Source organism: Planotetraspora thailandica (assembly GCF_016863335.1).
In the GTDB taxonomy this organism is placed as follows: Bacteria; Actinomycetota; Actinomycetes; order Streptosporangiales; family Streptosporangiaceae; genus Planotetraspora; species Planotetraspora thailandica.
Map to the genome: position 1 here is coordinate 1 of NZ_BOOR01000050.1, position 57,430 is coordinate 57,430.

Annotated in this window: 49 protein-coding genes and 2 pseudogenes (1 of these 51 cut by a window edge); 34 read left to right on the forward strand and 17 right to left on the reverse strand. The window is 68.6% G+C overall.

What is annotated here, in order from left to right; genetic code table 11:
• Positions 1–127 (reverse strand): SDR family NAD(P)-dependent oxidoreductase (locus Pth03_RS28190; RefSeq protein WP_239119434.1); only part of this gene is annotated, 127 nt, incomplete at its 3' end.
• 126 nt (positions 128–253) lie between these two features.
• On the opposite strand from Pth03_RS28190, the gene Pth03_RS28195 reads away from it, so the two are divergent.
• The gene (locus Pth03_RS28195; RefSeq protein WP_203947439.1) at positions 254–841 is read left to right on the forward strand and encodes a winged helix-turn-helix transcriptional regulator; all 588 of its coding nucleotides are present in this window, start codon (positions 254–256) and stop codon (positions 839–841) included.
• A 25-nt stretch (positions 842–866) separates the two neighbouring features.
• Here Pth03_RS28195 and Pth03_RS28200 read toward each other — a convergent pair whose 3' ends face one another.
• On the reverse strand, positions 867–1,880 hold the full coding sequence (locus Pth03_RS28200) for a Rossmann-fold NAD(P)-binding domain-containing protein (RefSeq protein ID WP_203947440.1): 1,014 nt from the start codon (positions 1,878–1,880) through the stop codon (positions 867–869).
• 304 nt (positions 1,881–2,184) lie between these two features.
• Here Pth03_RS28200 and Pth03_RS28205 point away from each other — a divergent pair, with 304 nt between their 5' ends.
• The 7 genes from Pth03_RS28205 to Pth03_RS28235 all read left to right on the forward strand — a co-directional run bounded on the left by Pth03_RS28205 (position 2,185) and on the right by Pth03_RS28235 (position 9,626).
• Complete coding sequence (locus Pth03_RS28205; RefSeq protein ID WP_203947441.1) at positions 2,185–2,799, forward strand: TetR/AcrR family transcriptional regulator; 615 nt, start codon at positions 2,185–2,187, stop codon at positions 2,797–2,799.
• A 219-nt stretch (positions 2,800–3,018) separates the two neighbouring features.
• The gene (locus Pth03_RS28210) at positions 3,019–3,756 is read left to right on the forward strand and encodes a hypothetical protein (RefSeq protein ID WP_203947442.1); all 738 of its coding nucleotides are present in this window, start codon (positions 3,019–3,021) and stop codon (positions 3,754–3,756) included.
• A 27-nt stretch (positions 3,757–3,783) separates the two neighbouring features.
• Positions 3,784–4,698 carry a haloalkane dehalogenase gene (locus tag Pth03_RS28215; RefSeq protein ID WP_203947443.1) on the forward strand — a complete coding sequence of 305 codons (915 nt, stop codon included), beginning with the start codon at positions 3,784–3,786 and terminating at the stop codon, positions 4,696–4,698.
• A gap of 75 nt (positions 4,699–4,773) precedes the next feature.
• Positions 4,774–5,685: an NmrA family NAD(P)-binding protein gene (locus tag Pth03_RS28220; RefSeq protein ID WP_203947444.1), complete on the forward strand. Its 912-nt coding sequence runs from the start codon at positions 4,774–4,776 to the stop codon at positions 5,683–5,685.
• A 39-nt stretch (positions 5,686–5,724) separates the two neighbouring features.
• Positions 5,725–6,210 (forward strand): DUF302 domain-containing protein, encoded by a 486-nt coding sequence (locus tag Pth03_RS28225; protein ID WP_203947445.1) that lies wholly within the window; start codon positions 5,725–5,727, stop codon positions 6,208–6,210.
• Between the two features lie 747 nt (positions 6,211–6,957).
• A complete protein-coding gene (locus tag Pth03_RS28230; protein ID WP_203947446.1) occupies positions 6,958–7,758 on the forward strand; it encodes an ABC transporter ATP-binding protein in 801 nt (266 codons plus the stop codon).
• Positions 7,743–9,626, forward strand: a complete 1,884-nt coding sequence (locus tag Pth03_RS28235; RefSeq protein ID WP_203947447.1) for a hypothetical protein — start codon at positions 7,743–7,745, stop codon at positions 9,624–9,626. The genes Pth03_RS28230 and Pth03_RS28235 overlap by 16 nt, the downstream gene beginning before the upstream one ends.
• Positions 9,627–9,667: 41 nt before the next feature.
• Here the strand turns inward: Pth03_RS28235 and Pth03_RS28240 are convergent, their stop codons facing one another.
• Entirely contained in the window at positions 9,668–10,006 is a 339-nt protein-coding gene (locus tag Pth03_RS28240; protein WP_203947448.1) for an Imm51 family immunity protein, read from the reverse strand.
• 193 nt (positions 10,007–10,199) lie between these two features.
• Here Pth03_RS28240 and Pth03_RS28245 point away from each other — a divergent pair, with 193 nt between their 5' ends.
• A complete protein-coding gene (locus tag Pth03_RS28245) occupies positions 10,200–10,661 on the forward strand; it encodes a GNAT family N-acetyltransferase (RefSeq protein WP_203947449.1) in 462 nt (153 codons plus the stop codon).
• Between the two features lie 25 nt (positions 10,662–10,686).
• Here the strand turns inward: Pth03_RS28245 and Pth03_RS28250 are convergent, their stop codons facing one another.
• Complete coding sequence (locus tag Pth03_RS28250; protein ID WP_203947450.1) at positions 10,687–11,172, reverse strand: hypothetical protein; 486 nt, start codon at positions 11,170–11,172, stop codon at positions 10,687–10,689.
• A gap of 142 nt (positions 11,173–11,314) precedes the next feature.
• Between Pth03_RS28250 and Pth03_RS28255 the strand changes: the two genes are divergently transcribed.
• Together Pth03_RS28255 and Pth03_RS28260 are read left to right on the forward strand one after the other, a co-directional pair.
• A complete protein-coding gene (locus Pth03_RS28255; RefSeq protein WP_203947451.1) occupies positions 11,315–12,004 on the forward strand; it encodes a response regulator transcription factor in 690 nt (229 codons plus the stop codon).
• Between the two features lie 26 nt (positions 12,005–12,030).
• Positions 12,031–15,411, forward strand: coding sequence for a DUF4153 domain-containing protein (locus tag Pth03_RS28260; protein WP_203947452.1), 3,381 nt, complete (start codon positions 12,031–12,033; stop codon positions 15,409–15,411).
• A 79-nt stretch (positions 15,412–15,490) separates the two neighbouring features.
• On the opposite strand, the gene Pth03_RS28265 is transcribed toward Pth03_RS28260, so the two are convergent.
• Positions 15,491–16,054, reverse strand: a complete 564-nt coding sequence (locus tag Pth03_RS28265) for a GNAT family N-acetyltransferase (protein ID WP_203947453.1) — start codon at positions 16,052–16,054, stop codon at positions 15,491–15,493.
• Between the two features lie 163 nt (positions 16,055–16,217).
• Here Pth03_RS28265 and Pth03_RS28270 point away from each other — a divergent pair, with 163 nt between their 5' ends.
• Both Pth03_RS28270 and Pth03_RS28275 read left to right on the forward strand, forming a co-directional pair.
• Positions 16,218–16,454 carry a bacteriocin immunity protein gene (locus Pth03_RS28270; protein ID WP_203947454.1) on the forward strand — a complete coding sequence of 79 codons (237 nt, stop codon included), beginning with the start codon at positions 16,218–16,220 and terminating at the stop codon, positions 16,452–16,454.
• 464 nt (positions 16,455–16,918) lie between these two features.
• Positions 16,919–17,287 carry a VOC family protein gene (locus tag Pth03_RS28275; RefSeq protein ID WP_061254041.1) on the forward strand — a complete coding sequence of 123 codons (369 nt, stop codon included), beginning with the start codon at positions 16,919–16,921 and terminating at the stop codon, positions 17,285–17,287.
• 121 nt (positions 17,288–17,408) lie between these two features.
• On the opposite strand, the gene Pth03_RS28280 is transcribed toward Pth03_RS28275, so the two are convergent.
• Positions 17,409–18,800 (reverse strand): MFS transporter, encoded by a 1,392-nt coding sequence (locus tag Pth03_RS28280; RefSeq protein ID WP_203947455.1) that lies wholly within the window; start codon positions 18,798–18,800, stop codon positions 17,409–17,411.
• Positions 18,801–18,976: 176 nt separating this feature from the next.
• Positions 18,977–19,642 (reverse strand): TetR/AcrR family transcriptional regulator, encoded by a 666-nt coding sequence (locus Pth03_RS28285; RefSeq protein WP_203947456.1) that lies wholly within the window; start codon positions 19,640–19,642, stop codon positions 18,977–18,979.
• A gap of 94 nt (positions 19,643–19,736) precedes the next feature.
• Here Pth03_RS28285 and Pth03_RS28290 point away from each other — a divergent pair, with 94 nt between their 5' ends.
• Positions 19,737–20,264, forward strand: a complete 528-nt coding sequence (locus Pth03_RS28290; RefSeq protein WP_203947457.1) for an anthrone oxygenase family protein — start codon at positions 19,737–19,739, stop codon at positions 20,262–20,264.
• A gap of 89 nt (positions 20,265–20,353) precedes the next feature.
• Here the strand turns inward: Pth03_RS28290 and Pth03_RS28295 are convergent, their stop codons facing one another.
• Positions 20,354–20,812: a MarR family winged helix-turn-helix transcriptional regulator gene (locus Pth03_RS28295; protein WP_203947458.1), complete on the reverse strand. Its 459-nt coding sequence runs from the start codon at positions 20,810–20,812 to the stop codon at positions 20,354–20,356.
• A gap of 192 nt (positions 20,813–21,004) precedes the next feature.
• On the opposite strand from Pth03_RS28295, the gene Pth03_RS28300 reads away from it, so the two are divergent.
• The 6 genes from Pth03_RS28300 (at position 21,005) to Pth03_RS28325 (ending at position 27,174) form a co-directional block, all read left to right on the forward strand.
• On the forward strand, positions 21,005–22,144 hold the full coding sequence (locus tag Pth03_RS28300) for a GDSL-type esterase/lipase family protein (protein WP_203947459.1): 1,140 nt from the start codon (positions 21,005–21,007) through the stop codon (positions 22,142–22,144).
• Positions 22,145–22,303: 159 nt separating this feature from the next.
• The gene (locus Pth03_RS28305; protein ID WP_203947460.1) at positions 22,304–23,245 is read left to right on the forward strand and encodes an NmrA/HSCARG family protein; all 942 of its coding nucleotides are present in this window, start codon (positions 22,304–22,306) and stop codon (positions 23,243–23,245) included.
• Between the two features lie 15 nt (positions 23,246–23,260).
• On the forward strand, positions 23,261–23,560 hold the full coding sequence (locus Pth03_RS28310; RefSeq protein ID WP_203947461.1) for a hypothetical protein: 300 nt from the start codon (positions 23,261–23,263) through the stop codon (positions 23,558–23,560).
• Positions 23,557–24,534 (forward strand): zinc-binding dehydrogenase, encoded by a 978-nt coding sequence (locus Pth03_RS28315; protein ID WP_203947462.1) that lies wholly within the window; start codon positions 23,557–23,559, stop codon positions 24,532–24,534. Before Pth03_RS28310 ends, Pth03_RS28315 begins: the two co-directional genes overlap by 4 nt.
• 1,090 nt (positions 24,535–25,624) lie before the next feature.
• Entirely contained in the window at positions 25,625–26,581 is a 957-nt protein-coding gene (locus Pth03_RS28320; protein ID WP_203947463.1) for a TIGR01777 family oxidoreductase, read from the forward strand.
• Positions 26,582–26,649: 68 nt separating this feature from the next.
• Positions 26,650–27,174 carry a hypothetical protein gene (locus Pth03_RS28325; protein ID WP_203947464.1) on the forward strand — a complete coding sequence of 175 codons (525 nt, stop codon included), beginning with the start codon at positions 26,650–26,652 and terminating at the stop codon, positions 27,172–27,174.
• A 51-nt stretch (positions 27,175–27,225) separates the two neighbouring features.
• Here the strand turns inward: Pth03_RS28325 and Pth03_RS28330 are convergent, their stop codons facing one another.
• A complete protein-coding gene (locus Pth03_RS28330) occupies positions 27,226–28,437 on the reverse strand; it encodes an ROK family transcriptional regulator (RefSeq protein WP_203947465.1) in 1,212 nt (403 codons plus the stop codon).
• Between the two features lie 83 nt (positions 28,438–28,520).
• Here Pth03_RS28330 and Pth03_RS28335 point away from each other — a divergent pair, with 83 nt between their 5' ends.
• From Pth03_RS28335 to Pth03_RS28360, 6 genes are all read left to right on the forward strand, one after another.
• Complete coding sequence (locus Pth03_RS28335) at positions 28,521–29,372, forward strand: LacI family DNA-binding transcriptional regulator (protein WP_203947466.1); 852 nt, start codon at positions 28,521–28,523, stop codon at positions 29,370–29,372.
• Positions 29,373–29,513: 141 nt separating this feature from the next.
• A complete protein-coding gene (locus Pth03_RS28340; protein ID WP_203947467.1) occupies positions 29,514–30,821 on the forward strand; it encodes an ABC transporter substrate-binding protein in 1,308 nt (435 codons plus the stop codon).
• 69 nt (positions 30,822–30,890) lie between these two features.
• Positions 30,891–31,757: a carbohydrate ABC transporter permease gene (locus Pth03_RS28345; RefSeq protein WP_203947468.1), complete on the forward strand. Its 867-nt coding sequence runs from the start codon at positions 30,891–30,893 to the stop codon at positions 31,755–31,757.
• Positions 31,754–32,569 carry a carbohydrate ABC transporter permease gene (locus Pth03_RS28350; RefSeq protein WP_203947469.1) on the forward strand — a complete coding sequence of 272 codons (816 nt, stop codon included), beginning with the start codon at positions 31,754–31,756 and terminating at the stop codon, positions 32,567–32,569. The genes Pth03_RS28345 and Pth03_RS28350 overlap by 4 nt, the downstream gene beginning before the upstream one ends.
• Positions 32,570–32,595: 26 nt before the next feature.
• On the forward strand, positions 32,596–35,148 hold the full coding sequence (locus Pth03_RS28355; protein WP_203947470.1) for a glycosyl hydrolase 2 galactose-binding domain-containing protein: 2,553 nt from the start codon (positions 32,596–32,598) through the stop codon (positions 35,146–35,148).
• A gap of 16 nt (positions 35,149–35,164) precedes the next feature.
• Complete coding sequence (locus Pth03_RS28360; RefSeq protein ID WP_203947471.1) at positions 35,165–41,782, forward strand: discoidin domain-containing protein; 6,618 nt, start codon at positions 35,165–35,167, stop codon at positions 41,780–41,782.
• Positions 41,783–41,875: 93 nt separating this feature from the next.
• On the opposite strand, the gene Pth03_RS28365 is transcribed toward Pth03_RS28360, so the two are convergent.
• Complete coding sequence (locus tag Pth03_RS28365; RefSeq protein WP_203947472.1) at positions 41,876–42,469, reverse strand: TetR/AcrR family transcriptional regulator; 594 nt, start codon at positions 42,467–42,469, stop codon at positions 41,876–41,878.
• A 258-nt stretch (positions 42,470–42,727) separates the two neighbouring features.
• Here Pth03_RS28365 and Pth03_RS28370 point away from each other — a divergent pair.
• The 3 genes and pseudogenes from Pth03_RS28370 to Pth03_RS28380 all read left to right on the forward strand — a co-directional run.
• Positions 42,728–43,339, forward strand: a pseudogene (locus Pth03_RS28370) (NADPH-dependent F420 reductase); the annotation flags it as partial.
• A gap of 37 nt (positions 43,340–43,376) precedes the next feature.
• Positions 43,377–44,129: an SDR family NAD(P)-dependent oxidoreductase gene (locus tag Pth03_RS28375; RefSeq protein WP_203947474.1), complete on the forward strand. Its 753-nt coding sequence runs from the start codon at positions 43,377–43,379 to the stop codon at positions 44,127–44,129.
• Between the two features lie 236 nt (positions 44,130–44,365).
• The gene (locus Pth03_RS28380; protein ID WP_203947475.1) at positions 44,366–45,181 is read left to right on the forward strand and encodes a helix-turn-helix transcriptional regulator; all 816 of its coding nucleotides are present in this window, start codon (positions 44,366–44,368) and stop codon (positions 45,179–45,181) included.
• Between the two features lie 66 nt (positions 45,182–45,247).
• Here the strand turns inward: Pth03_RS28380 and Pth03_RS28385 are convergent, their stop codons facing one another.
• Both Pth03_RS28385 and Pth03_RS28390 read right to left on the reverse strand, forming a co-directional pair.
• Positions 45,248–45,793, reverse strand: coding sequence for an isochorismatase family protein (locus tag Pth03_RS28385; RefSeq protein WP_203947476.1), 546 nt, complete (start codon positions 45,791–45,793; stop codon positions 45,248–45,250).
• The gene (locus Pth03_RS28390; protein ID WP_239119431.1) at positions 45,790–47,484 is read right to left on the reverse strand and encodes an MFS transporter; all 1,695 of its coding nucleotides are present in this window, start codon (positions 47,482–47,484) and stop codon (positions 45,790–45,792) included. Before Pth03_RS28390 ends, Pth03_RS28385 begins: the two co-directional genes overlap by 4 nt.
• A gap of 52 nt (positions 47,485–47,536) precedes the next feature.
• On the opposite strand from Pth03_RS28390, the gene Pth03_RS28395 reads away from it, so the two are divergent.
• Both Pth03_RS28395 and Pth03_RS28400 read left to right on the forward strand, forming a co-directional pair.
• A complete protein-coding gene (locus tag Pth03_RS28395) occupies positions 47,537–47,971 on the forward strand; it encodes a MarR family winged helix-turn-helix transcriptional regulator (protein WP_203947477.1) in 435 nt (144 codons plus the stop codon).
• 210 nt (positions 47,972–48,181) lie between these two features.
• A complete protein-coding gene (locus Pth03_RS28400) occupies positions 48,182–48,811 on the forward strand; it encodes a protein-L-isoaspartate O-methyltransferase family protein (RefSeq protein WP_275413228.1) in 630 nt (209 codons plus the stop codon).
• A 306-nt stretch (positions 48,812–49,117) separates the two neighbouring features.
• On the opposite strand, the gene Pth03_RS28405 is transcribed toward Pth03_RS28400, so the two are convergent.
• Positions 49,118–49,855 carry an SDR family oxidoreductase gene (locus tag Pth03_RS28405; RefSeq protein ID WP_203947479.1) on the reverse strand — a complete coding sequence of 246 codons (738 nt, stop codon included), beginning with the start codon at positions 49,853–49,855 and terminating at the stop codon, positions 49,118–49,120.
• A 72-nt stretch (positions 49,856–49,927) separates the two neighbouring features.
• Here Pth03_RS28405 and Pth03_RS28410 point away from each other — a divergent pair, with 72 nt between their 5' ends.
• Both Pth03_RS28410 and Pth03_RS41720 read left to right on the forward strand, forming a co-directional pair.
• Positions 49,928–50,506, forward strand: a complete 579-nt coding sequence (locus tag Pth03_RS28410; RefSeq protein ID WP_203947480.1) for a TetR/AcrR family transcriptional regulator — start codon at positions 49,928–49,930, stop codon at positions 50,504–50,506.
• Between the two features lie 159 nt (positions 50,507–50,665).
• Positions 50,666–51,685 (forward strand): annotated as a pseudogene (locus Pth03_RS41720) (AfsR/SARP family transcriptional regulator); the annotation flags it as partial.
• Positions 51,686–53,725: 2,040 nt separating this feature from the next.
• Here the strand turns inward: Pth03_RS41720 and Pth03_RS41725 are convergent.
• The 4 genes from Pth03_RS41725 to Pth03_RS28430 all read right to left on the reverse strand — a co-directional run bounded on the left by Pth03_RS41725 (position 53,726) and on the right by Pth03_RS28430 (position 56,802).
• The gene (locus tag Pth03_RS41725) at positions 53,726–54,562 is read right to left on the reverse strand and encodes an ABC transporter permease (protein WP_239119432.1); all 837 of its coding nucleotides are present in this window, start codon (positions 54,560–54,562) and stop codon (positions 53,726–53,728) included.
• Positions 54,559–55,578, reverse strand: coding sequence for an ATP-binding cassette domain-containing protein (locus Pth03_RS28420; RefSeq protein WP_203947482.1), 1,020 nt, complete (start codon positions 55,576–55,578; stop codon positions 54,559–54,561). Before Pth03_RS28420 ends, Pth03_RS41725 begins: the two co-directional genes overlap by 4 nt.
• A 207-nt stretch (positions 55,579–55,785) precedes the next feature.
• Entirely contained in the window at positions 55,786–56,379 is a 594-nt protein-coding gene (locus tag Pth03_RS28425; RefSeq protein ID WP_203947483.1) for a hypothetical protein, read from the reverse strand.
• 57 nt (positions 56,380–56,436) lie between these two features.
• Positions 56,437–56,802 (reverse strand): hypothetical protein, encoded by a 366-nt coding sequence (locus Pth03_RS28430; protein ID WP_203947484.1) that lies wholly within the window; start codon positions 56,800–56,802, stop codon positions 56,437–56,439.
• A 188-nt stretch (positions 56,803–56,990) separates the two neighbouring features.
• Between Pth03_RS28430 and Pth03_RS28435 the strand changes: the two genes are divergently transcribed.
• Positions 56,991–57,430, forward strand: partial view of a response regulator transcription factor gene (locus tag Pth03_RS28435; RefSeq protein ID WP_203947485.1) — the 5' portion only. The gene runs 220 nt beyond the window's last position; the window shows 440 of its 660 coding nt (coding positions 1–440); it begins with the start codon at positions 56,991–56,993; its stop codon lies off the right edge, out of view.

The following is a 57,430-nucleotide window of genomic DNA, read 5'->3' on the forward strand; positions in this document are numbered from 1 at the left end:
GGGCGGCGAGCCGGTCGGTGCGGCGGGCGCCGAGCACCACATGGTGCCCCGACCAGGCGAGACGCCGTGCGGCGGCGGCGCCGATTCCGCTGCTGGCTCCGGTGATGAGGACGATCTTCTCGCTCACTTCATATCCCTTGGTTGGTGTGTCATGAGCATGGGTCACGGCTGAGTTCACTGACTGAACTACTGCTGGTGGAGACCGTAGCACGCGCAAGTTCAATGAGTGAACCGGGGCAGATAGAATCGCAACATGACACTCCCGAGCACCTACGCGGACCGCAACTGCTCAGTGGCACGAGCGTTGGAGATCGTCGGAGAGCGGTGGACGCTCCTCATCATCCGCGACGCGTTCTTCGGGGTGCGTCGATTCGGAGACTTCGCCAATCAGCTGAAGATCCCCCGCGCCGTCCTGACCAACAGGCTGAAGTTCCTTGTGAAGGAAGGCGTGCTCATACGTGACGATGATGCGACCGGAGGTGTCGAGTACCGGCTGACCGCCAAGGGCGTCGCACTGTGGCCGGTCGTGCGTGCTCTGATGAACTGGGGGGACGCGTTCTACTCTCCGTCTGGAGTGAAGCGCGCCGAGCGCCACGATCAGGACGGAGGTCTTCTCGACCACGATGGACGCTGCGAAGATTGCGGTTTGGTCGTCCCGGTCCCGGAGATCCGGATCGAACCCGGACCCGGATTCGATCTGACTGACTCCGACCACGATCCCGTGTCCGGCGCGATCAACACGCCACACCGACTCCTCGAGCCGATCATGCGACCGCGCACACTCTCGGCCGCCGAAGGAGAACTCAGCGCGACGCGCGCAGCCGAACGCGCGCACCGGTGATCGCCCGGTGCGCGCGCATGTGCGATCAGTCCGCTGTGCCTGAGGGGGCCGGCGGGAGGGGGACGCTGGTAATGCCGACGCCGAACGTGCGCAGGCGGGCCAGCGCGCGTACCGGGTCGATCGCCGTTTCGGGGAGGACCACGCCGGCCCCCGGAGGCAGGGCGCCGTCCAGGCCGAGGAGGCGCTCGATGCCGATGAGCACTCCGAGGGCGGTTAGATGGGCCTGCCCCAGCGGGTCGCTCACCACCGTGCGCAGAGCCGCCGGCGCGTCGTGCTCGTCCCGGCCCCACAGGTCGGCATAGATCTCATGGGACGCCGTCCCGCCGGCGAGCGTGCCGTACGAGTCGCCGATCCCCAGGTCGAAGCGGACGTTCGGTGCGCCGGTGACCGCCGCCAGCGCCGGGACGTCGAGGACGCCCATGGGCTGGGCGTCGAACGCCGGCGGGCCGCCCCGATCGATGGTGCGGATGTTGCCCGCCGGCTCGACCGTCTCCCAACGTCCGCCGCGGCGGAGGAGTGCCCGGTTGAAGAAGGCCTCGCTGTCGTCGGTGGTCATCGGCCCGGTGGGGTCGGTCCGGTCGAACAGGGCGGCGAGCTCGATGCGCTCGACCCGGCCGAACCCCTGCGCGGCGGCCAGCGTGGCGAACGTCGTGACCCCCGCCTGCCAGTGGCCCATGATCAGGGCCGGCCGCTGCGCCAGGTCGGCTGCAGCGATCATGGTGCGGCCGACGTTGTCCGCCTTGCGCACGATCCCGAGGTGCGCGGATCCGGCCCGCAGCGCCGCCCTCAGCAGGTTGTCGTCCGGGTCCTGCACCAAGGAGACGACCAGGTCGACCGGCCCTGCCGCGGCCAGTCCGGTCTCCGCGTGGGCAGCGTCGAGCTTCACGACGCTTGCTCCACACTCGCGAGCCAGTGCGGCGGCCTCGGCGGGCCGCCGCCCGCCGATCACCACGTCGACGCCGTGCCCTGCCGCACGCAGGTGACGGACGGTCCATCCGCCGACGAGCCCGTAGCCGCCGACGATAAGTATGCGATGCATCATGTGTTTCCCGAAGGCAGAGAAGGAGAGGTACGTCGCCCTAGGCGGGAGGCGCGGCACGCACCGGCCGCTTCGCGCGCCGGGTTACCGGAACGCCGGGGTCCCGCCCCGAGTCGGGCGACGAAGTAACTTACTCATGGTAAGTTACCATTGGTAGGTTGCTTGTCAAGGCCACTCCGAGGAGGCCTGCTCCAGGGAGACACCGCTATGGGGGTGACCCCGTACGGCGGCGAGCAGGGGGGAGCGGTGACCGTTGCAAAGTAAGCTACTTTCCGTAGGTTGTCGGCAGCGGGCGGAGGAACACGTGGCCGGACGACGGCTGTCGCGCGAGAAGCGACGCCTGCAGCTGCTCGACACGGCGATGGCGATCGTCCGGGCCGAGGGCGCCGACGGGCTGACACTTGCCCGGGTCGCCGAGGAGGCCGGCGTCACGAAGCCGGTCGCCTACGAGCACTTCGAGACCCGGACGGGACTGCTGACCGCGCTCTACCGGCGCGTCGACGACCAGCAGATTGAAGCGGCGAACACGGCACTGCGCGCGCGAGTCGGTTCGCTGGAGGAGGCCGTACAGATCCTGGCCGAGGCGTACATCGACTGCGTACTGCACGTCGGTAAGGAGTTCGGCGTGGTGACCGCGGCGCTCTCCTCGATCGCCGGTACCGAGGAACTGCTGAGGGAGGGGCGGGAGCGCTACGCCGGGCTCTACCTGCGCGCCGTGGAGCGTTTCGTGTCGCTGCCGGAAAGCGAGGGGATGACGCTGATGCTCGGCGTCGTCGGCGCCGCCGAGGCGCTGGCCCGCGAGGTCACCAGCGGTCGCCTGAGTCGGGCGGATGCGGTCCGCGCGGCCGACCGCATCATGCTGGGCGCGGTGAACGCCGCCCGACAGGCCGCGGCGGAAGCAGGGGCGACGTCCCGCTGATCCTCGCCGAAAAGATCAGTCTCATGGTACGGACAAGTCCGTACCATGGTGGTTCACTCACTGAACTGATGGCGTGCTACGTTGTCTGGCAGGGGTAGTTCAGTTAGTGAACCAGTCTGGCCTTGTGCCTTCACCATCCAGCCGGAGCGCCGCGGCGACTTCGTTCGGGCGGTCGAGACGACGCAGGCATGGCCGGGGCAGGGGAGGAGGTCAGGCTTCGTGGACAAGACCGAGGGGCCCGGACTGCTGGATCTGGTCCTGGAGGCGCATGGTGGGATCGAGCGCTGGAGCAAGGCCAAGACGATCCGTGCCCGGCTCAACATGGGCGGTCCGACCTGGACGGCACTCGGCCAGGAGAAGATATTCGCCGGCCTGGACGTCGCGGTCGAGGTGAATGAGCAGCGCACCGTGTTCACCGGCTTCACCGGCCCCGGGCTTCGCGGGGTGTACACGCCCGACCATGTCGCCATCGAGGACCAGCACGGCACCGTCCTGCAGGAACGCCACGCGCCACGGGAGGCCTACCCGGACCGGGACGGCGACGCCCGCTGGGATCCACTGCATGCCCTGTACTTCGGCGGGTACGGCATGTGGAACTACCTCACCGCTCCGTACCTGCTGACGCTGCCCGGTGTCCACACTGAGGAACTCGAGCCGCGGCAGGTGGACGGCGAGCGGTGGCGGCGGCTCGGGGTGACCTTCCCCCGGCACATCGCCACCCACAGCACCGAACAGACCTTCCACTACGACGAATCCGGGCTGCAGCGCAGGGTCGACTATGCGCCGTATGTCATGGGCAACCGGCCCGCCCACCACTACACCGAAGCGCACCGCACTGTGTCCGGCCTGGTGTTCCCGACGCACCGCTACGTGCTCCCCGTCGAGGACGGCCACCCCGGGCACGCACCGATCATCATCGTCGACTTCACCGACATCGCCGTCGATTTCGCCGACTGACCGCACCCGCCCCGAGGGAGGCCGAGGATGAACACCCGTCCTTACGCCGAGAAGAAGTTCGCCGAGATCAACGGGGTTCGGATGGCCTATCTCGACGAGGGAGAGGGCCGTGCGATCGTGTTCCAGCACGGCAACCCGACCTCGGCCTACTTGTGGCGCAACGTCATGCCGCACCTCGAAGGGCTGGGCCGGCTGATCGCCTGCGACCTCGTCGGGATGGGCGATTCCGGCAAACTGCCCGACTCCGGTCCGGACCGCTACTCCTATCAGGAGCAGCGGGACTACCTGTTCGCGCTCTGGGAGCACCTCGATCTCGGCGACGGCGTCGTGCTCGTCCTGCACGACTGGGGTTCGGCACTCGGCTTCGACTGGGCGTTCCACAACCAGGACCGGGTCGCCGGAATCGCCTACATGGAAGCCATCGTGGCTCCCGCGACCTGGAACGACCGGCGGGACAGTTCAAGGCGGACCTTCCAGGCTCTCCGCTCCACCGCCGGCGAATCCATGGTGCTCACCGACAACGCGTTCGTCGAGCAGGTGCTGCCGAGGGGGATCCTCCGGGACCTGAGCGAGGAGGAGATGGCGGTCTACCGAACGCCCTACCTCACCCCGGGCGAGAGCCGCCGCCCCACGTTGAGCTGGCCGCGCCAACTCCCGATCGACGGCGAACCCGCCGAAGTGGTGCGGATCGTCGAGGAGTACGGCCGATGGCTGGCCACGTCCACGGTGCCCAAACTGTTCGTCAACGCCGACCCCGGCGTGCTCCTGATCCGCGGCCCGCGCGATTTCTGCCGCACCTGGCCTAACCAGACCGAGGTGACGGTGCCGGGCAGGCACTTCGTCCAGGAAGACAGCCCGGATCTGATCGGCGCCGCAGTGGCGGACTTCGTACGCGACATCCGTGGCACCCGACCGGACCGGCATGCCGTTTCGCCCGAGTGAACAGCATCTCGGGGGCCCGTGAGGCGGCCCCGAGAAGGAGCTGACAGCACTCGTAGTTCTACGAAAGGAGTTCAGATGACCAACGATGACAGGCTGTTCCTGGTCACCGCCGCGACAGGCAAGACCGGGGGCAGCACGATCGACCTGCTGCTGCGGCGTGGTCACCGCGTCCGGGCGATGGTGCACCGCGAGGACGAGCGCTCCCGTTCGCTGGCGGAGGCCGGCGCCGAGGTCGTCGTCTCGGACTTCCACGACCTGGACGGCGTGACCCGAGCCCTGCAGGGTGTCACCGGCGCCTACCTGTGCCACCCGATCTCCCCGGGCCTCATCGAGGCGACCACCTACTTCGCCCAGGCCGCGACCGAGGCCGGCGTCCGGTCCGTGGTCAACATGTCGCAGATCTCCGCCCGCCGCGAGGCGGGCAGCAACGCCGCCCGGCAGCACTGGCTGTGCGAGCGCCTGCTCGACCGGACGAACCTGCTCACCGCGCACCTGCGGCCGACGTTCTTCGCCGAGTGGCTGAAGTTGTGGTGGGAGCTGCGGGACGGCGAGGGGTACCTACGGCTTCCGTTCGGCGAAGGCCGGCACGCGCCGATCGCCTCGGCCGACCAAGCACATGTGATCGCCGCGGTGCTGCTCGACCCCGAGCCGCACGACCGCGCGGTCTACACCCTGCACGGCCCGGTCGAACTGAACCACCATGACATCGCCCGGGTCATGTCCAGCACGCTCGGCATCCCGGTGCACTACGAGCCGATCAGCGTCGAGGAGTTCGCCCCGGCCATGGCAGAACGAGGTATGCCCGCGCACCGCATCCAGCACCTGAGCAACGTCGCCATCGATTACCAGAGCGGCGTGTTCGCCGGCACGAACGACAACGTCGAGAAGATCGGTCATCGCGCTCCGCTGTCTGTCGAACAGTTCGTCCTCGAGAACAAGCCCGACTTCGGCGTCAGCGGACCTTACTTCGTCCCCTTCGGCACATGAGCGACAGAATACGAATTCCCCGACGAAAAGGATACTCAAATGGTGGAAGTAAACATACGAACGATCTCCATCCAGCACATCACAATCGTGTCGAACAAGTCTTTCGAGGATACGAGAGCGGCTTTCGAGAAAGCGCTCGGCCGGCTCGATGAAAACGTCTTCGTGCTCTTGCAGTACGGCCAGGTCGAGCGCGCTATGGAGGTGCTGGAGAGCCTGCCGCCTCTCGTGATCGCGGGCGTCCGCGATCATGGAATCCTGCTGAAGGTCTGGGGCCAAGACCGTAAGGCCCTCAGGTATGACTGCGGAAATGCGCTGACCGCTACGAAAATGACGCGCCATCAACTGTCCGCCGGCCTCTACGCACCCCTCCGCGTCCTGCTGCGGGAAAGCCGTGAAGGCGAAGTCGCATTTGAATATGACCGTCCGAGCGACGTTTTCAGGCAGCTCGGCGACCTGAACGTGGACGCAGTAGCTAAAGACCTCGACGTCCTTCTTGAGGACACCCTCCGCGAGGTAGCTGCTTGAACGCGTGCCCGACGTCAGTGAGGTGCCTGGATCGCCCGTTTGAGGTGATGTCATGCGGCGTGGTGATGCCGAGCATGGGGCCGATCACGTCGTCCAGGACGTGGACTCGATAGAGGTTCCCGCTCCTGACCACGGCAACCTGAACAGCCCAAACGCCCCGAGTGATCCTCGGGGCGTTCTTGTTTGGGTTCGACGGCAACGCCGTGACCGACCCGTCCGTCCAGGGGGCCGGAACTACGGTCGGCGGGCTTCCAAGAGAGCAAGGGACACCCGAAGGTCGTCCAGTCCTACGACGTGGCCGCCCAGCGCCGGCTGTGGACGATCTCAGAGGAACTGACCGCGGTGACGTTTCCGGTGTGACTCACGCAGGTCGAGCCCGGCCCTCAGAATTGGTGAGCGGATGTGTCGTACCTATCCCTCACACGAGCCACCGGCGCTCTTCCGCGGTGCTGCACCGCAACCCGAAATCGGCGCCACGCGCGCTGAGTGCCGGGCGGCTCGCACATGGCATGCTGCCGGGGCCGAACGCAGGCTGGTCGTCGCCCGGGCATGCGCGCGGGTGAACTGCCGGTCCGAGTTAAGCGTGCACACGGCCGCTTTCGACGCGCTGCCCCATGGCCGCACCTCTGTATTTCACTGAAGAGAATTCGTGCGGAAACGGATATCGGCATGAGAGGTGTTACAAGAAGCCCTTCAATTTGCATTTGCGTAGCTGTAGCGTAACCAACGATCAACCAGGGGGTAGTGATGGATCAAGTGACCAGCCAGGATTCCGAGGAGTTACCCCGGCGGGAGGAGCCGGCGCTGCGATTAGAAGGCCTTCATAAGGTCTTCGCCGACAACGTCGCGGTCGATGACGTCGATCTGGTCGTTCCCCAAGGCTCGTTCTTCGGCCTTGTCGGACCCAACGGCGCCGGCAAGACCACGGCGCTGTCGATGGCCGTGGGCCTGCTCCGACCTGACAAGGGCCGGTCCGAGGTGTTCGGCGTGGACGTCTGGTCGGACCCGGTCCAGGCGAAGTCGCTCATGGGCGTCCTGCCGGACGGGCTCGCAATGCCCGAACGGCTGACCGGCCGGGAACTCCTGACGTTCATCGGTCAACTGCGCGGCATCGCCGACGACGTGGTGGCTCAGCGGACCCAGGAACTGCTCAACGTCATGGAGCTCAACGACGCCGAGCGCACGTTGGTCGTCGACTACTCCACGGGCATGCGCAAGAAGATCGGGCTCGCGACCGCGCTGTTGCACGGGCCGAGGCTGCTTGTGCTCGACGAGCCTTTCGAAGCCGTCGATCCGGTCTCGGCGGCTGCGCTCAAGGCGATCCTGGTGCGGTTTGTCGCTTCGGGCGGTTCGGTGGTCCTGTCCAGCCACGTCATGGCCCTGGTCGAGCAGTTGTGCGACACCGTCGCCGTCATGGCCAAGGGCAAGGTCGTCGCCGCCGGTCCCCTCGACGAGGTTCGTGGCGACCGCACGCTGGAGGAGACGTTCGTCCGCCTGGTGGACGTCGAGGCCGGCAACCGGGAGGGCCTGTCGTGGCTGGCGTCCTGATCCGGATGAAGCTGGTGATCATCCGTCACTCCATGACGGGTGGTAAGGCCGCCTGGATGATCATCGGCGGCCTTTTCGGGATCGTCTTCGCGGTCGCCACGATCTGGTTGAGCCTGCTGGAGAGCATCCCCCTGGCCGTGATGGCCGACCTGCTCGCCGCGGTCTACGTCATGTGGATGCTCGGGTGGATCGTCGGACCGGTCTGGGGCGGCTCCACGGTGCTGCGCGTCGACCACTTCGCGTTGCTGTCCGTACCGCAGCGCAAACTCGCCGTCGGACTGCTCTTCGCGGGCTTCGTCGCCATCACCACGGCCGTGACGTTCCTGGCGTTCGTGAGCCTGATCGTCTACGGCGCTCGCCTCGGCATCGTGCCCGCGCTCGTCGCGGTGCCGGCCGTCTTCCTGCAGTTGGCCTTCGTCGTCCTGCTGTCGCGAGTCGCCATGGTCGTTTTCGGTGTCGTGGCGAAGTCCCGGATCGGTGCCGCGTTCACCGGCGTACTCATCGCCGCGATGATGGTCCTCGCCCAGTCCGGCTGGATGATCGCAGTGGCGATCCAGGTCTCCGGCGTGCTCAACGACGGCTTCGGGGACGGCTTCTCCACCACGGTGCGGGCCATCCCGTCCGGGTGGGGTCTCGTCGCCGTCGAGTCGGCCGCCCGTGGTGACTGGGGATTGGCGCTCGCCGCACTCGCCGGGCTGGCCCTGCTCATCGTGTTGCTGTTGCTCGGCTGGAGCCACAGCCTCGGCACCCCGCGGCGAGCCCGAATCACCATCCGCGGCTCGCGCAACGCCGCCGTCTCCAGCAGGGGGTTGTTCGCCGGGCAGACCGGCACGGTCGTGCGTAAGGAACTGCGCACCTGGTGGCGTGACCCCCTGCGCACCCAGACGGTGTTCGTCCCATTGGTCTGGGCTCTGGGCACGACCCTGCTGCCACTCACCTTCGACGAGAAGCTGCTGCTGCCCTGGGCCGCACCGGCACTCGCCGTCATGGCCGGCGCCGCCATGTGCAACATCTACGGCCTGGACGGCACCGCGCTGTGGATGACCCTGCTCACCGGCAGCGAACGTGCGGACCTGCGCGGCAGGCAACTGGCCTACCTGCTCATCTTCGGCCCGATCACCCTCGTCATCGCGGTGGTCTTCACCGCATGGAGCGGACTCGCCTACGCCTGGCCCTGGGTGCTGGCCCTGACTCCGGCGATGCTCGGCGGGCAGGCCGGCCTGGGCGCGCTCATCTCCGTGGTGGCGATCGCGCCCGGTCCCGACGCCCACAAGCGCCCCGACAATCCGCTGGAGCACGGCGACACGACCGGCCAGGCCAACCTCCTGTTCTGGGGCGGCCTGCTGACCGGGATCCCGCCGGCCACGTTCCTCACGCTCGGCACCGTCTACGACAACGCGTTCCTGCTGTGGACGGCCGTTCCGGTGGGTGTGGCCACGGGCGTCTTCCTCGCCTGGTGGCTCGGGCGGGTGGCGATCCGCAGCCTGCGGGTACGCGGCCCGGAGATGCTCTTCCTCATGCGCACCGGGCGCAACAGCAAGTCGATCAAGATCGAGATGCCGAAGCGTGACGCGTGGATCGCCCTCACCGGCTGGACGCTGGGCTCGATCGCGCTCTTCCCGCAGGGGATCGTACCGGTGATCTTCCTGCTGGTCGGGCTCGACGTGAAGTCGTGGTTCCTGCCGCTCTACCTTGCCGGTCCCCTCCAGTGGCCGAGCGCCATCGTCATGGTCCTCCTCGGTTCCTACCTGTACTACATCGCCATAAAGCTGACCTTCGCCAAGAAACCATCATCCCCGCCTGACGACGGCAGCGGCGACTCCACCGTGCCCCCGCCCGGACAGAGCCAAAAGCTCGAATCCGTCTGAACACCAGCGGGCTTGTCGTTCGCTGCTCTGAAGCAGGCGAGTCAGTCGTCGAACTCGAAACCGTCCGCCTTGGCGGCTGCGACGAGCTGCCGCATGCGGTCGGCGTCTGTCGCGATGGTCGCCATCCGGGTGGCCAGCTCCTCCAGGGCGCTTCGGTCCGTTCCGTACGCGCAGAACATGCTGCCTTCGGGATCGTATGAGAACCGGCCTTCCAGGGCAGGGGCCTCGACGCTGACGAGCACTTGCGCGACGCCTTCCCAGAAATATCCGTTCGGCTCGTGACCGAGCTCCTCGATCACGTTGTCTACCTGCGTGGTTCCCGCGTCCAGCAACAGTGCGTACTTTCCCGGGGTCGACTCGATCAGCCTCAGTGGATGCATCGGCGCATGGTGCCACTTTCGATCACGAGCTGCAAGGCGCGCTCGTCGGCCACGTACTCTTCTGCTGCGAGTCGCGCGCTCGCCAGGTCGGGCCTCCCAGTCGCCCGGCTCCGCCGGTGACAGGACGTCGACGTGGTGCCTGTCACTGGCTGCGCGAAACGTAGCCGAAACAAGGTCCCGGCAGCATGCCACTATGCACCTGAGTATCGAGCGTGCCGACTTTACTGCCCCCAACCTTGGTGCGTTTCTTCGGGCGCATCTTGATGACCTCGCGCTCACAGCCCCTGCAGAGAGCCGACATGCACTGGATCTCAGTGGACTGCAGACACCAGACGTCCGCCTGTGGGTCGCCTCCGTCGGCCAAGAGATTGTGGGGACGGGCGCTCTCGCAGCACTGGAGCCGGGGCATGAGGAACTCAAGAGCATGCGGACGGATCCGGAGCGACGAGGTCAGGGAATCGCTACCCGGATCCTCGAGCACCTCGTGCAGGATGCTCGAGGACGCTACATCCGCCGGATTTCCCTGGAGACCGGCAGCATGAAGTTCTTCGCCCCAGCGAGAGCGCTGTATGCCAAGGCAGGGTTCGTTCTCTGCTCTCCATTCGGCTCCTACACCGAAGACCCCAACAGCGTCTTCATGACGAAGAGCCTTTAGCGCTCGCGCTTTTCTATACGCCCTGTCATGCCGCTGCGCGGATGCACACGTGAGGGCCTCTGCCATGGCACCCGCGATCGCCGACCTTGGGCGATGGGAGACTCACGATCGGCGGACCAGGACCATCACACTGCACGACTCGGATCGTACGCAGGCGTTCCTGCGGCTGCTTGACCGTGACGGCGGCACCGTGGGGCCTCTCATTCAATACCTGCACACCACCGTGGTCACCACGGACGAGACTGTGCTGGCCGGTATCGAGCGACGGCGGAACGGCCCGAAGCGATGTCGCCGCGCAGCGACGACGGCTGATCCGGTTCGTGGCGAAGGTGGGCGACGTCGTCATCGGGTCGGGCTCCGCGCCGGCGGGCGTGCCAGAACGGCACCCTTTCGGTTCGGTGCTCGGCAGATTGATGGACCTGCGCGGAATCTCGGTCAAGGAGATGGCCACACGGTGCGGCCGGTCGATGTCGACGATCAACATGAGCTCGGGTTTGGTCTGACGGTCCATCGGTGCCCCCTTCAGGTCATATTCGGACTACCTGTAACTAGGAACCGAAACCATCGACCCAGCTGAGGCGGGGGAGGTGATTGCACAGGATCTGCACATTTCACGAAGGAGTCCGTGCACAGCCGAGGCCTACGCTTTCGCCATGGCTACCCCCCAGCAGCGTCGCGTCCTTGTGGTCGAGGACGACGAGACGATCGCGAGAGCCGTACAGATCCGGCTGGCCGCGGAAGGCTTCGACGTGCGCGTCGCGGGCGACGGGGAGGAGGCGCTGGCGGCCTACGCCAAGGTGGAACCCGACGTCGTGGTCCTCGACCGGCTGCTGCCCGGACTGAACGGGCTGGAGGTCTGCCGCCGCATGCAGGCGGCGCGTCCGGTGCCGGTCCTCATGCTGACCGCGCTCGGTGAGGAGACCGACGTGCTCGTCGGGTTGGGCGTGGGCGCGGATGACTACATGACCAAGCCGTTCAGCATGCGAGAGCTGGTGGCCAGGATCGACGCACTGCTGCGCCGGGTCGAGCGGGCCAGCCAGCTCGCCCATGAGGACGCCGTGATCCGGGTGGGCGAGGTGGAGATCGACACGGCCGAGCGGCGGGTCTTCGTCAGGGGGGTTGAGGCGCAGCTGACCAGGACCGAGTTCGACCTGCTCAGGCGGCTCGCTGAGCGGCCGGGTCAGGTGTTCGAGCGTGAGCGCTTGCTGTCCGACATCTGGGGGTTCGCAGAGGGGGCCGCGACGCGGACCGTGGACAGCCATGTCCGGGCGCTGCGGAGGAAGCTCGGCCCCGACGTCGTCCGTACCGTCCATGGCGTCGGCTACGCGCTCGTACGTCCGTGATCGTCCGCTGGGATGGAGGTGGGGGCATGCGGCCCCTCGATTTTCTCGGCCGGATCAAGGTGAAGCTCGGCATCGTGATCGTGCTCGCCGTGGTGACGGCCTTTGTGGTCAACGAGGTTGGGATCAACGCCGGGCTTCCGCGCGGCGTACGCATCGCGATCGCCGCCGTACTCGCGCTGATCATGGTGCAGCTGCTCGCGATGGGGATGACCAAGCCGCTTCGGGAGATGGCCGCCGCCGCGCAGACGGTCGCCAAGGGCAGGTACGGCATGCGGGTGTCGGCGACCTCCCGGGACGAGGTGGGCGAGCTCGCCAGGGCGTTCAACGCGATGGCCGCCGACCTCGGCGAGGTGGACAGGCAGCGGCGCGAACTGGTGGCCAACGTCAGCCACGAGCTGCGGACACCGATCACCGGGCTGCAGGCCGTGCTGGAGAACGTCGTCGACGGGGTGTCCGAGCCCGACATCGACACGCTCGGTACGGCGCTCGCCCAGACGCAGCGGCTGGGCCGCCTGGTCGCCCAGTTGCTCGATCTCTCCCGGCTCGACTCAGGCGCCCGCCCGTTGGAGGCGGAGGTGTTCGACCTCAGGTCGTTGTGCCGGCAGGCCGTGAACGAGGTCGGCCTCGCGCGCGAAGGTGTGACGGTGGAGAGCGACGTGCCGCACGGAACGGCGGTCCTCGCCGATCCGGCGCTGCTCGCCCAGGTTCTGGCGAACCTGCTCGACAACGCCGTACGGCACAGCCCTCCCGGCGAGACGGTACGGCTCGAAGCGCGGTCGTCGGGGAGCGATCTGGAGATCAGCGTCATCGACCGCGGGCCCGGCATCCCGGACGCGGAGCGCACACGGATCTTCGAGCGGTTCTCCCGCCTGGACGCCGGCCGCGCGGCCGACGCGGGAGGCGCCGGGCTGGGCCTTGCGATCACCAGGGAGATCGTCGAGCTTCATGGCGGCTCGATCCGTGCGGCCGAGCCGGACTCCGATGTGGAGTCCGGCCGTGATTCCGGGGTGACTGATCCTCGGCTGCCTGATCCTTCGCCGTCCGAGGCACAGGTTTCCACTGCGCAGATTCCTGATGTGCGGCGCCGGGGCCGCGGCTGCCGCATGGTCGTCGTCCTTCCCGGGAGGTTCGTCGGCGCGCCTTCGGCGACACCGGAATCGGACGGAGAGAACAGGACGAAGGGAGCGCCTGGGCGAGGACCTGCGCCGGGTTCCGAGCCGAGGCCCGCACTGACGCCCGAGCCGAGGCCTGTGCCGACAGAGGGGCCGGCACAGGCACCCGGTGGGGGTCGCGCGGCAGCGGCCGTCGTCCGGACCGGTGTGACGGCGCGAGTGCTTACGGAGGAGCTTCAGACGACGGCCGTGATGGGGACGGCGGAACGGGATGCGACCGGTGCCACCGGTCGCGTGGGAGGGGCGATGGGAGATATGAGCGACGGGATGTCGGGGGCACCGGCGGGCGAGCTCAAGGGCAGGGTGAAGGGCGCCGAGGATCGTACGGAGAAGAACGCGGACACGGTCGATACCGACGCGATTCCGACCGGTGCCAGTGCCGACGCTGCGTTCGGGACGGGGACCGGCCCCGCGGAGGCCCCCGGTGCGAGGACGCGTGGGCTGGCGCCGATCGAGCCGGGTGGTGGCGAGTCGGGTGCTGGCGAGTCGAAAGGTGCCAGGTCGGCAGGTGCCGAGCGGACAGACGCGTCTGGGGGCGCTGAGCCCGCGGGTGCCGAGCTGAGAGACGCCAGGCTGAAAGATGCCGAGCCGGGGAGCGACGGGTCCGCGGGTCCTGCCGCGCCCGCGAAGGACGCGCGCCACTCGCCACCCGCGCATGAGTCACATCCGTACGACGGAGCCCCGTACCCGCCGTCCCGGCATGGGTCGCCCGCGTCTGGGGGCGCGTATTTGGGGCCACCACCACCCTCCTACGTGCCACCCCCCTTGTTCCCACGGCCGGAGCTACCCGACGCGCCACGATGGCTGCTCCTGGCCGCCGGCGCCGTCGGCCTCGTCGCCGCGCTGGCCCTGCCGTACGCGGCGACCGGGTTGGGACTGGTGATCACGGCGATCGCGTTGGGAGCGGGCGTCTTCCCGGCGCTCATCGCCACGGGTCGCCAACGGATTACGCCGTGGACCGTGGCGTTCGGGATCATGGCCTACGCGTTGGTGTCGGTCGCCCTGTTCCGCGACGCGGACTGGCTCGTATGGCCGCTGTTGACGGCGGCGTTCTGCATCGCGGCGCTCGGCATCTCCGGTGCGGGGGCCGGCTGGCTCAGTGCGCTGAGAGGCGGGCTTTCGGTCGTCCTCGCGGTTTTTCCGTTGCCGTGGTTCCTGCAGGCGCCGACCAAGCGGCTGATCAGGCACAGGCGGGTGCTGCCGCTCCTGGTGAGCATCGGAATCACCCTGGTGCTGCTCCTCGTCTTCGGCGTGCTGTTCGTCTCCGCCGACGCGGTCTTCTCCGCGTTCGCGAGCGAGGTGCTCCAGGCTCCCGACTGGGCGTCGAGTCTGCCGGTCCGGATCTTCCTGTTCATCGTGTTCGCGGTGGGCGCGGCCGCGGCCGTGCTGGTGGCACTCCGTCCGGTGGCCGAGCCGGCAGGCCCCGACCTGCGGATATCCGTCAGCCGGACAGTCTGGGTCATCCCCCTGGTAGGCCTTGACGTGTTGTTCGCGTCCTTTGTGGCCGTGCAGATCACCGTGTTGTTCGGCGGAAACCGCAGGGTGTTGTCCACGGCCGGGCTGACCTACGCCGAGTACGCCAGGTCGGGTTTCTTCGAGCTCGTGACCGTCAGCGTCTTCGTGCTCGGGATCGTCGGGGCCATGGTGGGCCTGTTCGGGCCGAAGGGCCGCAAGGACCAGCGACTGCTCGCCGTACTGCTGGGCCTGCTGTGCGCGTTCACGCTGGTCATCCTCGCCTCCGCGCTGCACCGCCTCGGTCTTTACACCGGCGCGTACGGCTGGACCCGCTTGCGGGCTTCGGTCGGGGCGACGATCTGGTGGCTCGCCGCCGTGTTCGTACTGGCTCTGATCGCGGGAGCGGTGTGGCTCTCGAACCGGGGTACGGCGTGGTTGCCGCGCACGCTCGTCATGGTCACCGGGATCTGCCTGCTGGCGTTCGCGGTGTGGAACCCCGATGTCCGGGTCGCGGAGACGCAGTTGACCGTCCGGGGTGTCTACCGCCTGGACCACGACTATCTGGGTGATCTGGGGGCGGAGGCCGTACCGACTCTGGATCGTCTGCCCGAACCCATCCGTAGCTGCGTTCTCCGCGACGTGGTGTCCGTCAACCACCTGTCGCAGCCGGATCCCTGGAACGGGTGGAACCTGGCCAGAGAGCAGGCCCGTGACGTGCTCGCCAAACGACCGTTGTCGGCCGTCTCCTGCGCGGAGGGCGTACCGCGCACCGTCGATTGAGCGGCGGCCTTCGATGCGGCTTTTCCCCTCTTGAGCCTCTCCCGCCCGTTGGGCGACGCCCGGCTCACGCAGGCCAAAATCATGAACCGAAGCTTGGCGGCCGATCGTTGAGGATCCGCTGGAACAGATAGGAGTCCTGCCATCTACCGTTGATGTGCAGGTACTTGGGCGCCGTCCCCCACTGTTCGAATCCGTTCTTAACCAGTACGCGCTGCGAGGCGACGTTCGACGGGCTCGTACTTGCTTGGATCCGGTGCAGACCGAGTTCCTGGTCAGCAATCTGGCAAAGCGCTGCAACAGCCGCGCTTGCCAGGCCGCGTCCGACCTCGGCGGGCTCCACCCAGTACCCCAGATTTGCACTACAAGAAGGACCGAGCACGATCGTGTTGAGCGTTGCACACCCCAACACACGACCGTCTCGCAGCATCGCGCAGGCCAGTAGCCTGCCCTCCTTCATTTGCTGCACCATCTCGTCGAGCCGACTCTGCTGGCCGGCAAGCGTCCAGAACGAGTCAGGTCGCACCGGGTCGAAGGGATGCAGATGCTCACGACTGCGGATGTACGCGTCGAGCAGTGCACGTGCGTCGCCGACGTCCAGTGGACGCAGTAGGACGCCCCCCGGAAGCGAGGCGGAACCGATCATCCTTACAGCGTAGTACGGCACCAACAGCGGGCAACATCTGCTCATGCCGCTGATCGGGCGGGAGCATGCACAGGTGCTCCGCTCTGCCGATGAGAGGAAAATTGCGCTGGGCCGTCGATGAAAGAATCCACGGACAAAGTGGGCCCGAAAGGAGGCATCAGCCATGACCAAGATCTCTTCGGAGGAACGAACGGAACTAATACGCCTGGTCGACTTCCTCATGTCGGCTCAGGGCACCGAAAAAGAGCAGGATGAGGCGCTGCGTTCCCTGGAGTCACGCGTTCCGCACCCGAGGGTGTCCGACCTGATCTTCTGGCCACAGCACGAGGGGTTCGACCACGACCCGACAGCCCAACAAGTGGTCGACGCGGCGCTCGCGTACCGCCCCATCGAACTCTGACGGCGTGCCCGTCCCGTCACAGCGCATCCGCATCTGCCGCAGGGCGAGCGCGGCGCGGTACGCGAGGTTCCGTCACTGTGCGTCAGGATTTCCTGGCGTCGCTGGCAAGCGCCGAGGGCGCTGTCGTGCCGAAGAAGAGTGTGCCGAAGCCGCTCCGCCAATCACGGCTGGTGCGCTGGCCAAGAGCCTCGCCGGACGAGCCGATCGAGGTCATCGAGCAACTTCACCTCGCTGCGAGACAACTTCTCGCGCTCAGGCGTCGGCAGGCCGATGAGTACGTCCGGGAGCGGTTCGTCGCGTGGGACGTACACCATGGCACCGGAATATCTCGGACCGACGACGCACATACTGATCTGCCGCCGTGCGCGCGACCGCGCGACGATGCCGCGGAGGACGCGGACGCTCGATCATGCTGCTGTTTCGATGCCCTCGCTGCTGTCGGTGCCGTCTGGCAGACTGCCGCCATGCTTGATCACTTGTCGATTCAGTGCGGAGATCTCGTTAAGAGCGCGGCCTTCTACGACGCTGTTCTGGCGCCGCTCGGCGGCCGACGGATCATGGAATTCGGTCCAGTCATCGGATACGGCGTTGACCGCCCCACGTTCTGGATTGGTCAGCAGTCGACCGGCGACGGTTTCCGCGAGTCGCACATCGCTTTCACGGCAACCGACCGCCAGTTCGTCGATGCCTTCTTCGCCGCGGCCATCGGCGCCGGCGCGGAGGTCCTGCATGAGCCGCGAGTCTGGCCGGAGTACCACCCGGACTACTACGGCGCCTTCGTACGCGATCCCGATGGCAACAACGTCGAGGCAGTCTGCCACCAATCCCGCTGAACTCACCGCTTCGTCCACGCTCCGGAGCACGCATGCGCGTCCCACCGAACATGCCCTCTTCTGCCGCGATGCGGCACCGGGCTCGCGGCCGGGATCTCGGCCTTGATCACGACGCGACGGGTCATCGGTCGCCCTCCGCGGCGGACTCGTTCATGGGGCCGGCGGGCGGCGGCTCGACCGGCGCAGCCGCCACGGGCGGCGTCTCGATCGGGACCGAGATGAGTCGCGCCGCGATCGCGCCGATCGCCGTCAGCACGAACGGGTACACGCACAGGTACACCCGGAACGCGAGCCCCGTGTCGGTGCCGGGGTCGTCGCCCGAGTTGTAGCCGAAGAACACGCCCAGCGATGTGAGCGCGAGTCCCGTCACGATCCCGTTGAGCCGGCTGAAGAAGCCGAATGCGGACAGGAAGAGCCCTTCCCTGTGCTCCCCGTCGCGCGCGGCGTCGGCGTCCAGCACGCGCGCGACGATGAGGTCGTTCGTTGCGAGCATCCCCGACCACCCGGCACCGACGAGCACCCCCGCGGCGATCGCTGTAACGAGGTCGGTGGCGAAGAACAAGGCTGCGAAGCCGGCCGCGAGGACCGCGAAGGCAAGCCGCCAGGTCCACAGGGCGCCGCGGCGTGCGACGACGCGCGTCCATACCGCGAGGCCGCCCGCCGAGATGAGGATGACGATGCCCTGAAGGTAGAGCGCGTTCTCGACCGGGAGCCCGAGCGAGTAGCGCACGTAAAGCTGGATGCCCGAGAGTACGAGCGCCATGGCTATGCCGTAACAGGCGCCGGTGAGCCCGACAGTCCAGAACATCGGGTTGCGCACGATCGACCATACGCTGCGCAGCAGCAGCGGCTGCTCGCGCGTGGAGTAGCGTGGATTCTCGCGCGCGCCGAGCGCCATGATCACGATCACGACGAGCGCGACCGCGCCATAGATGATCGCTGTGATCTGGAAGCCTTCGGTGGTTTCCTCGGTGCCGAACACCTTCGTCGTGAGCAACGGGGTGACCGCGAGCGAGATCACGAGGGCCACGAGCTGGAAGCCCTGGCGCAGACTGTTGGCGACGGCGCGGTCGCGCTCCTGCGGGTACAGCTCGGGGAGCAGCGCGCCGTAGTTCGCGTTGAGCATCGAGTCGAAGGCCTCGCACAGGATGGCGAACACCGCGAACCAGAGCAGGAGGCCGATGCCCTGCAGAGAGGCTGGCGCCGAGAAGAATGCGATCATGCAGGCCGCGAGCATCGGCGCCCCGACGAGCAGCCACGGCCGGCGCCTTCCGAACCGGCTTCGGGTGCGGTCGGAGAGGTGGCCGAGCAGCGGGTTGTCGAACGCGTCGATGACCGCATATATCACCATGACTACGCCGTAGGCGCGAACGTCGAGCCCGAGGATGTCGACGTAGAAGAGGATCATCGATCCCTTGATCATGTTGATCGGGATGGAGGTGCCGAACATCCCGATGGCGTAGCGCCATGCGGGAGTCCGCCCCGGGGCGGAGGTCGTACCGGGCTGGGACACGCGATCACCCTCCCTGCGACGCCGACGCTGTGCGCGGCGTCACCTTCGCACGCGAAGGAGAACAGCAGGTGAAGCGGAGTCGTGCCGCGCCCGATGTCGATCGCCGGCCCGGCCTCGGCGGCTGACCTGGCGCCGATTGCCCTGTTCCCGTGGCCGCCGGGCAAGGAAGGCGCTGATCAGCCCTCGCCGGGCCCGCCGGCACGTTCGAGCAGCGCGTCCGCGAGGGTGCGCGCCAGCCAGTCCCGGCACTCGGAGAAGCTCCAGCCGCAGACGTCGGTGAGCCGCTCGAACAGTTCGATCGAGGTCAGGGCGTAGATCTGATCGGCGGCCCGGTCGACGGACAACCCGGCGCGCAGGAAACCGGTCGCGGCCAGGTGCTCGGCAGGTTCTCGGCTGCCGGTCCGCCGCTGCTGTTCCGTGCCGGCCATCAGGTCGGTGAGGCCGCCGGCCGCCGCGGCGGATCGCAGTACTCGGTGCACCGGGCCGATCCGTTCGTAGATGCCCACGGCCATCTCCGCGAACAGCGCCAGCTTCCGCACCGGGTTCGGCTCGGCGATGATCGCCTGGACCTGCGACCGCGCGCTCTGCGGGATGAGCCGGCCATCGCCGGCGAGAGTCACGTCATAGACCAGCTTGGCGAGCCCGGGTTTCCCGCCGGGGCAGGCCGAGTAGAGCGTTTGTACGGCGACTCCGGCGGCCTGTGCCACGTCGGCCATGGTCGTGGCGGAGTACCCGCGCTCCAGCATCAGGGCGCGGGCGGCGTCGGCGATCCGCTGGCGGGTCGCCTCGGCGTGCTCCCGCCGCAGATTGCTCTGGTATCGCCGCCTGGTCTGTTCGCTCATCGCGACCATCGTGCCAGACAATTGACTAGAACGTCTTCTAATGAAAGCATCTCATTCTAGAGATGCTCGGATATCGACCCGGAAGGTCGGAACGATGCCTTCACTGCTGCTGACGATCACCCGCCCGGCGGCGACGTTGCTGGTCGGCCTTTTCGCCGGAGGCACCGTCTTCATACTGCTCGCGCCCTCGCTGACCCGCCTGCCGGCCGCCTCGTACGTGCCGTACTGGCAGGCGCTGAACACCGACTACGGCCGGGCCATGCCGCCGCTGCTGCTCAGCGCCCTCGCCCTGCTCGCGGTCACGTCGGTCCTGTCCTATCGGCACGGCGCGCTCGTCTTCGGGCTCAGCGTCGCAGCGGCGCTCCTGGTGATCGCCGTCATCATCCTCACCGTGACCCAGATGGATCCGCTCAACCGCCTCGCCGACTCCTGGACCGCCGACCAACCGCCCTCCGACTTTGCGGACATCCGCCGGCACTGGTGGGGCCTGCACACCGTCCGGACCGCGCTGGCGATGCTGGCCTTCGCCGCGCTCCTGGTCGCGCAGGCGGCCGACCGGGGCAGCAGCGGTGGCGCCACCACGGCGCAGCAGACGGCGGCAGGGGCGACCGTCCGCGCCTGACCCGATCGGGACGCATCACGCGGAGCTCGCGGGCTATGCACGCCAGGCGGCTCCGGAGCCATGCCGGGGAATCGAGGGCCATACGGTCCTCAGTCCTTGCCGCGGCCGAGCTGGAGATCGGCGACCTTGTGGAAGATCCGCTTGAATTCGTCGTAGGCCTGCTCGCCCACCACCAGCGCGTGCCGCCGCTCGATGTCGGCCATGATGGCGTCGGAGACGGACATCATGTCCAGCCCGAGATCTGTGGGCACGATCAGCTTGGCCCGCCGGTCCTCCGGGTCGGGCTCGCGCCGTACGTATCCGAGTTCGGCGAGCTCGTCGACGAGCGTTCCGATGACCTGCTTGTGCTGGCCTGACTGGTGGGCCAGGTCGGTGGCCCGGCTGCCCTCCGCGTCGAGGTAGGCCATCACCGCGCCATGCCGGGGCCGCACCCGGGGATGCCCCCTCAGGCCGAGAGTCTCGAACATCTCCTTCTGCACACTGAAAAGGACCCGACTGGTGAGTATGCCCAAGTCGGGGCTCTCCTCCTTGCGTGTGCTGCGTCGCATCAGGTCATCCCCTCCACAATTCGTCACTGATATTGACTATCAATTATGTTGACTATACCGTGTGCATCGCCACTGCGTGCCGGCTTCAGCCACGGCGACCACACCGCCCTCATCTGGAGCGGCACGATCTTCGACCTCAGATGACGCCGGCGACTTCTGCGCGGCGCGCGACCTGCAGGATTGGACTCGCAGATGAATTCGGATCAGCGCTGGTCGGTGGGGCATCGAGCCGCACTGGTCAGCTCGTACGACACGCTCGCATTCGTCCCCGCCCGGCGGTTCCACGACGAGACGTTCCGGCAGATCATCCATTTGCACCGCGGCGGCTCCGGTTTGCGCCTGCATCTGTCCAACCGTTTCGGCGAAGAACCGCTTGTCGTCGGCGAACTGCGGGTGGCCGCCCACACGGGCGGAGGAAGCATCGCGGTGCCGACCGACACAGTGGTGACCTTCGGCGGCGCGAAGTTCGTGACGATCCCGGCGGGGGAGTCCGTCGTGACCGACCCGGTGAACTTCGCCCCAGAGGACGACTCCGAACTGGCCGTCAGCCTCTACATGCCAGGTTCTACCGGCCTGGCCACCTTTCACCCCTTTGCGCTCCAGACCGGCTATGTGACCAGCGGCAACACCGCCGCAGAGAAGCAGACGCCGAATGCGGATGAGATCGGCTCATTGTTCTGGATCGCCGGTGTGGACGTCCTCGGTCCCGGCGCGCACACACCTGTCGTCGTCGCCTTCGGCGACTCGCTGACCGACGGCACCGGCACTACTTCCGGCGCCAACCGGCGCTATCCCGACCACCTGTCCCGGCGGCTGGGCGTCCCGGTGCTGAATCTCGGCATCAGTGGCAACCGGCTGCTGCGCGACGGCGCCGGCGAGGCGGGCTTGACCCGGTTCCAGCGTGACGCGCTGGACGTGCCCGGTGTCTCGCACGTCATCATCGAGCTGGGCACCAATGACATCGGACTGGCCACAATGGACGGCCGGCCCCGGCCGGAGGCACGGGAGATCGTCGACGGCCTGTACGCCCTGGCCCGCCGTGCCAGGGCGGCCGGAGTCGTCCCGATCGGCGCGACGCTCCCGCCCACCGAAGGCGCCGTCTACGAGGGTTTTCACACAGCCCAGGGCGACCGGGTCCGGGACGAGGTCAACGCCTGGATACGTGGCACCGCGGAGTTCGCGGCGGTGCTGGACATCGACGCCGCCCTGCGTGACCCGTCCCGTCCCACGCGCTATGACCCCGGCCTGGACAGCGGCGACCACCTGCACCCTAACGATGCGGGCGCGGCCGCAATGGCCCAGGCGATCAGTGCCGCGGTGTTCGCCCGGTAGCGGACTAGATCTATTTCGGGCCCGGTCGTCCGTGGCCGTACGAACTCCCTCCCATGCTGCGAGGCGCGTTCGGCGGGCAAAGTAGTAAGTAAGTTTGACAATCAAGATTAGTGACTTATTATCGACGTGTAGCACTGCTGCTGAACAACGAGGAGAGACATGAACAGCAAGAGAGTCATCGCGGTAGTGGGCGCCACGGGCGCTCAGGGCGGCGCCACCGTGCGGGCGCTGCTCGATGACGGGGAGTTCGCGGTCCGGGCGCTGACTCGCGACCCGCAGTCCCCGGCGGCGCGGCAACTGGCCGACCTGGGTGCCGAAGTCGTCCAGGCCGACCTCTACGACCTTCCGAGCTTGATCCGCGCGTTCGACGACGCCCACGGGACCTTCCTGGTCACGCCCTTCTGGAACCACCTGTCGGCGGAGAAGGAGCTCGAAGAGGTCCGCAACCTCATCGCGGCGGCGAAGGCGACGAAGGTGAGCCACGTAGTCTGGTCGACGCTGGAGGACACGAGGGACGCCATCGACCTTGAGGATCCTCGGATGCCGATCCTCGACGCGAAGTACAAGGTTCCGCACTTCGACGTCAAGGGCGCTGAGGCGGACCGGCTCTTCGCCGAAGCGGATCTTCCGACGACCTACCTGCGTGTGTCCTTCTACTGGGACAACCTGCTCACGGCGTGGCTGCCGAAACGCGACGAGGACGGAACCCCCGTGCTGGCGTTGCCGGTGGGGGACAGCCCGGTCGCCGGAATCGCCGCCACCGACATCGGCAAGTCCGTTGTCGGGATCTTCCACCGGCCGGCGGAGTTCGTCGGCCGCACGATCGGCGTCGCCGGTGAGTACCTCACCGGAGAGCAGATCGCGGAGTCATTCAGCGAGGTCCTCGGCGAGCCCGTCGTCTTCCGGCCCATGCCGTACGAAGACGTGCGCAACCTCGGCTTCCCGGGGGCCGTGGAGATCGGAAACATGTTCCAGTACTACGGGGAATTCTCCGAGGCGTACACCGGAGCCCGCGATCTGGAGATCACACGCGACCTGGACCCGAGCGTGCAGACGCTCACTGAATTTCTGGCCGACCACAAAGACGAACTCTCTGTGTGAGACATCGGGGGAGACATGCAAACAGTAGAGATCACGCGATTCCGAGTAGCCGCTGCGAACGCGGAAGCGCTGTACGCGGCACGTCCCGCCATGATCCGCGATTTCCAGGCGGATCGAAGCGGCTTCCTCGACGCCCGGCTCATTCGGGTCTCCGAGGAGGAGTGGGTCGACATCGTCTTCTGGCGAAGCAGCCAGGACTTCGCCGAGTCGCGCGCCAAGGGCGGGAATCTGCCGGGCATCCAGGCCTTCTTCGCACTGATCGATGAGCTGGTCAGCTCCGAAGAGGGCGAGGCCCGCGAGGAGATGAACGGATGATGCGTGCCGCATGGTACGAACGGCAGGGGCCGGCCCGCACCGTGCTACAGGTCGGCGAGATGGACACCCCGCAACCGCGACCCGGTGAGCTGCGCGTACGGGTGGCCGCGTCCGGAGTACACGCCGGCGACCTCGGCAAGCGCGCAGGCGCGTTCGGTCCGATGCCGTTCCCGCGCGTCGTCCCGCACGGTGACGGCGCCGGCGTGGTCGACGCGGTCGGCGCCGGTGTCCACCAGGGCCGGATAGGGCAACGAGTCTGGGTCTACCTGGCTCAGTCCTATCGGCCGTACGGCACCGCGGCGGAATTCACCGTGGTACCGGCTGAGCATGCCGTGCCGATTCCCGACGGTGTTTCCTTCCGCTCCGTGGCCGCGCTCGGCATTCCGGGGATCACCGCCCACCGGGCGATCTTCGCCGACGGGCCCGTGAACGGCGCTCGCGTTCTGGTGACGGGCGCTCTCGGCGCCGTGGGACGAGCCGCTGTGGCGGTCGCCCGCCGCGGAGGAGCCACGGTCATCGCCTCCGTGCGACACAGCCACCAGATCAAGGAAGCCCTCGCTGCTGGAGCGCACCACGCCGTTGCGGCCGGTGGAGACTTCGCGAGCCGCGTACTGGAAGAAACCGGCAACGAACCCATCGATCGGGTTGCGGACATGGCTTTCGACACCGGCATCGACGTGTATGCGGACCTGCTGCAGACCGGCGGCGTGATCGCGACGTACGCGACGGCCGATGCCCGGCCCGAGATCCCGTACTGGCCGCTGGCCTTCAAGAACATCAGCATCCGGCTGATCAGCAACGACGACTTCCCGCAGCGGGCGAACGAGGAGGCGGCCGCCGAGCTCACTGCGGCGATCGCCGCCGGCGACCTCGAACTCCCCGTCGGAGGACACTTTCCGCTGGAGCGAATCGTCGGCGCGCACGAGGCCGCGGAGCAGTCCCATGAAGGAAGCCGGTTCATCATCGAGCTCTGATGCCGCAGCAGCTCTCGGCGCGTATTCAGTCGATCGTTTCGCTGAGGTCGGTACAAGGGCGAGTTTGTCAGGCTGTGATTCCGATGGGAGTGATGGCCAGCTTGTCCTCGCACGGCTGGATCGAGTGTCGTACCGGGATCGCTGCTTGGTCGCCGAAAACGCTGATCATGACCACGTATGGGGGGTCAAGGGGGCCGCCCACACAGGCCATTGACAAACGATCGTTCCACAGCACGGAGAAGGGTTCGTACTCGCCAGGATCCACGACGTACGTCTGCGCGGTTGCGAGGTGCAGTCGCTCGACGTGGCCGCGTATGGTCGTGTGGTCCGGAGGACAGTCTGGACCGCCGCTATCCATGCAAATGATGTCGAAGCCGCGCATGGTGAAACCGGCCCAGCCTTCGAGCGTGCAGGCGGTCGGCGATCGGTTGGTCAGCTTGTAATCGCTGGCGAAGTCCCACCCGGCGACTGTGGACGGGTCGCGGGTGGTTGTTGGGGTGACTCGCAGGTCTGCCGCCCGGCATCTACGGGTCGACGGGGACGCCGAGTGGCGAGATGGCTGCGGCGATGGGCTGGCTGCCGTCGGTGGCGTGCTTGGGCGAGTCATATCTGGTCGGCTCGGGACGGCGGACGGGTTGCCCAGGGCTGCCGGTGCGGTGCGCACGGCACAGCCGGACAGGCAACTCGCTGCCGACTCTGGCATCAGTGTCGCTGTGCTACAGCCTGACAGGAAGACCGCTGCCAGCACTGCGGCGACGAACGATTTCCGGGATGCCATGCCCGGACGATAGCCAAGATCAACCTGCGGGGCCGAGCCCGGTGGCAAGGTTTAAGACACAGTTCGTTCGCGCGTTCCAGCACCTTCCACCCAGGACGGTGCCAACCTCGCTGACCGGAGGCGCGCCGTCCAGGTCATGTTCAGCGGGGTGCACCAGCCTCGACGATGTCCGCTCGGCACGCACCAACCCCCAGTCCTTCCGGTTCCGCACCCGAAACCGTGGTGACCTTCCCTTGATATGGGCATCGACTCGCCTTTGAACGCGTTCAACTCGCTGCGCTAGGCTCATCCCCCACACCTGGGAGAAGCCTGATGAAGATAGTGATACCCGGGGGAACCGGGCAGGTGGGCACGATCCTGAATCGCGCACTGACCGCCGCAGGCCATGAAGTCGTAATCCTGACCAGACGGCCGGTGCGCGACCGTGAAGTCCGCTGGGACGGCGAGACCCTGGGTCCATGGGCGGAGGAGATCGACGGCAGCGACATCGTGGTCAACCTGGCCGGACGCAGCGTCAGCTGTCGCTACACCGCAGCCAATCTGCGGGCCATGAAGGATTCGCGCGTGAACTCCGCCCGGGTCGTGGGTGAGGCGATCGCAGCCGCCGTGCGGCCTCCCCGTGTCTGGTTGCAGATGAGCACCGCCACTGTCTACTCCCACCGCTTCGACGCGCCCAACGACGAGGCGACCGGCGTGCTCGGCGGCACTGAATTCGGCATCCCGGGCTACTGGGCCTACAGCGTCGAGATCGCAAAAGCGTGGGAGCGGGCGCAGGAGAGAGCCGAAACCCCGTACACGCGCAAGGTCAGCATGCGCACTGCCATGGTGATGAGTCCCGATCGCGGCGGCGTCTTCGACGTCTTGCTACGGCTGGCGCGGCTCGGCCTCGGCGGCCCGGTCGCGGGCGGCGCGCAGTACGTGTCCTGGATTCACGACCGCGATTTCGTCCGTGCCGTTGAGTTCCTGGCCGACCGGGACGACCTCGCGGGACCGGTGAACCTCGCCGCTCCCGTTCCTCTGCCACAGCGCGCATTCATGCGCGTGCTGCGCACCGCGTGGGGAGTTCCGCTGGGCTTGCCGGCAACGAAGTGGATGGCGGAGCTTGGCGCGTTCGCGCTGCGCTCGGACACCGAACTCCTGCTGAAAAGCCGCCGGGTCGTCCCCGGACGCCTGCTCGAAGCGGGCTTCGCCTTCGATCACTCCCAGTGGTCGGCGGCCGCCGCCGACCTTGTACGGCGCGTGCGCGGCGGGCCTGGCTTCACCAAGTGAGCCTTCGGCTCCCGCAGGGCTCCGATATCTCATGGCCGATGTCCTTGGGCGGCCCGTACGGTGACCACGTGGGAAAGCACGTGACAGATGACGGCGGCACGCTGATCGTCCAGCGGGTCGTGGTGCGGTGGAGCAAGCAAAGTCGTGGTGCCGAGGGGGCCACTCGTCGGCGCCACATCCCTCGAGCCTTCCCTCTGCCGTCGATGCCGGATGCGCCCCTGCGCTTTCATGACGTCCTCGCCCAGGAGCGGACCGGATACACGCCAAGCGAGACCATCAAGCTCCACGCCCTTCCGGCAGACCTCAAAGGGTTGCTGTTCAAACCGGACGGAACCGGCGTTGTGGTCATGCGGACGCCCGCGTGGCATGTGTTTCCGTACGATCGACGTGCGGTCCAGGTGTTCCGGCTTCTCCCGGGAGAACTGGCCCGGTACCTGGCCAACTATCGCTTCTCCGGGTACAGCACCGACTGGTACTACGAGGAGTGGACGGTCCATATCGCCTACGCGCCCTGGCGAGCCGACCTCTTCCTGCGCGACGCGTTCGACCATGTCAAGGACGAAAGGGTCACTCTGTACGGAGGGCGTGGATGACGGCATACCTGCACCCGGCCTACAGCCGGCCGTTCGCTGAACCCGTCGCCGTCAGGTCTGCGGCACGGCGACCTGCGGCCCGTGACCAGGCGCCACCGACCCCTGCAATACCAGCGCGGCCCCGCCGATCGCCGCCGAATCCCGGGGATTGCTCGACAGATCGACCTGCACCGCATGGATCCGTCGTGAGACCGCGCGCTCCCCGAGTCGCCGCCGGATCTCGCTCACGTACAACGAGCCGGCGACCGCGAAACCCGGTCCGGCGAGCACCAGCGTGTCCAGATCCCACAGGTTCGCCAGGGTGAGCGCCCCGTCGGCCAGGAGGGCCGCCGACTCGTCCACAAGGACCCGCGCCTGGTCGTCGCCGTAGATCGCCGCGCGGGCGAGCACGTCGAAGGCCCGCGCGTCCGGGTCGTCGGCGCGGATCCCCAGACGGTCGGCGAGCCCGGTGATGGTGCGGGCGCGCGACACCAGCGCGGCCGGGGCCGCGTACAGCTCCAGGCAGCCGCGGTTCCCGCACCGGCACGGGTCCCCTTCGCGCACCACGGACACGTGCCCGATCTCGCCCGCGTTCGAACTTGCCCCCCGGTGGAGAGCTCCATCGAGGACGACCCCCGAGCCGATCCCGGAGTTCATGTAGAGGCACCCGAACGTACGGTCCCGGGAGACCTGCCGCCCCCAGAACTCGCCCACGGCAGCGGCGGCGGCGTCGCCGTCGACGAGCACCGGGACCCCGAGCCGCGCGGACAGCGCCCGCCGCAGGTCCAGGTGCCCGAAACCGGGCAGAGCGAGGAAACGGCCCCGGGCCACGTCGACCGGTCCCGGTGCGACGACGGCCAGGCCCGCCACGCTCTGCGGGGCCAGCCCGAGGCCGCCGGTCACGTGCAGGTAGAGGTCGCTGAGCTGGGTCACCACATCCTCGGCGGGGGAGACGGCGATGAGTTCCCGGCCGATGGTGCCGCCGCGGGTGTCGGTCACCACGCACGTCAGCGTGTCGGCTCCGACACGGATGCCGACGCCGTACGCTGAGCGGGAGTTGATCACGAGCAAGGTGCGCGGCTTGCCGCCGGTCGCCACCGTGTCGCCGGTCTCACGGACGACGCCGTCGTCGAGCAGGCGGCGGACGATGTTGGAGATCGTCGGCTGGGTCAGGCCTGTCGCCTTGACGAGCTCGACCCGGCTGATCGGGCCGGAGGACCGGATGAGGTCGACGACGAGGGCACGGCTCCCCGGGCCTGCAGCCGCCGATTCTCGCCTCGCCAACGCCGGACCGCCTCTCGCCCCTGCCGCCTTCGCGGCGGCATTACCGTTACGAGGCACGAGGTTAGTTCACGAGGAGGACACCGATGGCCGCGGAATCGACGGGCCCGAGCGCGGGCACGCCGGTGGGGCTCGCTCTCGTACGTGACGCCGAGGTCCTTGGGGCCGAGCCGTTCTTCCACGAGTTCATCGCGGGCATGGAACGTGTCCTGGTGCCGCTCGGCGTCCCGGTGCTCCTTCAGGTCGTCGCGACGGTCGCGCATGCCGCCGACCGCATGCGGGCCTGGGCCGAGGAAGGCCAGGTGCAGGGGGTGATCCTCATCGACCTGCTGCCGGGCGACGAGCGGGTCGCGCTCGTACGCGACCTGGGCATGCCCGCGGTCGTCATCGGCGACCCGGTGACCGCCGGGGGGCTGCCGGCCGTGTGGACGCAGGACGAGGTCGCCATGCGCGACGTCGTCGCCGAGCTCGTCGCGGGCGGCCACGACCACCTCGGGCACGTGGCCGGGCCCGCCGAGATGGCGCACACGATCATCCGCCGCCGCACCTTCGGCGCCGTGGCGGCCGAGCATGGCGTGCGGACGACGACGTTCGACGGCGACTACTCCGAGGCGGCCGGGGTGCGCGCCGTCACGGCTCTCGCGGGCATCGGCGACCGGCCGACCGCGCTCGTCTTCGACAACGACGTCATGGCGCTGGGTGCGCTGCACGAGGCCGCCCGGATCGGGCTCGCCGTGCCGGGCGACCTGTCGCTCGTCGCGTGGGACGACTCGGCGCTGTGCCAGCTCGCCGATCCGCCGCTGTCGGCCGTCAGCCACGACGTGCAGGCGCTGGGCGTACTGGTGGGGGAGACGCTGGCCGAGGTCCTGTCGGGAGCCGCCGCGCGGGTCATCATGGCCGCTCCGGCAACGCTCGTCGTTCGCGGTTCGAGCATTTAATAGATTACTAATCTTTGTTATTGACTCCTGGCTTCCTGTCCTGGTTTGCTGTGGTTCAGCACGTCCCAGCAATACCCGTGCAACCCGTGAGTAACGTCCGGGACACACGGAACCCCCCAACAGGAAGCAAAGGAAGCCCCCATGCACCGCACCACGCCTCGAACCGTACGCGGGGTGGCCGCGCTTGCCGTCGGAGCCCTCGTCTTCTCCCTAGCCGCGTGCGGCTCCGACGAACCGGCGGCGTCCGCGCAGGGGGGCGGCTCCCTCGACGTCGTCACCCGCTGGACGGCAGGCAACTCGGCGGCGGCGGCCCAGAAGCGCGTGTTCGACGCCTACACCAAGGAGACCGGCACCACGATCAACCTCACCGAGGGCCTGGAGGAGATCGACGACCAGGTGGAGACCTCGATCGCGGCGGGCAAGTCGCCCGACCTGGTGATCGTCAACCTCTTCGACAAGACCGTCGGCTGGCTCGACGCGGGCGTCACCGTCCCCGTCGACCAGTACGTCAAGGACTGGGGCCTGGAAGCCAAGATGAAGCCGGAGGCGCTCGACGAGTGGCGGGTCGGCGGCGTCGCCGGCGGCGAACTCCAGGGCCTGCCGTTCTCCGGGTTCAGCTGGCCGCTCTGGTACAACACCGATCTGCTCACCAAGGCCGGGGTGGCGTCCGTGCCGAAGACCACTGACGAGCTCATCGACGCGGCCCAGAAGCTGCGCGCGGCCGGGATCGGCCCGGTCGCCGTCGGCGGCAAGGACTGGACCGGTCAGAAGCTCTTCTACCAAATCGCCCAGTCGTTCACCGACGCCAAGACGATGCAGAAGGTCATGCAGGAGGGCGGCTACTGCGCGACGCCGACCGTGATGAACGGCATCAAGCTGTTCACCGACCTGCGCGACGCCAAGGTGTTCGTCGACAACGCCGCCGGTCTGTCGTCCGACGACATGTACGCCACGTACTACTCCGGCAAGGCCGCGATCATGTCGGCCGGCTCGTGGGCGTACACCGAGTCGAAGGCCTCCGGCACGGGCATCGAGACGCGGACCACCCTCGGCGGGTTCCCCGTGCCGAGTGGCGCCGCCTACGCCAAGCCGTCGGCCTACCAGGGCTTCACCGGCGTCGGCTTCATGATCACCAAGCAGGGCGCCTCGCCGGAGAAGATCGGCAAGATCAAGGCTCTCATCACCAAGTTCTACGACCAGGCCACCGTCGGCGACTTCGTCAAGGACGCCGGCATTCTGCCCCCCGTCACCGGCGACTTCGCCTCGTACGCGACCGACCCGTTGACGGCCAAATCGCTGGGCCTGGACGCCGAGGTCGACCATGAGGTGCTGCCCGACGTCTGGATCGGCGCCGCGTCCGACCCGATCACTCAGGTCCTGACCGGGGCCTACGGCAAGGCGACTCCGCAGGAGATCTGCGAGGGCCTCGACACGGCCACCAAAGGCTGAGACACCTCCCGACAAGGGGTCGCCGGGCGCCGCGGCGGCCCCTCTCCTGCACGAAGGAAACACCCTCCCATGACCAGATCCCCCCGGGTCCTCTGGCTGACCGTCCCATCTCTCGTCTGGTTCGCCGTCTTCTCCGTAGGCCCGCTCGTCGCGATGTTCGTCATCGCCACGCTGCGCTGGAAAGGGCTGCTGTACGAGCCCACGTACATCGGCCTGGACAACGTCACCAAGGTGTTCGCCGACCCGACCTTCCACGCGGCGGTGCGCAACAGCCTGATCCAGGTGGCCGTCGCGATCCCGGTGATGATCCCGCTGGCCTTCATGCTGGGATACCACCTCAACACCAAGCCGCGGGGCTACCGGATCCTGTCGGTCCTCTACTTCTCGCCGGGGCTCATCTCGATCTCCATGACCGGGATGATCTTCTACGGCGTGCTGTCGCCCAACGGCGGCGTCAACGGCCTGCTGCGCGGGCTCGGGCTCGACTCGCTGGCCAACGCGTGGCTGGCCGACCCGGCCACCGCGCTGCCGAGCCTCATCGCCATCGACCTGTGGCGTGGCATCGGTTGGACGGCGGTGCTCTTCGCGGCCCGCCTCGCCAGCGTGCCGGGCGAGGTGATCGAGGCGGCCCAGATCGACGGCGCCGGCAGGTTCCGCACAATGTGGCAGGTCGCCTATCCGATGGTGAAGGACTACGTCCGCACGCTGACGATGCTCCAGTTCCTCTGGACGCTCTTCACCTCGGCCGCACTGATCCTGCTGCTTACCAAGGGCGGCCCCGGGACCTCCTCGACCACCCTGTCCTATCTCGTCTACGCCAAGGCCTTCTCGATGCGCGACCTCGGCTACAGCCAGGTCGTGGGCGTCGTGCTGCTCGTGCTCGGGATCGCCGGAATGGCGCTGATCCGAGTCCTGCTGCGAGGGGACAACCGATGAGGAAGCGTCCGCTCGCGACCGTCCTGAGCTGGTTGTACGCCCTGATCCTGGCGGCTCCGCTCTACTACCTCGCGGTCAGCGCGCTGAAGACCAACATCGAGATCTTCACCCGGCCGTTCGCGCTGCCCGCGGCGTGGCTGTGGGAGAACTTCCGTACCGCATGGGAGACCGCCCGGCTCGGGCAGGCGCTGCTCAACTCGGTGCTCATCTCGCTGGTCGCGATCGTGCTGACGCTGGCGCTGGCTGTACCGGCGGCGTACGCGCTGGCCCGCACCGACAACCGGGCGGCCCGGGTGGTCACCGGCGCGTTCTCGGCGGGGTTCCTCATCCCGCCGTTCGCGGCGCTGATCCCCACGGTCGTGCTGGCGATCAAGATGGGACTCTTCGGCACCCGCGAGTTCCAGATGCTCTTCCTGCCCGCGAGCGCGCTGCCGCTGTCGGTGCTGCTGCTGACGCAGTTCATGCGCACCGTGCCGGCGGCGCTGGTGGAGTCGGCCGCGCTCGACGGCGCAGGGCACTGGCGGCTGCTGACCCGGGTCTTCGTGCCCATAGCGATGCCGGGCGTGGTGAGCGTGACGATCCTCCAGCTGCTCACCTTCTGGAACGAGTACCTGTTCGCGCTGACCATCACGGGCACCGCGCCGGACGTGCGCACCGTCCAGGTCGCCCTGCCGACGCTCGTCTCCGACGCGACCAACCTCGGCGTGCTCGCCGCCGGCACCGTGCTCACCGTGCTGCCGGTGTACATCGCGTACTCACTCATGAATCGCCGGATGCAGGAAGCACTCACCGCGGGGGCGGTCAAAGAATGACACAGACCACACAGGCCACTACCTCCATGACCGCCACCCGCCTCGACCTCGGCGGCGAATGGGCGCTTACCTGGGCGGGAGGGCCGGACGACGCGCCGGAGGCCGTCCGCACGGCTGCGATCCCGGCGCGGGTGCCCGGCGAGGTGCACACCGCCCTCATGGCGGCCGGGCACATCGTCGACCCCGACGTCGGGTGGGGCGAGTTGGAGCAGCGGTGGGTCGGTCACTCCCAGTGGGTCTACCGGCGCACGGTGCACTGGTCGCCGGTTCCCGGCGCGCGGACCGACCTGGTGGCCGACGGGCTCGACACGATCGCCGACGTGTACGTGAACGGCAGCCTCGTCGGCGCCGCGCGCGACCAGCACCTCGCCTACCGCTGGCCGGTCGAGGACGCGCTGGTGCCCGGCGACAACGACGTCGAGGTGCGGTTCGCCTCGGCGTGGGAGGCCGCCCATCGGCACGAACACGCCCACGGCCCGCTGCCCAGCCCGTACGACGAGCCCTACGCACACGTGCGCAAGGCGGCCGCCAACTTCGGCTGGGACTGGGGCCCTCACTACGTCACCGCCGGGATCTGGCGGGACTTCCGGCTGGAGACCTACACGGGCCGGATCGACAACGTCCGCCCGCTCGTCCGCCTCGACCCCCCAGAAACCGACGGCCACACCGCGGCCCACGTCACGGTGCACGTGCGCGTGGACGCGCCGGACGGGTCCGAGGTGCGTGTGGAACTGGCCGACCCGACCGGCCGTCCGGCGGGGTCGGCCTCGGGCACGGTCGCCGGAGGTGACGAGGTCGTCGTCGCCCTGCGGGTGGACGATCCCGACCTCTGGTGGCCCGTCGGCCTCGGCGGGCAGCCCCTGTACCGCCTGCGCGTGGAACTCGGCAACGCCGGAGTCGTGCTGGACTCCGCGTCCGTACGGGTGGGACTGCGCAGCGTCGCGGTCGACGAGACCCCCGATGAGCTCGGCACCCGCTGGGCGCTCGTTGTCAACGGCAGGCCGGTACGGGTCCGGGGGTACAACTGGATCCCCGACGACACGTTCGCGAGCCGGGCCACGCCGGAGCGGGTGGCGTACCGCATCGACCAGGCGGTCGCCGGGAACGCCAACCTGCTGCGCGTCTGGGGTGGCGGGCACTTCGCCACCGAGGAGTTCCTCGACGCGTGCGACGAGCGCGGTGTCCTGGTGTGGCACGACTTCCTCTTCGCGTGCGCCGCGTACTCCGAGGACGAGGAGATGACCGCGCTGGTGACCGCCGAGGCGGAGCAGGCGGTCGCCCGGATGGCGGCGCACCCGAGCCTGGTGATCTGGTGTGGCGGCAACGAGACCGTGCTCGGCTGGCACCACTGGGGCTGGGCCGACCAGATCGGCACGCGCGGCTGGGGCGCGCGCTACTACCTCGACGTGCTGCCCGCGGTGCTGGAACGGCTCGACCCGACGCGGCCCTATGTGCCCAACTCGCCGTGGTCGGGCGCGCTCGACCGGGACCCGGCGGCCGACACCCACGGCCTCAGCCACCTGTGGGACGCCTGGAACGAGCGCGACTACGCCCATTACCGCTACCACGACCCGTCGTTCGTGGCCGAGATGGGCTGGTGCGGCCCGCCCGCGTGGACGACGCTCGACCGTGTCGTCCCAGGGGAATCTCCCGGGCTGGACTCGCCGCAGACGCGCCACCACCTGCGCGCCATCGACGGCATGCACAAGATCACCCGGGGGCTGCAACCCCATGTGCCGACGCCGCGGACCGACGCGGACTGGCACTTCGCGACGCAGGTCGTGCAGGCCCGCGCGGTCGCGGCGGGCGTCGAGTGGCTCCGGTCGCGCGAACGGTGCGGCGGCGCGGTGGTCTGGCAGCTCAACGACTGCTGGCCGGTGATCAGCTGGTCCGCCGTCGACGGCGCGGGCATCGAGAAACCGCTCTGGCACGCGCTGCGCCGCTCCTTCGCCCCCCGCCTGGTGACCGTTCAGCCGGTCGCCCCCGGGCCGACCCACGATCCGACCGGCCCCGACGGCCTGCTGGTCGTGCTGGTCAACGACTCGGCCACGGCCTGGACCGCCGACGTGCTGGTCCGCCGGGTGGCGCTCGACGGCCGGGAGCTCGCCCGGACCACCCTCAGCGCCGGCTGCCCAGCCGGCGGCCTGGTACGGCTGCCCGTCGACGAGGCCGTCGCGAACCCCGGCGACCCGAACGCCGAGATGCTCGTCGTCGAGGCGGGCGGGACGCGTAACACCTGGATCTACCGCCCCGAGCGCGAGCTGACCGCACCGCGCCCGGAACGGCGGGTCGCCGTCCAGATCGCCGACGGCGTCCTGCGCGTCACGGTCACCGCCGTGACCACCCTGCGCGACGTGTGCGTGGCAGCCGACCGGCTCGCCGCGCCGCTCGGCCTCGAACCGTCCGCGCTCGCTGTGGACGATGCCCTCGTCACGCTCCTGCCGGGCGAGAGCCGTACCTTCAACATCACCCGACGGGACGGCCGCGCGATCGCGCCGGCCGAGCTCCCCGGCACTCTGATCGGCGCAACGGTCCGGTCCTTCGGCGAGGTCACCGGCCCAAATGGGAATTCGCTCTGATCCAAAGGAACCCCCCATGAAACTCCGAAGGACACTCAGCGCATTAGCCGGCGCCGCCATGGTCGTCGTGACCCTGGCGGTGCCGTCGCAGGCGGCGGCCGCACGCCAGATCCACGTGGCCAAGACCGGGAGCGACGCCAACGCCGGCACGTCGGCCGCTCCGTACCTCACCATCGACAAGGCCGCCCAGGAGGCGCAGCCGGGCGACACGGTCGTCGTCCACGCCGGGCTCTACCGCGAGTGGGTCAGGCCCGCCCGCGGCGGAACCGGTGAGGACGCCCGCATCACCTACACCAGCGCCGGCGACGGCGAGGTCGTCGTCAAGGGCTCGGAGGAGATCGACACCTGGACGCGGTACAGCGGCGACGTCTGGAAGGTCACCCTCCCCGACTCCTACTTCGGCGACTTCAATCCGTACAGCACGGGCCAGCCGCAGGGCGGCGAGGGCGGCACCTTCCCCGGCTACACCGCCGGTGACGTCTACCTCAACGAGCAGGCTTACTACGAGAAGCCGTCGCTGAGCGCCGTCCAGTCGGCCGCCGACACCTGGTTCGCCGAGGTGGGCGGCGGCAACACCACCATCTACGCCAACTTCGACGGCAACGACCCGAACGCCAAGCTGGCCGAGATCAACGTACGCCGCCAGGTGTTCGCGCCGGAGGCGTGGGGTCTCGGCTATATCACCGTCCGCGGCTTCACGGTCAAGGACGCCGCGGGCACGTACTCGGACTTCCCGAGCAGCCCCTCCCGGCGGCAGGCGGGCGCGATCAGCGTCAACGGCGGCCTGAAGTGGATCATCGAGCAGAACACCGTCGTCAACGCCCGCACCATCGCCATCGACATCGGTCTCGGGTGCGACGAGTGGGCCGGGAACCGTCCCGGCGAGACCCGGACGGACTTCCACGACACCGCCAAGTACGGCTCGCACATCGTCCGGAACAACTACATCGCCAAGGCCGGCCAGTCCGGCATCGCCGGCGTGTTCTCCTGGAACTCCGACATTCTGTACAACCGCATCGAGGACACGAACTACCGCGGTGAGTTCAGCGGCGCGGAGACGGCCCCGATCAAGGTCCACTACATGAACGAGGGCCTCATCAAGGGCAACTTCCTCAAGAACTCCAAGGGCGGCAACTCCGCGGGAATCTGGACCGACTGGGGCAATCAGAACCTCCGCGTGACCGGCAACATCGTGATGAACGCCCCGTGGGGTTACTACGCGGAGGCCGTCCACGGGCCGATCCTCGTCGACAACAACGTGTTCATCGGCAACGCCGACATGCGCACGCTCGACGCGACCGGCGTCGTCTACGCCGACAACATGTTCGTCGACAACGGCCGCATCGCGGTCGACGGCGGCGGCCGGGACGCGTACTACTTCCAGCCGGGCACGATGAACGAGAGCACCGCGCTCACAAGCCCGCAGAAGTTCTTCTGGTACAACAACCTCGTCAACGGCTCGACCCTCCCGACGGACGCCACGGACAAGACGCACGTCAAGGAGGGCAACGCCACCGGTGTCCTGTCGAACGTCAAGGTCAACACGTCGGCCACCGAGGTGAAGCTCGACTTCGACCTCGACGCCTCCGGAATCGGCGGCCTCACGCCGGTGACCAAGGCACGGGTCGGGGTCATCCCGCGAGCGGGCGAGTCGATCGCCGCGGACGTCACGACCGACTTCTTCGGCAAGCCCTTCAGCGGAATGCCCGGCCCGTTCGCCGAGGCGAAGACCGGCGCCAACTCCTTCACCCTGTGGCCCCCGGCGGGCCAGACAGTGCCGACGCCGCCCGAGCCGCCGGCGGACGTCCCGGTCAACCTGTCGCTCAACCCGGACGCGAAGGTCGTCGCCTCGTACGAGGACGGCAACCTCGTCGCGACGAACGCCATCGACGGCAACGGCTCCTCGCGCTGGTCGAGCGACCACAGCAACGACCCCAACGCGTGGATCTACGTCGACCTCGGCCGCGAGTACGACGTCTCCAAGGCCGTCCTGCAGTGGGAGGCGGCGTACGGGAAGTCGTACAAGATCCAGATCTCCGGCGACGCCCAGCACTGGGAGGACGTCTACTCGACCACGACCGGCGCGGGCGGCGTGGAGACGATCACGATCCGCAGGGACACCCGCTACGTCCGCATGCAGGGCGTGCAGCCGCAGACGCAGTACGGCTACTCGCTGTACGAGTTCGAGATCTACGGCACCCCGGTGCAGCCGGAGGTCCCGGTCAACATCGCGCTGAACCTGCCGCCGTCGGCGTACACCGCGTCGTCACAGTCGAACGACGGCAGCGGCCCGGTCGACAGCCAGCCGCAGAACGACCGGTCGGCGTTCCGCGCGTTCGACGGCAACACCGCCACCCGCTGGGGCTCCGACGGTGGTGACACCCAGTGGATCCAGGTCGACACCGGCAAGACGCACGTCATCGACAAGGTCGTGCTGAAGTGGGAGGCGGCGTACGCGTCCCAGTACAAGATCCAGGTCTCGGCCGACGGCACGCAGTGGACCGACGTGCACACGCACAACGACGCCACCCCCACGGGCGACCATGTCGACGAGATCACCCTGGATCCTCCGGTGTCGGGCCGTTACGTGCGGGTGCAGGGCGTCAAGGCCGCCACCCAATGGGGCCTGTCGCTCTGGGAGTTCGAGGTGTACGGCACGGCCGAGCCCGCCGACACCGTCCCGCAGTGGCCGACGACCGCCCAGCTCCAGCTGAGCGCGGTGACCGGCACCTCGGCGAACGTCGCCTGGCCGGCCGCGACCGACAACCAGGGCGTGACCGGCTACAAGGTGTACCTCGGCCAGACCCTGAAGGGCACCCTCGGCGCCGACGCCCGTACCTTCCCCCTGACGGGCCTGACCGCGGGCCGGACGTACACCGTGAAGATCACCGCGCTCGACGCGGGCGGCGAGAGCCAGGGCCTCACGAAGACCTTCACGACCTCCGGCAACTCCGCGACGCGCGCGCTGTCCACCACCTACCCGCGCACGTACGCCGACTGGGAGGAGGGCCTTCTCGCCGGCAACGGCAAGCAGGGCATCATCGTCTTCGGCAACCCCCGCGACGAGACGGTGGTGTTCGACGACCGCGACTTCTTCATGGCGCGTACGGAGGCCCGGCCGCAGCGGACCTTCAACACGGTCAGCCAGGACAACATCAAGAAGATCCGCGACCTGCTGATCGCCGGGAAATACCAGGACGCCAACCAGCTCGCGGCCGACGTGCAGGGCTACCAGGGCGGCGGTGAGGGCAGCAAGCACCCCGGCTTCAAGATGACCCTCCAGATGCCCGCCACCGGCGAGGTCACCAACTACGTCCGCTCGACCGACTACTCGGCCGGCGTCGTCTCGGTGAACTGGACCGACGACAAGGGCGACTGGCGGCGCGACGCGTTCGTGTCGCAGACCGACGGCGCGACCGTGCAGTACCTCCCGGCCCCCGCCGGGCAGAAGCTCGACGTCAAGCTCGGCCTGTCGATCGACCCCGAGATGAACCTGCTCAACAAGGGCCTCACGGCGGTCAACGCCTCGACCACCGACTTCCTCAACCTGCGGGTGAAGTACCCCAGCGGCAGCTACGACGCCGGTTACGAGGGCGTCACCCGGATCGTGACCGACGGCACGAAAACGATGGCCGGCACCGACGTGCAGGTGACGAACGCGTCGTACGTCATGCTGCTGTCGCTGACCCAGCGCTACGACGGCACGTATGAGGGCGGCGTGCCGGCCGAGCAGGAATGGAACAAGAAGCTGTTGCAGGCCAAGCTCGCGGCGCTGCCGAGTGACTACACGACGCTGCGCGACCGCCACGTGGCCAAGCACAGCCAGATGTTCGACCGTGTGAAGATCGACTTCGGCGCGTCCGAGGCGGACCGCTCGAAGTCCAACGAGGAACTGCTCGCCGAGCAGAAGACCGCGACGACGCCCAACCTGGCGCTGTTCGAGCGGCTGTTCAACTCGGGCCGCTACCACCTGATCGGGTCGAGCAGTCCGACCGCCCCGCCCGACCTGCTCGGCAACTGGACCGGCGACAGCAACGTCGGCTGGGACGGCTACTACCACCTCGACGCCAACCTCAACCTGCAGATCTCCAGCGGCAACATCGGCAACCTGCCGGAGGTGATGGCGGGCTACTGGTCGATCAACAAGAGCTGGCAGAAGGACTTCCGGACCAACGCCCAGAAGCTGCTGGGCACCCGCGGCATGCTGACGGGAGGCAACACGCCCAACGGCGAGGGCCTGATCTCCAACATCAACTTCGACTATCCGTACCAGTACGTCACGGGCGGCGAGTCGTGGCTGCTCTACCCGTTCTGGGAGTACTACCAGATCACCGGCGACCGGAAGTTCCTGGAGGAGCAGTACTACCCGCTGATCCGTGACATGGGCGACTTCTACGAGGACTTCCTCGTCCAGAAGGACGCGAACGGCAAGTACATCTTCGCGGGGTCCATCTCCCCGGAGAACCGCCCGGCGGGCGGCGTGCCGCTCGCGGTGAACTCGGTGTACGACATCTCCGGCGCCCGCTTCGCCCTGTCCACCTTGATCCAGACCAGCAAGGCGCTGGGGAAGGACGCCGACAAGATCGCCGTCTGGCAGGAGAAACTCGACAACCTGCCGCCGTACATCGTCAACGACGACGGCGCCCTGGCCGAGTGGGCCTGGCCCGACCTGGCGAACAAGAACGCCTACCAGCACCGCCACTCCAGCGGCCTGATGCCCGTCTGGCCCTACCGTGAGGTGACGCCGGAGAAGAACAAGGCGCTGTACGACGCCGCGAAGGTCTTCCTCAAGAAGAAGGACGCCGGCAACTACGAGAACGCCGGTCACGGTCTCCTGCACGGTGCGCTGATCGCCGCCGACCTCAACGACGCCGACAGCGTCAACGCCAAGCTGATGCGCTTCGCGAAGGACGACTACTACTACAGCAGCCTTGCGACGTCGCATTACAACAACAAGGGCGTGTTCGCGACCGACGTCGTGAACTCCGTCCCGACGATCATGATGGAGATGCTGGCCACGACGGACACCGGCACGCTGGAACTGCTGCCCGCGCTGCCCAAGGGCCTGAAGCACGGCTCGATCTCCGGCATGAAGGGCAAGAGCCGGTTCACCATCGACGACCTCGACTGGGACATGGACACCCACAAGGTGAAGGTGACGCTCACCTCGGACATCGACCAGAACCTCACTCTGATCCAGCGGTCCGGCATCGAGCAGGTCACCGGCGCGCCGGTGCAGAACTCGCCGCTGGGCGGCATCGCCCGGGTCGTCCCCCTGAAGGCCGGCCAGCCGGTGACGCTGGAGCTGACCCTGCGAGACACGTCGCGGGTGAACCTGGCCCTGAACAAGCCGGCCACGGCGTCGTCGCAGTCGAACACCGACCAGGGCCCGGCCAAGGCGTTCGACGGCGACCCGGCCTCCCGCTGGGCCGCGAACCAGGACCCCGCCGGCTGGATCCAGGTCGACCTGGGCGGCATCTACTCCCTGTCGGAGGTGGACCTGGCCTGGGAGGCGTCGTACGCCAAGAGGTACAGGCTCCAGGTCTCGATGGACGGGCAGAGCTGGAAGGACGTGTTCACGAAGAACGACTCCACCGGAGGGACGGAGAGGATCCCGGTCAGTGCGCTGGGCAGGTTCGTGCGGATGCAGGGCGTGGAGAGGTCTGGCCAGTGGGGCTACTCGCTCTACGAGATGGAGGTGTACGGCGCCGAGGCGCCTGACATCGCCCTCGGCAAGACGGCGACCGCGTCGTCGGCGTCCAACGCCTCCCAAGGGGCTGGGGCCGCCTTCGACGGTGATGCCACGACCCGCTGGAGCGCCAGCCAGGCGCCGGACAACTGGCTGCAGGTCGACCTCGGGGACACCTACACGGTCAACCGCGTGGCCATCGACTGGGAGGACTCGTACGCCAAGGGCTACAAGCTCCAGACGTCGGCCGACGGCCGTACGTGGACGGACGGTTTCACCCAGACGAACGGCGACGGCGGAACCGACCTGATCGACCTGAACGCCGACGCCCGCTTCGTCAGGATGCAGGGCACGCAGTTGTCGGGCCAGTGGGGCTACTCGATCTACGAGATGAAGGTGTACGGCTCCCTGCCCGACACCGCGACGACCATCGCCGTCTCCGGCGTCACGCAGGGCAAGTCCTACGACGACAGCGAGAACCTGACGATCGGCTGGGAGGTCGCGGGTTCGGGCGTCACGTCCGTGACCGGAACCCTGGACGGCGAGCCGTTCACCTCCGGTTCGGTCGCCGAGCTGTACCGGCTGCCGCTCGGGGAGCACACGCTGACGGTCACCGTGGAGAACCGGTCCGGCGGGCGGGTCGACCAGTCGGTGACGTTCTCGACCGGGACCTCGACCGACGCGATCTCCGTTCTGATCGAGCGGTTCAGGACCGGTGGTGAACTCAGCGCCTCGGGAGCGGACAAGCTCGACAACAGGATCTCCAAGGTCATGGTGTCGGAGGACAAGGGGCGCGAACGCGACAAGAAGAAGATCGTGAAGAAGCTCGAACGCTTCGTCGACACGGTCAACGATCCCAAGATCGTGCTGAACCCGCTGGTGAAGGCGACGTTCCTTCGTGACGCCGACCACCTGATCGTGGCGGGCGGCGGCGAGCCCGTCTGACACCCGTCCGGTACGGCACCGCACACGTCGGTGCCGTACCGGACGCGCCGGGCGGGGCGGTGTGGGCCCCACCGATGGGCTCAGCCGGTGTGCTCAGCCGCGTACCGGCGCGAGGGCGAGCAGGGCCGCGTCGACGGCGGCGACGAGCCGGAGCGGGTCGGGGTCGGCCTTGACGATCACCTGGAGTCCTTCGAGGAGCATGGTGATCATGGCGGCGCAGGCGGGGAGATCGAGCGTGTCGGAGATCTCTCCCCGCCGGGCGGCGGCACGCAGACCTTGAAGGAAGCCGTTCTCCACGACGGACAGAGTTTCGCGCAAGGCGCAGGCGACCTCGTCGTCGCCGGGAAGCACCTCGCCGGCGGTGTTGGCGATCAGGCATCCGCGGGGCTGCTCCTGCTGCGCGGCCAGGTCGATGTAGCCGATCAGCACGGCCCGGATGCGCGGCATGACCGGGCCTCCTTCCAGCAGCGTGGGGGCGAGCGCGTCGGCAAGGTGCTTGCGGTAGTGGGCGAGAGCACGCAGGAAGAGCGCGTGCTTGTCGCCGAAGGTGCGGTAGAGCGTGCCTGGATGCACGCCGAGTTCGGCGGTGAGGTCGGAGATGGACGTCACCTCGTAGCCGCGCGTCCAGAACAGCTCCATGGCGCGGTCGACGACGTCCTGTTCGTCAAAGGTTCGAGGTCGGGGCACGTCCCCACGATACCCCTATTTGAATGCGCGCTCACAAACCTGTACCTTCACGTTTGAGAGCGCGCGCTCAACTACGCTCCGACAGGTCGCCGAACGGCTCAGGCTGACACGGGAGTCCTGGCGGAACCCCCCTGATCGCGCCCGCGGCGTGCCTGCACGGCGTTCCGGAGAAGGCCGGGCGGAAGGCGCGCCACCTCGGGCGCGGGGGCTTCCTCACGTGGGCGGCCCCGTCAGCGAGTCCTTCACCACCATTCCAAGGAGCGTGTTCCCTTGACCATCGGCATCATCGGCGCCGGGGCCATCGGTTCGGCGGTGGCCGAGATCCTGTCCCGGGCCGACATCGACGTCATCGTTTCCAACAGCCGCGGGCCGGATACGCTCGCCGATCTCGCCCGACGCCTTGGCAGCCACGTCCGCGCCGGCACGCGGGAGCAGGCGGCCGCGCAGGACATCGTGTTCGTCGCGGTGAACTGGTCCAAGATCCCCCGTGCCCTGGCCGGCCTGCCCGACTGGAACGGCCGGATCGTCATCGACACGAACAACTCGATCGAAGCGCCCTCGTTCCAGCCGTTCGAGCTGCACGGCAAGACGTCGAGCGAGGTCTTCGCGGACCTGGTTCCCGGTGCCCGTGTCGTGAAGGCCTTCGGTCATCTGACGCCCGACCTGCTCACCGCCGCTCCCGCCGCGCGCGGAGGCCGCAGGGTCCTCTTCCTGTCCGGAGACGACCCCGAAGCGCGCCGTACGGTGCAGGCGCTGATCCACCGCCTCGGCTTCTTCAGCCTCGACCTCGGTCCGCTCGCCGTCGGATCCCGTCTCCTCCAGTTCCCCGGAGGCCCGCTTCCCAGCCATCACCTGGTGAAGATCGGCTGAGCCCGAGCATCCAACCCTGAGAAGAGAAGAGCAATACATGTCATACCAACCCCTGGCTGGAAAGGTGGCACTGGTCACCGGCGGCTCGCGCGGTATCGGAGAGGCCACAGCCCTGCGCCTGGCGGACGACGGAGCGAACGTCGCCATCACGTACGTCTCCTCGTCCGAGCGGGCGCGGAGCGTCGCGTCCAGGATCGAACAGCGCGGCGTCCGGGCGGAGGCCTTCGCGTCCGACCAGGCCGATCCGGAACAGGCGGCGAACCTGGTCGACAAGGTCGTGGCGGCGTTCGGCCGGCTGGACATCCTCGTCAACAACGCCGGAGTCTTCGTGACCGGCTCCATCGACGCCGAGGAAACCGACTGGGAGGCCATGGACCGGCAGTACGCCGTCAACGTCGCGGGAGTCGTGGCCGTCACGCGCGCCGCCGCCAAGGTGATGGGCGAAGGCGGCCGGATCGTCTCCGTGGGATCCACGGGTGGCGACCGTTCCCCCTTCCCCGGCATCGCTGACTATTCCGCGACCAAGGCCGCGATCACCGCGTACACCCGTGGGTGGTCGCGCGACCTCGGTCCGCGTGGCATCACCGTCAACGCGGTGCAGGCCAGCTCGATCAGCACCGACATGAACCCCGATGTCGGGCCGTTCGCCGACATCCAGCGCTCGATGAACGCCCTGGGCCGGTACGGCAGGCCCGAGGAGATGGCCGCCGCCATCGCGTTCCTCGTCGGCCCCGAGGCCGGCTTCGTGACCGGCGCCACGCTGAACGTCGACGGCGGCTTCAACGCCTGACGGGCTGCTGCGTTCCGGGTCACGCGTCCCTGCCTTCTTCAGGGGCGCGCCGGCACCCCTCGAACGGCGCCGGCCGCCTCCGCGGAAATCGCGGAGGCGGCCGGAGACCGAGGAACCGGGTGTCAGCAGGGCTCGGGTCCTCGGCATGCCGGCCTCTCCGGCGGGATCTAGGAATTACCCCTCCAAGGAGGGCATCTTTTGCCCTGTTTTGGTAGTGAAGTGCCTACTCTGGCGCCATGAAGGGCCCTCTTGGCGAGTTCCTTCGCGCCCGGCGCGAGCTCGTGTGCGCTGATCAAGTGGGGATGACGGCCGGGGACCGACGGCGGACGCCTGGGTTGCGCCGCGACGAGGTGGCAATGCTGGCCCAGGTCAGCGTCGACTACTACATCCGGCTGGAACAGGGCAGAGAACGCCACCCATCGGATCAGGTCCTCGACGCTCTGGCGCAAGCCCTCCGACTCGAGCCCGAGGCCACCGAGCACCTGCATCGACTCGCCCATGCCCAGGCGCGCAAGCGCGGGCCGGTCGACCAGGTCGATCCGAACCTGCTTCGCCTTGTCCAGGGGTGGGACCACACACCGGCGTTCATCGTGAACCGCCGATGCGACGTGCTCGCCAGGAACTCACTGTCCGAAGCCGTCTGCGGGTGGCTGGAACACAGCGACAACCTGCTGCGAATGATCTTCCTCAACCCCGCGTCGCAGGAGCTCCTGCAGACGCACTGGGAGCAGGAGGCCTCTTCGCACGTGGCCCACCTTCACGCCATGGCGGGAGCCGACTACGACGACCCGTTTCTGGTCGAACTGGTCGAGGAGCTCTCGCTCGTGAGCGGGCACTTCCGCCGGATGTGGGCTCGCCACGATGTACGGGCCAGGAGCCGGGAGACCGTGCGCGTCCACCACCCCGACGTCGGCGAACTGACGCTTCGTTTCGAAGGGTTCAGCGCCAACAGCACCCCCGGCCAAAGTCTCGTCATCGGCCACACCGACCCCGGCAGCCCGTCCGCCGACGCCCTGGCCCAACTGGGCCGGCTCACCCTCAACAGGAGTTGATCGGAGCCGCCCCAAATTGGGAGCCGCTCGCGGTTGGCGGGTCAGGTGACGGCGAGATCGCCGTGCTCAGCCCAGCAGGGTGATGATCTCGTCCACGGTGCCGGTCTCCCCGATCTTGGGGAAGATCCGCTCGACGCTGTGCCGGTGGATGACCTCGTCCGGGTCGGTCACCGCGTCGGTGGCCACCACCACGTGATAGCCGTGGTCGCGGCCGGAGCGCGCGGTGGACTCGACACCGGAGCCGGTCGCCACTCCGGCGAGGACGATCTGGGTGACGCCCAGATCGCGCAGGTAGGTGTCCAGGCCGGTGTCGTGGAACGCGCTGACCCGCCGCTTGGTCACCCGGATGTCGGTCGGCGCGGCGTCCAGCTCGTCCATCAGCTCGGCGAAGTCGGCCGGCAGCGTCCGGGTCCGCATGGCCGAGGCGACCTCGGTGCGCCCGGTCGCGCCGTCGGTGACGTTCACCAGAACGACGGGCAGGTTGTGTTCGCGGAACGCCCGGGCGAGACAAGAAGCGCGTTCGGCGACGCTCGGGGGCACCGCGCCGGCGATGCCCTTCTGCAGGTCGATGACGACCAGGGCGGGCTTGGGATCGATGGTGCTGACGGTCATGCTTTCCCCTTCTCGGGTCGAGGGCGGCCGCGCAGGGCGGACGCGAGGGCGGCGAGCAGCGCCAGGGCGGCGCCGACGGCGAAGACCACGACAAGTCCGTCGTGGAACGCCGACGAGATCAGGTGGGGGAAGAACTGCCGGCCGGTGAGGTCCGCCACCTGGCCGGCCGACAGGGACGACAGCGCGCCGGTCGGCTGCAGCAGGTGCTGGATCGGGTTGATGCCGAGCTGCGCCGCGAACAGGGTGGCGACCGGCGGCAGGCCGGCCACCTGGTGCGCGACGGCGGCGGACACGCCGTGCTGCTGCAGGCCGGTGTTCAGTGCGTCCGGCAGCGAACTGGCCAGCCCGGCGATCATCAGTGCGAAGAACACGCCGATCGAGAGCGCGGTGCCCGAGTTCTGGAACGTCGAGCGCATCCCCGACGCCGCCCCGCGTTGTCGCGCCGGCACGCTACCCATGATCGACGACGAGTTGGGCGAGCCGAACATGCCGCTCGCCACGCCGTTCAGCGCGATCAGCACGGCGAAGCTCCAGTAACTGAAGTCCGTGGGCAGGAGTATCAATCCGACGAAGGTGGCCGCGAAGAGGATGGAACCCCAGGTGGCGAGGCCGCGGGAGCCGAACCGGTCGGACAGGTACCCGGACACCGGCCCGGCCAGCAGGAACCCGGCGGTCAGCGGCAGCAGGAAGATACCTGCCCACAAAGGCGCGTCGATGTAGTCATAGCCGTGCAGCGGCAGCCAGATCCCCTGCAGCCAGATGATCAGGATGAACTGCATGCCGCCGCGGCCGATCGAGATGGCGAGGCCGGCGAGATTGCCGGCGGTGAACGCCCGCAGCCGGAACAGGCTCAGCTCGATCATCGGCGCCGCGACCCGCGTCTCGATGAGCAAGAAGACCGCCAGCAGGGCGATCCCGCTGAAGCCGAGCCCGAGCACGAGCGGGTTCGTCCACCCCATCGTGTGCGCACCGTAGGGCTGCAGACCGTAGGTGACCGCGACCAGAAGCGCGCTCAGCCCGATGCCGAACGTGGCGTTGCCCCACCAGTCGACGCGACCGCCGCCGCGCTGCCCGGTCTCGCGGAGCTTGCGGTAGGCCCAGGCCGTCCCGAAGATGCCGACCGGCACGTTGACCCAGAAAACCGCGCGCCAGTCCCACGCCGTGAGCAGGCCTCCCGCCACCAGCCCGATGAACATGCCGGCCAGCGCCGCGACCTGGTTGATGCCGAGGGCGAAGCCACGCTGCTCGGCCGGGAACGCGTCGGTGAGGATGGCGGCGGAGTTCGCCTGCAGCATCGAGCCGCCGACCGCTTGCAGCAGCCGCCAGCCAATCAGCCACAGGGCGCCGTGGGCGCCGAGGAACGGATCGAAGGAGAGCAGTACGGACGCCACCGTGAAGACGGCGAATCCGGCGTTGTAGATGCGCACGCGACCGTACATGTCGCCGAGGCGGCCGACGCTGACGACGAGCACCGCCTGCACCAGGCGATACCCCATGATCATCCAGAGTAGGTAGGCGATGCTGCCCGGCGCGAGCGGGTCGAGGCGGATGCCGTTGAAGATCGCGGGGAGGGCGATCAGGACGATCGAGCCGTCCAGCGCCGACATGAACACGGCCGCGGTCGTGTTGGTCAGCGCGGTCCACTTGTAGCGATCGTGCTGCTGAGGTGAAGTTCCGACATCTACTACCACTCAACGCAACCTAACCTTGCAAGGCTGGGTTTGCAAGTTTAGGATTCTAAATATGCAAAGAGCCAAGGCGCGTGAGGTGGCGGCGGCGATGCTGATGAGCGTCAGCCTGCTCAAGCGGCGGATCCGCGACATCACGGGTGACGGGACCCTCACCAGTCCGGAGTTGAGGGTCCTCTCGCGGCTCGATCGCGCCGGCCCGGCGACGACGGCCGACCTGGCGCGACGAGAGCAGATCACCCCGCAGGCGATGGGTGCGACCGTGGCGCTGTTGGAAGGGCGGGGCTTCGTCGCCCGCTCGCCCGATCCGCAGGACGGGCGTCGCGTCATCCTGACGCCGACGAAGGAGGGCGAGCACGCGCTGCACTCGGGACGCAGCGCGCTCGCTGACCGGTTCACCGATACTCTGCTCGCCGCCTTCGACGACGACGAGATCGAGGTGCTGCGCGCCGCGGCCCCGCTGATCGAGCGATTGGCCGAGCAGATGTGACGCGAATGCGCCCCAAGCCCGAGCGCGACCGGTAGCAGCGGGAATCTACGTTGTAAAGGGCCGGGCTCTGCGCGTAGATCATCTCGCTTGGGTGGCAGCATTGGGTGCATGGAGCCGGGTGTCCACGCCCGCGGGGGAGGGCCAGCTCAGGGGCAGACGGCCGGGGTATCACGGGCGGGCGGCTGCGGCACATGCCCCGAAGATCTCGTCTTGGCCGTGCGCGCAGCGGGCGTCCGTGACGAGCGCGTGTTAGAGGCTGTGCGTGACACGCCGCGTGCCGGCTTCGTGCCCGCTGAGTACGCCTCGGACGCCTGCTACGACGAGCCCATCCCGATCGGTCACGGGCTGGTGACCACCCAGCCGTCGTTGTCGGCGAGGATGATCGACGGCCTCGGCCTCACCGGGAGCGAACACGTGTTGGAGGTCGGCACCGGCCTTGGCTATCAGACCGCTCTGCTCGCCCGGCTGTCCGCCGATGTGGTCAGCGTCGAGTGGTGGCCGGACCTGGCGCGGCAGGCGCGGCGCAATCTGGCCCGGCTGGACATCGGCAACGTTGAGGTGCTCGACGGGGACGGCACCTGCGGCGTCCCGGACCGAGCGCCCTTCGACGCCGTCGTCGTGTCGGCCGCGTTTCCCGAGGTGCCCCCGCCGCTGGCCGAGCAACTCGAGCCGGGCGGGCGCCTCGTGCAGCCGATCGGGCCTGGCGGGCAGGAGGAGGTGATCGTCTTCGGGCACGCCCCCCACGGCCTGGAGCGGCGGCGGGTGCTCACCCCTGCCAGATTCGTCCGCCTGCGCGGCCGGTACGGATTCCCCGGCGGAGATGATGACGGCCTTCGATGAGTCGGCCGGCACGGCCACCACCACTGACAGGCCTTCGTCGACGGCGTCGGCAAAGGTGTCAGGTGCGGGGCGGAACCTCCGGACGATGCCCCCGCGCTCTCGGTCGGTGGGTGGTTCCCCGGAACGTGAAGGACTCCTGGTAGGAGCGGGAGCCAGTCCTACCAGGAGTCCGGGTGCACGTATCGCCCCAGTGCCAGTACTCGTCATGCCCTGCTCATGGCCGGGGCGGTGCTGGGCCGGGACGGGGCAGGGGTGCGCTGCCACCGTGCTCGTCACTGGGCCTGCGACCGGCGTCGCGGCGCTGGGTCAGCCGGTCGCCGCCATCGCGGCGAAGTCCCGGGCGACCTGCGGGTAGATCAGGTTCTGATCGTTGCTCAGGCCTGCCTTGATGTTCCGGGTGAAGTCGTCGATCAGGACCTCGGGTTGGCCGGCCTCCAACGCGTCAAGTCCCGCCCGGGCCACCGAGCGCGGATCGATCTTGTCGGCGTCGACGCCGGCTGACATGTCGGTGTCGACGTAGCCGGCGTGCACGCCCAGGACCTCGGTGCCCTGGCCGGCGAGCTGGGACCGGGCGGCGTTGGTGTAGTTCCACGCGGCGGCCTTCGAGGCCGAGTAGGTGGTCATCCACGGCGCGCCGACGAACGAGACGACCGAGAGCATGTTGACGAACGCGCCGCCGCCGTTGCGGGCGAGCACCGGGGCGAACGCCGAGGTCATTGAGATGAGGGCGATGTAGTTGGTCTCGATCTGCCGGCGGGCCTCCTGCGCTGAGGCCTGCAGCGGGAAGTCGCGGGTCAGGACGCCGGCGTTGTTGACGACCAGCGACACGTCGGACAGCTTTTCGGCGACGGCCGACACGTGCCCGGGGTCGGTGACGTCGAGGGTGACGGGGATGATCCGCGGGTCGCTGACCCTGACGCTGTCGGCATTCCGCGCGCCGGCGTAGACGGTGCCGGCGCCACGGGCCAGCAGCTCTCCGACGAACGCGCTGCCGATGCCGCGGTTGGCCCCGGTCACCAGCGCGACGGCTCCTTCGATCTTCATCGTTCCTCCTGAACGAAATTGGATGATGGCCGTCATCCTAACCGCATTTGGATGTCGCGTATCATCTAGTTCATGGTGCGCGCATCACAGAGCGAAAAGCAGGCCACGCATGAGCGGATCGTGGCGGAAGCCGCCCGCCAGATCCGCGAGCGCGGCACCCGCCAGCCGGGGATCGCCGAGATCATGGGAGCCGCCGGCCTGACCCACGGCGGCTTCTACAAGCACTTCGCGTCCCGCGACGAGCTGATCGCTGCGGCAGCCGAGCAGGCGATGCGGGCCGCAGAGCCCGTCGTCGCCGCGTCCCTGGCCGCGGAGGACCCGCTTGCGGCGTTCACCGACTGGTACGTCTCGAGCGCCCATCGCGACGATCCCGGAGACGGGTGCGGGGTCGCCGCGCTCGCCGGCGACGCCGCGCGCGACGGCGCGGTGCGAGGCGCCTACCGGGCCCAGGTCGCGCGCTACCTCGAATTGCTCCAGGAGATGCTCGGCGATGAGGACCCGGCCCGGCGGCAGCGGGCCGCGGTGACCTTGAGCGCGCTTGTCGGGGCAGTCGTGATCGCCCGCGCGCTCGGCGACACTCCCACCTCGGACGCGCTGCTGGCGGACGTAGGCGACGCGGTCCGCGAACGGCGACTGCTGCCGGCGGACTGAGGAGTGAAGGCCGCGAGTCCTGCGTCGCCGCGCTCCTTAATTGTGACTCGTCCGTAAGCTGAGGGTGTGTCCCCCGCACTGGTCCTGCTTGACGGCGTCCGATGGCGGGGTCTGCGTGTGGTCGGCGATCGCGCGCAGACCCTGCTGGCAGTGCTCGCCATGCACGGGCGTACAGGGGTCGGTGACGAGCGCCTGGTCGAGGAGTTGTGGCCCGACGAGGCGCCGGCCAATCCGACGAAGGCGCTGCAGGTGGTCGTCTCGCGGACCAGGGCGGCGACGTGCGCCGATGTGGTGGAACGGATCCCGCGTGGTTACCGGCTCGGGCTGCCCCCTGGTGAGGTGGACGCGCTGCTGCTCGGCGCGCTGGTGGATCAGGCACGGGCCGCGTTGGGCGAGGACGACATGGCGCTCGCGGGTCGCCGCGCCGAAGAGGCCATGGGTCTCATGGCCGGCGGCTTGGACGGCGCCACCGGTGCACTCGCTGAGCTGAGGCGCGTCGCAGCAGAGTGGGTGGCCGAGGCGCGACGGGTGACGGCGATCGCGCGGGGCCGGAGCGGCGCTCACGAGGGCGCGCTGCCGCTACTGGAGGAGGTCGCGGCCGATCGGCCGTACGACGAGGAATTGCTCGCCTGCCTGCTCCGCAGCGAGGCCGCCGTACGCGGTGCCGCCGCGGCTCTGGAGCGCTACGAGCGGTATCGCGCGGGCCTGGTCGCGCGGCTCGGCACCGAACCAGGGCCTGGGCTCGCCCGCGTGTACGCCGAACTCCTCGCCGCAGATCGGCCGGTGCGCGAGGGCATCCTGTTCGACGGTTCCTCGCTGCTCGGCCGTGACGGCGACATCCGTGCGGTGCACGCCCTGGTGCAGACCAACCGGGTGGTCTCCATCATCGGTCCCGGCGGGCTGGGCAAGACGCGGCTTGCTCATGTCATCGGCAGGAACGCCGCGCAGCCCGTCGCTCACTTCGTCGAACTCGTCGGCGTCTCCTCGCCGGAGGGCGTGGTGGGCGAGGTGGGTTCGGCGCTCGGGGTTCGGGACTCGGTCAGCGGGCGTCGTGCCCTGACGGCCGAGCAGCGCTCCGACGTGCGCGCGCGGATCGCCCAGCATCTCGACCAGGCTCCTGCGCTGCTGATCCTCGACAACTGCGAGCACGTGATCGAGGCCGTGGCCGACCTGGTGGCGTTCTTGTCCGTGACGACCCGCGACCTGCGGGTGCTCATCACCTCACGCGCCCCCTTGTCGATCCCCGCTGAACGCGTCTACCTGCTCGGCGAGCTGCCCACGGGCGATGCGGTGGAGTTGTTCCGCCAGCGCGCCACGGCCGCCCGCCCGGGTGTGCGGATCGACGAGGGAACGGTCGAGGAGGTCGTCGCCCGCCTCGACGGCCTGCCGCTCGCGATCGAGCTGGCCGCGGCCAAAGTGCGGGTGATGTCGGTGGAGGAGATCGCGCGGCGCCTGGCGGACCGGTTCGCCCTGTTGCGCGGTGGGAACCGTACGGCCCCCGACCGGCACCAGACGCTGCTCGCGGTCATCGACTGGTCGTGGAACCTGCTGGACGAGCCGGAACGGCAGGCGTTGCGATGGTTGTCGCTGTTCGGCGACGGTTTCTGCTTGGCCGCGGCCGAGCACGTGCTCGGCCCGGACGCCCTGCACGTCGTGGACGCGCTGACCGAGCAGTCGCTGCTGAGTGTCCGCGAGGCGACGTACGGCCTGCGCTACCGGATGCTGGAGACCGTCAGGGAGTTCGGGCGGATGCGGCTGAAGGAAGCCGGCGAGGAAGCGCCTGCTCGGGCGGCGCAGCGGGCCTGGGCGACGGCCTACGCCCTCGAACACGCCTCCGAGCTGTTCGGCCCGGCGCAGTTCGCGGCGGTCGACGCGTTGCGCGCCGAGGAGAGCAACCTCGCCGATCTGCTCCGGCAGGCTCTCGGCGAACCCGATCCCGTCACGACGGTCCAGTTGCTGGCCGGGGTCGGCGCGCTGTGGTCGGTCCGTGGCGACCACTCCCGGATCCTCGTTCACCGGGACGCGATCGCGAAGGCGATCACCGGGTGGGTGCCGCCGCCGTACATCGTCGAGGTGACCAGAGCCGCCCTGCTGATCACAATCATGAACACCATGATCATCACTGATCGCCCCGGCGGGCCGCTGCGCGACCTCCTCCGTACGCTGCCCACCAGCGAGGGGGCGGATCCCCGCGTGACGGCGATGGCAACGGTGGTGCTGGCGTGCGACACGGCCGACGAGGCCGACCTGCGCCGGCGGCTGGCGGAGTTGTGCCGGAGCGCCGACCCTGACGTGGCCTTTGCGGCGACGCAGACGAGCGTCCACGTCTTGGAGAACGCGGGCGACGCGATCGGGGCGATCGAGGCCGCGGAGCGGACCCTGAGGATGCTCCGCGCTGACGAGGGGCCGTGGTTCGGCGCGATCATGCACGCCTTGCTGGCTCACCTCGTCATGCAGCTCGGCGACCGCCGGCGGGCGGTCGAACACGCGCGGACCGCCATCCCGGTGCTGAGCCGGCTCGGCGCCACCGACGACGAGACCCAGCTTCGTGTGGTGTTGCTGATCTCCGCGCTCGCCGACGGCGACCTCGACATCGCGGAGGCCGAGTTGGCCGAGATCACCCGGATCAGCGACAACGAGGCGGCGCTCGGTGGCGTGGCGATCGTCTCGTTGTGCGCGGCCGAGCTCGCCCTCGCCCGCGACGAGACGGCCGCCGCGCTCGCGGAATACCGCCTGGCCGTCCAGCGGGCGCGCGACCTGCGCCTGCCCGGGGTGCAACACGGGGAGCTCACACCGTGGACGATCATCACGGAGTCGGTCACCCTGGCGGCATACGCGTACCACGCCCCGCCGGAACACGTCTGGTACGGCGAGGAGCTGTTCTCCGCCGTCCGGGGCTACGACCTGCTGGGCTTGAGAATCCCCGTCCTCGACTACCCGCTGTGCGGCTCGATGCTCTTCGCGCTCGGCGCCTGGGGGCTGCTGCGGGGTGCCACGGCTCCCCGCGACGCGATCCGGTTGCTGGTGCTGGCCGAGCGGTTCGCGTACAACAGCAGCATGCCCAGCATGACCTTCGGGCGGATCGAACCGCACGCGGAGTGGGCCGCGCCCGGGATGATCGCCGCCGTGCGGGCCGAATACGGCGATCGACGCGGCCCCGACCTGCTGGATGAGGCGCGGAACCTTCTCGAGCAGGTCTCCGGCCATGCCGGGCGGAGGTCACATGTGCCGCTTGTAGCTGCGTACCGACAGCGGCGCGAAGATCGCCATGACGATCAGGCACGCCAGGATCGTCCAGGCCACCTCTCCGCTGACGACAGCGCGGTTGGCGAGGTCGCGGGCGGCCGTGACCAGGTGTGAGACCGGGTTGACCCGTACGAACGCGGCCAGCCAGCCGGGCAGGGTGTCGATGGGGACGAACGCGTTCGACAGGAACGTCAAGGGGAACAAGATCATCATAGAGATGCCCTGCACGGCCTGGGCGCTCCGGGCGATGGTGCCGACCCAGGTGAAGATCCAGGCCAGCGACCAGCCTGTGCAAATCGCCAGCAGGATCGCGGCGAGCACGCCGCCCGCTCCGCCGCCCGGGCGGTAGCCCATGACCAGACCCATGGAGAAGGTCAGAGTGGCCGCGATCGTGTAGCGCAGCAGGTCGGCCACCATCGGGCCGGCGAGCGGCGCGATCCGGGCGATCGGCAACGACTTGAACCGGTCGAAGACGCCCTTCTCCATGTCCTCGCGGAGTTGCGTGCCCGTGGCCATGCACGTCGTCAGCACGGTCTGGGCGAGGATGCCGGGGATCATCAGGGGGAGGTAGCTCTCGACGTCGCCGGCGATGGCGCCGCCGAAGATGAAGGCGAACATCGCGGTGAACAGGATGGGCTGCAACGCCACGTCGAAGAACTGCTCCGGGTTGCGGCGCATCTTCTTGAGCGCCCGCCACGCCATCGTCAGGGTCTGGCCGAGCGTCTCCGCCATGGAGACGTGCCGCCGGGCGGCCGCCACGCGTTCGGCGGCCCGGACCGCCTCGCGGGCGGGTGCGATCACAGTGCTCATCGGTTCTCCTCCATGCCGGTCTCGTCGTCCGTCTCGTGGCCGGTGAGGGCGAGGAACACCTCGTCCAGGCTGGGCTTGGCCACGCTCACCGAGGAGATCGACACCCCGGCGGTGCGCAGCGCGATCAGTACGTCCGCGGCCAGGTCGGCCTGGTCGAGGGCGACGTTGAGGCGGCCCTGCTCCGGGCTGAGGACCGGGTCGGAGCCGAGGACGCGTCGCACGACCTCCACGGCGGCGGGCACCTCGCCCGGCTCGGCGAGCAGCAACTGGAGGGTGGAGTTGCCGACCGCGGTCTTCAACTCGTCGGGGGTGCCTTCGGCGACTTTGCGGCCGCGGTCGATGACGGCGACGCGATCGGCGAGCTGGTCGGCCTCGTCCAGATATTGCGTGGTCAACAGCACCGTGCACCCGTCGGCGACCAGACCGCGGATGGTGTCCCACATCTGGCCGCGCGTGCGCGGATCGAGACCGGTGGTCGGCTCGTCGAGGAAGATCAGCGGTGGCCGGGTGATCAGGCTGGCCGCCAGGTCGAGGCGCCGACGCATGCCGCCGGAGAATTGCGCGATCGGTTTGTCGGCGGCCTCCTCCAGGCCGAACTGGCCCAGCAGCTCGGTGGCGATGCGCCGGGCCTGTGGCGCGGCGATGCCCTGCAGGCGGCTGAAGAGCCAGAGGTTCTCGCGGGCAGTCAGGTTCTCGTCGACCGACGCGTACTGTCCCGTGACGCCGACCAGCTGGCGGATCACGTGCGGGTTGCCGGCCACGTCGACCCCGAAGATCTCGGCACGGCCCGCGTCGATCTTCAACAGGGTGGCCAGCATTCGTAGCGTGGTGGTCTTGCCGGCGCCGTTCGGGCCGAGGACGCCGAAGATCTCACCGGGGCGTACGTTCAGGTCGATCCCGTCGACGGCTCGGTGCTCGCCGAACGTCTTCATCAGCCCTTCCGCACGTACGGCCAGATCGGCGCCCTCGTTGGGGGCCGGGCCACCCCCGGTACGTCCGAGTTCTGTGATGCTCATGGCTTCACTCTGCGCGGCGCCGGTTTCACGGCGCCCTCGACCGGGTTTCACCGGGTGCTCCGCGGATTCGCTTTTCATCATTCCGGCGAAGCAAGCCAGTTCACCTCCGACACGGAGTATGAGAAGCGTCGGCGGGAGTGCGGCGGTCTGGTTCATTCGGTTGCGAGGGCGGCCGCGTTTGCGGCCGCCCCGCGAGAACGTCGGGACTTACGCCGCTGACCGTCGTGCCGTGACTGTCGGGCCCGCGACCGTCTGGTGCGTCTTCGAGCCCACGAACAGGGCGATCCCAACGGCGAGGAGCAGCAGGTTGGTCGCCAGGTCGACGATGTTGGTCAGCAGGTCGTGGCGGTCGCTCTGGGCGAAGGTGAGCAGGAAGCCTCCGACCCCGTAAGCGAGCGGCGCCCATCGACGGCCGCTCGGCAGGTCGGCCCTGCGCGCGATGAGGATTCCCGCCACGAGCGCCACGAGCGTCGACCCGAGACCGCCTATCGGCAGGAGCACGTTGTCCTGGCCGGTCGTGAGCATGACGATCCCGCCGATGCTCAGCAGCACCCAGCCGACCGGCCACAGAGCCAGCGTGATCCGGGACGGCAGGCCGGGCCCTGCTTCCTTCAACAGGGCGAGGCCTGTGGTGAGCACGGCCGTGGCGACGCAGGTGATGTCGCCGAGCGTGTTCCCGATGTACCAGGAGGTCGTCGTGTCCGCCGGGTCGCCGAGCATGACGGCCCACCCGGCGAGGGAGAACAGGCAGCCGGCGATGCCGACGGCGCCGAAGACGCGTGTGCGGGAGGAGTGGTGCATGTCGATCCTTTCTGCGGCGGCCGCGGCGGGCCGTCCGGTAGGGGTGACGAACGGGTGTCAGGTGATCGGGTGGGCCGTGAGCAGCAGCACCGCGACGACCAGGGCGACGACGAGCCGCGCGGCGGAGACGATGACGTCGAACGGAGGGACCGCCGGGAGCACGAACGCCGGCACACCGGTCACCGCCGTCAGCGCCTGGGTGGACACGACCGTGTTGCGGGCCCAGACCACTCCGCGCCACGCCGGTGGAATCGCTGCGAGGGTGAGGAGGGCGAATCCGAGAACCACCGCCGTCACGATGGATTCGGACGGCAGCCGATGGACGGATACGGCGACGTCCGAACCGGCGCATATCGCCGCGATGACGAACCCCCACCGTGCCGTGCCCGGGATCGGCGCCTTGCCAGGGCCGGCGTCGCGCATCGCATGATTCCTTTCGGGTGGCGTGGGACATCAGTCTGCGAAGCCGGACGGCATGCGCGAATGAGTCGGCCTTCCTGAGAGGGCTCGCCGGAGCGGGAGAGATTCCCGGCGGAATCGGGAACGCCGTCCTACGACGGCCGTGATCGTGCGCCTTACGGCGCCACGTCGGTGATCGCCATACTGTGCGCATGGACACAGATCGCGACACTCCCGCAGCCATACGGGTGCTCCTCGCCGACGATCACCCGGCGCTACGGCGTGGACTCGCGCTTCTGCTCGAGACACTTCCGGGCATCGAGGTCGTGGCACATGCCGGGGACGGCGAGGTGACGCTGCGGGAGATCGCGCTGCACCGCCCGGATGTGGTCGTCATGGATCTGCACATGCCCGTGATGGACGGTGTGGCGACGACCGAGAGGGTGGTCCGCGACTACCCGGGTACGGCGGTCCTGGTCCTGACGATGGTCAGCGAGGACACGATGGTGACCGAGGCGCTCCGGGCGGGCGCCCGCGGCTACCTGCTGAAGACGGCCGAGTCCGATGAGATCGAGCGCGCGATCCGGGCGGTGGCCGCGGGTGACGCGATCTTCTCCCAGGCGGTCGCGGGACGCCTCATCGACCGGCTGTC

Bases quoted from the DNA above. Each gene is read 5' to 3' on its own strand.
- Pth03_RS28260 (WP_203947452.1), top strand. From the start codon at position 12,031: ATGCGGCCCCTCGATTTTCTCGGCCGGATCAAGGTGAAGCTCGGCATC.
- Pth03_RS28290 (WP_203947457.1), top strand. From the start codon at position 19,737: ATGCCTTCACTGCTGCTGACGATCACCCGCCCGGCGGCGACGTTGCTG.
- Pth03_RS28350 (WP_203947469.1), top strand. From the start codon at position 31,754: ATGAGGAAGCGTCCGCTCGCGACCGTCCTGAGCTGGTTGTACGCCCTG.
- Pth03_RS28295 (WP_203947458.1), bottom strand. From the start codon at position 20,812: ATGCGACGCAGCACACGCAAGGAGGAGAGCCCCGACTTGGGCATACTC.
- Pth03_RS28405 (WP_203947479.1), bottom strand. From the start codon at position 49,855: ATGAAGATCGAAGGAGCCGTCGCGCTGGTGACCGGGGCCAACCGCGGC.
- Pth03_RS28335 (WP_203947466.1), top strand. From the start codon at position 28,521: ATGGCCGCGGAATCGACGGGCCCGAGCGCGGGCACGCCGGTGGGGCTC.
- Pth03_RS28375 (WP_203947474.1), top strand. From the start codon at position 43,377: ATGTCATACCAACCCCTGGCTGGAAAGGTGGCACTGGTCACCGGCGGC.
- Pth03_RS28320 (WP_203947463.1), top strand. From the start codon at position 25,625: ATGAAGATAGTGATACCCGGGGGAACCGGGCAGGTGGGCACGATCCTG.
- Pth03_RS28285 (WP_203947456.1), bottom strand. From the start codon at position 19,642: ATGAGCGAACAGACCAGGCGGCGATACCAGAGCAATCTGCGGCGGGAG.
- Pth03_RS28220 (WP_203947444.1), top strand. From the start codon at position 4,774: ATGACCAACGATGACAGGCTGTTCCTGGTCACCGCCGCGACAGGCAAG.
- Pth03_RS28265 (WP_203947453.1), bottom strand. From the start codon at position 16,054: ATGATCGGTTCCGCCTCGCTTCCGGGGGGCGTCCTACTGCGTCCACTG.
- Pth03_RS28420 (WP_203947482.1), bottom strand. From the start codon at position 55,578: ATGAGCATCACAGAACTCGGACGTACCGGGGGTGGCCCGGCCCCCAAC.
- Pth03_RS28385 (WP_203947476.1), bottom strand. From the start codon at position 45,793: ATGACCGTCAGCACCATCGATCCCAAGCCCGCCCTGGTCGTCATCGAC.
- Pth03_RS28380 (WP_203947475.1), top strand. From the start codon at position 44,366: ATGAAGGGCCCTCTTGGCGAGTTCCTTCGCGCCCGGCGCGAGCTCGTG.
- Pth03_RS28200 (WP_203947440.1), bottom strand. From the start codon at position 1,880: ATGCATCGCATACTTATCGTCGGCGGCTACGGGCTCGTCGGCGGATGG.
- Pth03_RS41725 (WP_239119432.1), bottom strand. From the start codon at position 54,562: ATGAGCACTGTGATCGCACCCGCCCGCGAGGCGGTCCGGGCCGCCGAA.
- Pth03_RS28355 (WP_203947470.1), top strand. From the start codon at position 32,596: ATGACCGCCACCCGCCTCGACCTCGGCGGCGAATGGGCGCTTACCTGG.
- Pth03_RS28245 (WP_203947449.1), top strand. From the start codon at position 10,200: ATGCACCTGAGTATCGAGCGTGCCGACTTTACTGCCCCCAACCTTGGT.
- Pth03_RS28425 (WP_203947483.1), bottom strand. From the start codon at position 56,379: ATGCACCACTCCTCCCGCACACGCGTCTTCGGCGCCGTCGGCATCGCC.
- Pth03_RS28230 (WP_203947446.1), top strand. From the start codon at position 6,958: ATGGATCAAGTGACCAGCCAGGATTCCGAGGAGTTACCCCGGCGGGAG.
- Pth03_RS28315 (WP_203947462.1), top strand. From the start codon at position 23,557: ATGATGCGTGCCGCATGGTACGAACGGCAGGGGCCGGCCCGCACCGTG.
- Pth03_RS28310 (WP_203947461.1), top strand. From the start codon at position 23,261: ATGCAAACAGTAGAGATCACGCGATTCCGAGTAGCCGCTGCGAACGCG.
- Pth03_RS28430 (WP_203947484.1), bottom strand. From the start codon at position 56,802: ATGCGCGACGCCGGCCCTGGCAAGGCGCCGATCCCGGGCACGGCACGG.
- Pth03_RS28195 (WP_203947439.1), top strand. From the start codon at position 254: ATGACACTCCCGAGCACCTACGCGGACCGCAACTGCTCAGTGGCACGA.
- Pth03_RS28340 (WP_203947467.1), top strand. From the start codon at position 29,514: ATGCACCGCACCACGCCTCGAACCGTACGCGGGGTGGCCGCGCTTGCC.
- Pth03_RS28215 (WP_203947443.1), top strand. From the start codon at position 3,784: ATGAACACCCGTCCTTACGCCGAGAAGAAGTTCGCCGAGATCAACGGG.
- Pth03_RS28275 (WP_061254041.1), top strand. From the start codon at position 16,919: ATGCTTGATCACTTGTCGATTCAGTGCGGAGATCTCGTTAAGAGCGCG.
- Pth03_RS28225 (WP_203947445.1), top strand. From the start codon at position 5,725: ATGGTGGAAGTAAACATACGAACGATCTCCATCCAGCACATCACAATC.
- Pth03_RS28395 (WP_203947477.1), top strand. From the start codon at position 47,537: ATGCAAAGAGCCAAGGCGCGTGAGGTGGCGGCGGCGATGCTGATGAGC.
- Pth03_RS28300 (WP_203947459.1), top strand. From the start codon at position 21,005: ATGAATTCGGATCAGCGCTGGTCGGTGGGGCATCGAGCCGCACTGGTC.
- Pth03_RS28240 (WP_203947448.1), bottom strand. From the start codon at position 10,006: ATGCATCCACTGAGGCTGATCGAGTCGACCCCGGGAAAGTACGCACTG.
- Pth03_RS28255 (WP_203947451.1), top strand. From the start codon at position 11,315: ATGGCTACCCCCCAGCAGCGTCGCGTCCTTGTGGTCGAGGACGACGAG.
- Pth03_RS28360 (WP_203947471.1), top strand. From the start codon at position 35,165: ATGAAACTCCGAAGGACACTCAGCGCATTAGCCGGCGCCGCCATGGTC.
- Pth03_RS28410 (WP_203947480.1), top strand. From the start codon at position 49,928: ATGGTGCGCGCATCACAGAGCGAAAAGCAGGCCACGCATGAGCGGATC.
- Pth03_RS28250 (WP_203947450.1), bottom strand. From the start codon at position 11,172: ATGGACCGTCAGACCAAACCCGAGCTCATGTTGATCGTCGACATCGAC.
- Pth03_RS28345 (WP_203947468.1), top strand. From the start codon at position 30,891: ATGACCAGATCCCCCCGGGTCCTCTGGCTGACCGTCCCATCTCTCGTC.
- Pth03_RS28270 (WP_203947454.1), top strand. From the start codon at position 16,218: ATGACCAAGATCTCTTCGGAGGAACGAACGGAACTAATACGCCTGGTC.
- Pth03_RS28305 (WP_203947460.1), top strand. From the start codon at position 22,304: ATGAACAGCAAGAGAGTCATCGCGGTAGTGGGCGCCACGGGCGCTCAG.